Origin of the sequence: Cupriavidus mimosae (assembly GCF_023952485.1) — a bacterium.
GTDB lineage: Bacteria > Pseudomonadota > Gammaproteobacteria > Burkholderiales > Burkholderiaceae > Cupriavidus > Cupriavidus taiwanensis_C.
In genome coordinates this window covers 397,822-455,492 of sequence record NZ_JALHRY010000003.1, presented here as the reverse complement: position 1 = coordinate 455,492, position 57,671 = coordinate 397,822, and the positions used below count along the sequence as shown (strand labels likewise).

General features: G+C 67.3%; 49 protein-coding genes (2 of these 49 only partly in view). 13 read left to right on the top strand and 36 right to left on the bottom strand.

Annotated elements, in window-relative coordinates; all coding sequences use genetic code 11:
• The 3 genes in view from MKD50_RS08455 to MKD50_RS08445 are tightly spaced (at most 23 nt apart) and all read left to right on the top strand, a layout consistent with a single transcriptional unit that may run on beyond the window.
• On the top strand, nt 1-203 hold the final stretch of the coding sequence (locus MKD50_RS08455; protein ID WP_252666857.1) for a tripartite tricarboxylate transporter substrate binding protein. It extends 793 nt beyond the left edge of the window; the window shows 203 of its 996 coding nt (coding positions 794-996); its start codon lies off the left edge, out of view; its stop codon occupies nt 201-203.
• A gap of 23 nt (nt 204-226) precedes the next feature.
• Nucleotides 227-1,111, top strand: coding sequence for an SDR family oxidoreductase (locus MKD50_RS08450; RefSeq protein WP_252666856.1), 885 nt, complete (start codon nt 227-229; stop codon nt 1,109-1,111).
• Nucleotides 1,112-1,120: 9 nt separating this feature from the next.
• On the top strand, nt 1,121-2,272 hold the full coding sequence (locus MKD50_RS08445) for an acyl-CoA dehydrogenase family protein (RefSeq protein ID WP_252666855.1): 1,152 nt from the start codon (nt 1,121-1,123) through the stop codon (nt 2,270-2,272).
• Between the two features lie 64 nt (nt 2,273-2,336).
• Here the strand turns inward: MKD50_RS08445 and MKD50_RS08440 are convergent, their stop codons facing one another.
• From MKD50_RS08440 to MKD50_RS08415, 6 genes are all read right to left on the bottom strand, one after another.
• The gene (locus MKD50_RS08440) at nt 2,337-3,335 is read right to left on the bottom strand and encodes a Bug family tripartite tricarboxylate transporter substrate binding protein (RefSeq protein WP_252666854.1); all 999 of its coding nucleotides are present in this window, start codon (nt 3,333-3,335) and stop codon (nt 2,337-2,339) included.
• Between the two features lie 30 nt (nt 3,336-3,365).
• Nucleotides 3,366-5,171, bottom strand: a complete 1,806-nt coding sequence (locus tag MKD50_RS08435) for an acyclic terpene utilization AtuA family protein (protein ID WP_252666853.1) — start codon at nt 5,169-5,171, stop codon at nt 3,366-3,368.
• Nucleotides 5,168-7,171, bottom strand: coding sequence for an acetyl/propionyl/methylcrotonyl-CoA carboxylase subunit alpha (locus MKD50_RS08430; RefSeq protein WP_252666852.1), 2,004 nt, complete (start codon nt 7,169-7,171; stop codon nt 5,168-5,170). The genes MKD50_RS08435 and MKD50_RS08430 overlap by 4 nt, the downstream gene beginning before the upstream one ends.
• 132 nt (nt 7,172-7,303) lie before the next feature.
• Nucleotides 7,304-8,149, bottom strand: a complete 846-nt coding sequence (locus tag MKD50_RS08425; RefSeq protein WP_252666851.1) for an enoyl-CoA hydratase/isomerase family protein — start codon at nt 8,147-8,149, stop codon at nt 7,304-7,306.
• A gap of 15 nt (nt 8,150-8,164) precedes the next feature.
• Entirely contained in the window at nt 8,165-9,334 is a 1,170-nt protein-coding gene (locus MKD50_RS08420; protein ID WP_252666850.1) for an acyl-CoA dehydrogenase family protein, read from the bottom strand.
• A 52-nt stretch (nt 9,335-9,386) separates the two neighbouring features.
• On the bottom strand, nt 9,387-11,006 hold the full coding sequence (locus MKD50_RS08415) for an acyl-CoA carboxylase subunit beta (protein WP_252666849.1): 1,620 nt from the start codon (nt 11,004-11,006) through the stop codon (nt 9,387-9,389).
• A 131-nt stretch (nt 11,007-11,137) separates the two neighbouring features.
• On the opposite strand from MKD50_RS08415, the gene MKD50_RS08410 reads away from it, so the two are divergent.
• A complete protein-coding gene (locus tag MKD50_RS08410; protein WP_252666848.1) occupies nt 11,138-11,884 on the top strand; it encodes an IclR family transcriptional regulator in 747 nt (248 codons plus the stop codon).
• Between the two features lie 46 nt (nt 11,885-11,930).
• On the opposite strand, the gene MKD50_RS08405 is transcribed toward MKD50_RS08410, so the two are convergent.
• From MKD50_RS08405 to MKD50_RS08385, 5 genes are all read right to left on the bottom strand, one after another.
• Complete coding sequence (locus MKD50_RS08405; RefSeq protein WP_115703250.1) at nt 11,931-12,983, bottom strand: alpha/beta fold hydrolase; 1,053 nt, start codon at nt 12,981-12,983, stop codon at nt 11,931-11,933.
• A 195-nt stretch (nt 12,984-13,178) separates the two neighbouring features.
• On the bottom strand, nt 13,179-14,096 hold the full coding sequence (locus MKD50_RS08400; RefSeq protein ID WP_240987550.1) for a transcriptional regulator: 918 nt from the start codon (nt 14,094-14,096) through the stop codon (nt 13,179-13,181).
• A gap of 666 nt (nt 14,097-14,762) precedes the next feature.
• Nucleotides 14,763-15,884, bottom strand: coding sequence for a hypothetical protein (locus tag MKD50_RS08395; protein WP_115703254.1), 1,122 nt, complete (start codon nt 15,882-15,884; stop codon nt 14,763-14,765).
• Between the two features lie 186 nt (nt 15,885-16,070).
• Nucleotides 16,071-17,780, bottom strand: coding sequence for a hypothetical protein (locus MKD50_RS08390; protein ID WP_252666847.1), 1,710 nt, complete (start codon nt 17,778-17,780; stop codon nt 16,071-16,073).
• Between the two features lie 74 nt (nt 17,781-17,854).
• Complete coding sequence (locus tag MKD50_RS08385; RefSeq protein ID WP_252666846.1) at nt 17,855-18,676, bottom strand: transcriptional regulator; 822 nt, start codon at nt 18,674-18,676, stop codon at nt 17,855-17,857.
• Between the two features lie 660 nt (nt 18,677-19,336).
• On the opposite strand from MKD50_RS08385, the gene MKD50_RS08380 reads away from it, so the two are divergent.
• Nucleotides 19,337-20,716, top strand: coding sequence for an undecaprenyl-phosphate glucose phosphotransferase (locus MKD50_RS08380; RefSeq protein ID WP_115703574.1), 1,380 nt, complete (start codon nt 19,337-19,339; stop codon nt 20,714-20,716).
• 48 nt (nt 20,717-20,764) lie between these two features.
• A complete protein-coding gene (locus MKD50_RS08375; protein ID WP_252666845.1) occupies nt 20,765-21,877 on the top strand; it encodes a glycosyltransferase in 1,113 nt (370 codons plus the stop codon).
• Between the two features lie 20 nt (nt 21,878-21,897).
• Here MKD50_RS08375 and MKD50_RS08370 read toward each other — a convergent pair whose 3' ends face one another.
• Genes MKD50_RS08370 through MKD50_RS08340 form a run of 7 tightly spaced genes read right to left on the bottom strand, consistent with a single transcriptional unit; the run spans nt 21,898 to nt 30,495 of the window.
• On the bottom strand, nt 21,898-23,205 hold the full coding sequence (locus MKD50_RS08370) for a glycoside hydrolase family protein (protein ID WP_252666844.1): 1,308 nt from the start codon (nt 23,203-23,205) through the stop codon (nt 21,898-21,900).
• The gene (locus MKD50_RS08365) at nt 23,192-24,394 is read right to left on the bottom strand and encodes a lipopolysaccharide biosynthesis protein (protein ID WP_115703263.1); all 1,203 of its coding nucleotides are present in this window, start codon (nt 24,392-24,394) and stop codon (nt 23,192-23,194) included. The genes MKD50_RS08370 and MKD50_RS08365 overlap by 14 nt, the downstream gene beginning before the upstream one ends.
• The gene (locus MKD50_RS08360; protein WP_115703265.1) at nt 24,391-25,620 is read right to left on the bottom strand and encodes a polysaccharide pyruvyl transferase family protein; all 1,230 of its coding nucleotides are present in this window, start codon (nt 25,618-25,620) and stop codon (nt 24,391-24,393) included. The genes MKD50_RS08365 and MKD50_RS08360 overlap by 4 nt, the downstream gene beginning before the upstream one ends.
• Nucleotides 25,583-26,662 (bottom strand): hypothetical protein, encoded by a 1,080-nt coding sequence (locus MKD50_RS08355; RefSeq protein WP_252666843.1) that lies wholly within the window; start codon nt 26,660-26,662, stop codon nt 25,583-25,585. Before MKD50_RS08355 ends, MKD50_RS08360 begins: the two co-directional genes overlap by 38 nt.
• Before the next feature lie 3 nt (nt 26,663-26,665).
• Nucleotides 26,666-28,900: a polysaccharide biosynthesis tyrosine autokinase gene (locus MKD50_RS08350; RefSeq protein ID WP_115703269.1), complete on the bottom strand. Its 2,235-nt coding sequence runs from the start codon at nt 28,898-28,900 to the stop codon at nt 26,666-26,668.
• A 21-nt stretch (nt 28,901-28,921) separates the two neighbouring features.
• Nucleotides 28,922-29,359, bottom strand: a complete 438-nt coding sequence (locus MKD50_RS08345; protein WP_252666842.1) for a low molecular weight protein-tyrosine-phosphatase — start codon at nt 29,357-29,359, stop codon at nt 28,922-28,924.
• Complete coding sequence (locus MKD50_RS08340) at nt 29,356-30,495, bottom strand: polysaccharide biosynthesis/export family protein (protein ID WP_252666841.1); 1,140 nt, start codon at nt 30,493-30,495, stop codon at nt 29,356-29,358. The genes MKD50_RS08345 and MKD50_RS08340 overlap by 4 nt, the downstream gene beginning before the upstream one ends.
• Before the next feature lie 494 nt (nt 30,496-30,989).
• Between MKD50_RS08340 and galU the strand changes: the two genes are divergently transcribed.
• Together galU and MKD50_RS08330 are read left to right on the top strand one after the other, a co-directional pair.
• Nucleotides 30,990-31,886: a UTP--glucose-1-phosphate uridylyltransferase GalU gene (gene galU / locus MKD50_RS08335; protein WP_115703274.1), complete on the top strand. Its 897-nt coding sequence runs from the start codon at nt 30,990-30,992 to the stop codon at nt 31,884-31,886.
• Between the two features lie 57 nt (nt 31,887-31,943).
• Entirely contained in the window at nt 31,944-32,759 is an 816-nt protein-coding gene (locus tag MKD50_RS08330) for an undecaprenyl-diphosphate phosphatase (protein ID WP_115703276.1), read from the top strand.
• 97 nt (nt 32,760-32,856) lie between these two features.
• Here MKD50_RS08330 and MKD50_RS08325 read toward each other — a convergent pair whose 3' ends face one another.
• The 18 genes from MKD50_RS08325 to MKD50_RS08240 all read right to left on the bottom strand — a co-directional run bounded on the left by MKD50_RS08325 (nt 32,857) and on the right by MKD50_RS08240 (nt 51,418).
• Entirely contained in the window at nt 32,857-33,798 is a 942-nt protein-coding gene (locus MKD50_RS08325; RefSeq protein ID WP_252666887.1) for a cyclase family protein, read from the bottom strand.
• 20 nt (nt 33,799-33,818) lie between these two features.
• On the bottom strand, nt 33,819-34,934 hold the full coding sequence (locus tag MKD50_RS08320) for an alkene reductase (RefSeq protein ID WP_252666840.1): 1,116 nt from the start codon (nt 34,932-34,934) through the stop codon (nt 33,819-33,821).
• A gap of 96 nt (nt 34,935-35,030) precedes the next feature.
• Nucleotides 35,031-35,837, bottom strand: a complete 807-nt coding sequence (gene dkgB, locus MKD50_RS08315) for a 2,5-didehydrogluconate reductase DkgB (protein WP_252666839.1) — start codon at nt 35,835-35,837, stop codon at nt 35,031-35,033.
• A 152-nt stretch (nt 35,838-35,989) separates the two neighbouring features.
• Nucleotides 35,990-36,313, bottom strand: coding sequence for a MoaF-related domain-containing protein (locus tag MKD50_RS08310; protein ID WP_240072167.1), 324 nt, complete (start codon nt 36,311-36,313; stop codon nt 35,990-35,992).
• A 328-nt stretch (nt 36,314-36,641) separates the two neighbouring features.
• Nucleotides 36,642-37,331: a TetR/AcrR family transcriptional regulator gene (locus tag MKD50_RS08305; RefSeq protein ID WP_240072168.1), complete on the bottom strand. Its 690-nt coding sequence runs from the start codon at nt 37,329-37,331 to the stop codon at nt 36,642-36,644.
• 71 nt (nt 37,332-37,402) lie between these two features.
• A complete protein-coding gene (locus MKD50_RS08300; protein ID WP_252666838.1) occupies nt 37,403-38,215 on the bottom strand; it encodes an enoyl-CoA hydratase in 813 nt (270 codons plus the stop codon).
• 11 nt (nt 38,216-38,226) lie between these two features.
• A complete protein-coding gene (locus tag MKD50_RS08295; protein WP_252666837.1) occupies nt 38,227-39,678 on the bottom strand; it encodes an aldehyde dehydrogenase family protein in 1,452 nt (483 codons plus the stop codon).
• A gap of 57 nt (nt 39,679-39,735) precedes the next feature.
• On the bottom strand, nt 39,736-40,752 hold the full coding sequence (locus tag MKD50_RS08290; protein WP_252666836.1) for an ABC transporter ATP-binding protein: 1,017 nt from the start codon (nt 40,750-40,752) through the stop codon (nt 39,736-39,738).
• A complete protein-coding gene (locus MKD50_RS08285) occupies nt 40,736-41,752 on the bottom strand; it encodes an ABC transporter ATP-binding protein (RefSeq protein ID WP_252666835.1) in 1,017 nt (338 codons plus the stop codon). Before MKD50_RS08285 ends, MKD50_RS08290 begins: the two co-directional genes overlap by 17 nt.
• Nucleotides 41,749-43,311, bottom strand: a complete 1,563-nt coding sequence (locus tag MKD50_RS08280; protein WP_252666834.1) for an ABC transporter substrate-binding protein — start codon at nt 43,309-43,311, stop codon at nt 41,749-41,751. The genes MKD50_RS08285 and MKD50_RS08280 overlap by 4 nt, the downstream gene beginning before the upstream one ends.
• Before the next feature lie 52 nt (nt 43,312-43,363).
• Entirely contained in the window at nt 43,364-44,254 is an 891-nt protein-coding gene (locus tag MKD50_RS08275) for an ABC transporter permease (protein WP_252666833.1), read from the bottom strand.
• Nucleotides 44,251-45,168, bottom strand: coding sequence for an ABC transporter permease (locus MKD50_RS08270; protein ID WP_240072175.1), 918 nt, complete (start codon nt 45,166-45,168; stop codon nt 44,251-44,253). Before MKD50_RS08270 ends, MKD50_RS08275 begins: the two co-directional genes overlap by 4 nt.
• Nucleotides 45,169-45,172: 4 nt before the next feature.
• On the bottom strand, nt 45,173-46,000 hold the full coding sequence (locus MKD50_RS08265) for an enoyl-CoA hydratase/isomerase family protein (protein ID WP_252666832.1): 828 nt from the start codon (nt 45,998-46,000) through the stop codon (nt 45,173-45,175).
• Nucleotides 45,997-48,147 (bottom strand): acetate--CoA ligase family protein, encoded by a 2,151-nt coding sequence (locus tag MKD50_RS08260; RefSeq protein ID WP_252666831.1) that lies wholly within the window; start codon nt 48,145-48,147, stop codon nt 45,997-45,999. Before MKD50_RS08260 ends, MKD50_RS08265 begins: the two co-directional genes overlap by 4 nt.
• Nucleotides 48,148-48,154: 7 nt before the next feature.
• Complete coding sequence (locus tag MKD50_RS08255) at nt 48,155-48,961, bottom strand: enoyl-CoA hydratase/isomerase family protein (protein WP_115703305.1); 807 nt, start codon at nt 48,959-48,961, stop codon at nt 48,155-48,157.
• A 463-nt stretch (nt 48,962-49,424) separates the two neighbouring features.
• Nucleotides 49,425-49,718, bottom strand: a complete 294-nt coding sequence (locus MKD50_RS08250) for a glycine betaine ABC transporter substrate-binding protein (protein WP_252666830.1) — start codon at nt 49,716-49,718, stop codon at nt 49,425-49,427.
• Nucleotides 49,712-50,299, bottom strand: a complete 588-nt coding sequence (locus tag MKD50_RS08245; RefSeq protein ID WP_252666829.1) for a glycine betaine ABC transporter substrate-binding protein — start codon at nt 50,297-50,299, stop codon at nt 49,712-49,714. Before MKD50_RS08245 ends, MKD50_RS08250 begins: the two co-directional genes overlap by 7 nt.
• 216 nt (nt 50,300-50,515) lie before the next feature.
• Nucleotides 50,516-51,418: a LysR family transcriptional regulator gene (locus MKD50_RS08240; RefSeq protein WP_252666828.1), complete on the bottom strand. Its 903-nt coding sequence runs from the start codon at nt 51,416-51,418 to the stop codon at nt 50,516-50,518.
• Nucleotides 51,419-51,685: 267 nt separating this feature from the next.
• Between MKD50_RS08240 and MKD50_RS08235 the strand changes: the two genes are divergently transcribed.
• The 5 genes in view from MKD50_RS08235 to MKD50_RS08215 are tightly spaced (at most 4 nt apart) and all read left to right on the top strand, a layout consistent with a single transcriptional unit that may run on beyond the window.
• Nucleotides 51,686-54,718, top strand: coding sequence for a xanthine dehydrogenase family protein molybdopterin-binding subunit (locus MKD50_RS08235; protein ID WP_252666827.1), 3,033 nt, complete (start codon nt 51,686-51,688; stop codon nt 54,716-54,718).
• Nucleotides 54,715-55,530 carry an FAD binding domain-containing protein gene (locus MKD50_RS08230; protein ID WP_240072180.1) on the top strand — a complete coding sequence of 272 codons (816 nt, stop codon included), beginning with the start codon at nt 54,715-54,717 and terminating at the stop codon, nt 55,528-55,530. The genes MKD50_RS08235 and MKD50_RS08230 overlap by 4 nt, the downstream gene beginning before the upstream one ends.
• Nucleotides 55,527-56,099, top strand: coding sequence for a (2Fe-2S)-binding protein (locus MKD50_RS08225; RefSeq protein WP_115703314.1), 573 nt, complete (start codon nt 55,527-55,529; stop codon nt 56,097-56,099). Before MKD50_RS08230 ends, MKD50_RS08225 begins: the two co-directional genes overlap by 4 nt.
• Nucleotides 56,092-57,645 carry an AMP-binding protein gene (locus tag MKD50_RS08220; RefSeq protein ID WP_252666826.1) on the top strand — a complete coding sequence of 518 codons (1,554 nt, stop codon included), beginning with the start codon at nt 56,092-56,094 and terminating at the stop codon, nt 57,643-57,645. The genes MKD50_RS08225 and MKD50_RS08220 overlap by 8 nt, the downstream gene beginning before the upstream one ends.
• 4 nt (nt 57,646-57,649) lie before the next feature.
• On the top strand, nt 57,650-57,671 hold the beginning of the coding sequence (locus tag MKD50_RS08215) for an enoyl-CoA hydratase/isomerase family protein (RefSeq protein ID WP_252666825.1). Its footprint extends 794 nt past the window's final position; the window shows 22 of its 816 coding nt (coding positions 1-22); the start codon lies at nt 57,650-57,652; its stop codon lies off the right edge, out of view.

The window sequence follows — 57,671 nt, the reverse complement described above, 5'->3', positions numbered from 1 at the left end:
GCGACATGGACGCGCAGGCGGTGCAGGTGCTGCACGACGCCTTCCGCAAGGCGCTCAACGAGCCGGCGATGCAGAAGCTGCTGGAGCGGCTCGACCAGGAGAACGCGTATCTGAACAGCGCCGACTACACCGCCTTCGCGCGCCAGCGCTACGAAAGCCAGGGCAAGCTGGTCAAGCGCCTGGGCCTGACCGCCAACCCTTGATGAATGCAGATCCCGGAGCCCGCATGCAATATCGATCCGTCTTCCACGCCGGCCTGTTCGCCGGCCGTACCGTGCTGGTCACCGGCGCCGGCAGCGGCATCGGCCGCTGCACCGCGCACGAGCTGGCCAGCCTGGGCGCGCGCGTGGCGCTGGCCGGCCGCAAGCTGGAAAAGCTGGAACAGGTCCGCGAGGAAATCATCGACGCCGAGCCGGAAGCCGCCACCCGCATCACGCTGCACAGCTGCGATATCCGCGACGAGGCGCAGGTGCGCGAGACCGTGGCCGCGGTGCTGGCGGCGCATGGCAGCATCGACGGCCTCTTCAACAACGCCGGCGGCCAGTTCCCGTCGCCGCTGCGCGACATCAGCCTGAAGGGTTGGGAAGCCGTGGTGCGCAACAACCTGACCGGCGGCTTCCTGGTGGCGCGCGAATGCTTCACGCAATGGATGGAAGCCAGCGGCGGCGCCATCGTCAATATCATTGCCGACATGTGGAACGGCATGCCGGGCATGGGTCATTCCGGCGCGGCGCGAGCCGGCATGCTGTCGTTTACCGAGACCGCCGCGTGCGAGTGGGCCGCCGCGGGCGTCCGCGTCAACGCCGTGGCGCCGGGATGGATCGCGTCCAGCGGCTTCGACACCTATCCGCCCGAATTCCAGGCCAAGATCCGCCAGCTGGCGCGCAAGGTGCCGCTGCAGCGGCTGGGCACCGAGGCCGAGGTCTCCGCGGCGGTGGTGTTCCTGCTGTCGCCGGCGGCGGCCTTCATCACCGGCTCGACCCTGCGCGTCGACGGCGGCGTTCCCAACGCCAAGCACACCTGGCCGCAGCCGCAGCACCAGCGTTCGCAGCCATACAACGGCTTCCCGCTCTACACGCTGCCCCAATGCCTGGCGCCGTCCAACGAGTAAGCGAACACCATGACCCTGCAACCGCCTAACCCGCGCTACTACAGCGCGGACCATGAAACGTTCCGCGCCAGCGTGCGGCGCTTCTTTGAAAAGGAAGTCGCCCCCAATGCCGAGGCCTGGGACGAAGCCGGCAGCTTCCCGCGCGAGCTGTACCGCAAGGCGGCGGAAGCCGGCCTGCTGGCGCCCGGTTTTCCCGAGGAGTACGGCGGCGCGCCGTGCGATGCCTTCTACCGCATGATCCTGTTCGAGGAGCGCGCCTGGGGCGGCTCGGGAGGGATCGCCTCGGGGCTGTTCTCGCACACCATCGGCGCGCCGCCGATCGCCGCGGTGGGCAGCGAGGCGCTTAAGGCGCGCGTGCTGCCGCAGATCCTGTCGGGCCAGAAAATCTCCGCGCTGGCGATCACCGAGCCCGACGCCGGCTCCGACGTGGCCCGGCTGTCGACCAGCGCGCGCCGCGAGGGCGACCACTACATCGTCAACGGCACCAAGCTCTATATCACCTCCGGCATGCGCGCCGATTTCTTCACCGTGGCCGTGCGCACCGGCGGCCCGGGTGCGGGCGGCGTGTCGCTGCTGCTGATCGACGGCGACACGCCGGGTCTGAGCCGCACGCCGCTGAAAAAAATGGGCTGGTGGGCGTCCGACACCGCGCAGCTGTTCTTCGAGGACTGCCGTGTGCCGGTGGAAAACCGCATCGGCGAGGAAGGCAAGGGCTTTGCCGCCATCACCCGCAACTTCAACCACGAGCGCCTGGCGCTGGCGGCGGCAGCCTGCGGCTATGCCCAGGTCTGCTTCCACGACGCACTGGTGTGGGCGCGCGACCGCCATACCTTCGGCAAGCGGCTGGCCGACCACCAGGTGGTGCGCCACCAGCTGGTCGACATGGCCACGCGCATCGAATCCACGCGCGCTCTGCTCGACGACCTCGCCGCGCGCCTGGACGACGGCGCCGCGCCGGTGGCGCAGATCGCAATGGCGAAGAACATGGCCACGCGGACCTTCCAGTTCTGCGCGGACCGCGCGGTGCAATTGCTCGGAGGGATGGGCTATATGCGCGGCAGCCGCGTGGAGCGGCTGTATCGCGAGGTCAAGGTGATGATGATCGGCGGCGGGGCGGAGGAAATCATGAAGGACCTGGCGGCAAAGCAGCTGGGGATCTAAGTCAAAGGTTGCGAATGTTGTCTCCCCTCTCCCGCAAGCGGGAGAGGGGAGACAACAGCCCCGCCTATTCCAGCTTCACCCCGCTCTTCCTCACCACCTCGCCCCAGCGCACCGCTTCTGCCTTGATAAAGGCTTGGAACTGCTCGGGCTTGCCGCCGACCGGGTCGATACCATAGTCGATCAGCCGCGCACGCACGTCCGGCTGCCGCAGCACCGCATCCATGTCAGCCGACAGCTTCGCCAGCACCGCCGGCGGGGTCTTCGCCGGCGCCAGCAACCCGATCCAGCTGCCCGCCGTTACTGCCGGGAAACCGGCCTCGGCCATGGTCGGCACCTCCGGCGCGGCCGGCCAGCGCGTCGGGCTGGTAATCGCCAGCGCGCGCACCTTGCCCGCCTTCACCTGCGGCATCATGGTCTGCACCGAATCGAAGATCACTGCGACCTGCCCGGAGAACAGGTCGGGTAACGCGGGCGAGATACCCTTGTACGGCACATGCGTCATCTTCATGCCGACCGCCTGCGCGAACAGTTCTCCCGCCAGGTGCGCGCCGGAGCCGGTGCCGCTCGATGCAAAGGTCATCTTGTCCGGATTGGCCTTGCCCCAGCCCACCAGCTCCTTGACGGTAGTCGGTGGCAGCTGCGCGCTGCCGACCAGCAGCAGCGGGATCCGGCCGATCATGCTGACGCCGGTCAGGTCCTTGACCGGGTCATAACTCATCTTGCCGTACAGGCTCGGGTTGATCGCGTGGGCGGCGACCACGACCAGCAGCGAATACCCGTCCGGCGCCGATCTGGCGACGTTTTCCGAGCCGATCATGCCGTTGGCGCCGGCACGGTTCTCCACCACCACCGGCTGGCCGATGCGCTCGGACAGCTTCTGCATGACCAGCCGCGTTACGGCGTCGGACACGCCGCCTGGCGTATACGGCACCACCACGCGCAGCGGCCGGTTCGGATAGGCGTCGCCCTGCGCCAGGGCCGGGATGGCGCCGGCGAGGCTGCCGGCGAGCAGGCCCAGCGTCAGCAGGCGGCGGACGCGAGCGTTGCGCTTGGATGGGGTCATGTGTCTCCTCCTTGTCAGGGTTGGCCGGGTCTATGCCCAGCTGCGCGGTACGGAAAGCGGGAAATCGAGCAGCATCTGCGCATAGCTCTTGCCCAGCGGGTCGGAGCGCAGGCTGGCCACGCCGCCGCCGCCCAGCGCGCCATGCATCAGGAAGTTCAGCGCATGCAGGCCGGGCACGTCGAAGCGCTCGACCTCACCCTCTACCAGGTGGGCGAAGTACGCACGCACGGCCTGCGGCGTCAGCTGTTCGCGCAGCAGGGCCAGGTATTCGGGCTTGCGCGCGATCACGCCGATGTTCTCGTCGTCGCCCTTGTCGCCGCTGCGGGCGTAGGCCAGCGCGACCAGCGGGCGTTGCACGCGGGCCTCGTCGGGCACCGGCGGCAGCGCCGGGCCATCGACGGCGGCGGGCACCTCAGGTGCGCCGCTGGCTGCCGCGTTCGGCAGCCTGATCACGCCACCCTCGAACTCCACCCGCATCGGCACCTCCGCCTTGGGCACCAGGAAGGAAAACACCTTCACCACCGGCTGGATATCGACACGCCCCGCAAAGGACGACCGCGTGCCGGCCGCCATCGACGTTCCCGCCGACGAGCATTCGCGCTGCAGGAAGCTCAGGCCCCGCGCCTGCGGATGGCGCGCGCCGATGCGCAGCACCACCTCGCGCGTCGGCAACTCGCGCGCATGGGCGCCGTATTGCGATTCGCAACCCAGCAGCTCGACCACGGTCTCGGTGTAGTCGGGCATGCCGCGTTCGGCCAGCATGGCGCGGGTGCGCGCCAGCAGCGCCGCGGCGGTGCGGCGCGCCTTGGCCGGGGCGTCGATGCCGCGGATCGCCATCATCAGGCTGATCTGGAAGCCGTCCTGCCAGGTGGCGTTGCCCTTGTAGTGGGTGCCCGGCGCCCTGCCGCGCGCGCCAGCCACGCGCACGCGGCCCGGCTCGACCAGCTCGGTACGCACCATGCGGAAGTCGCAGGTCACGTCCGGCATCAGGTAGCTGGCGGGGTCGCCCACCTCGTACAGCACCTGCTCTGCGACCGCGGCGGGGTCGACCAGCCCGCCGGTGCCCTCCGGCTTGCTCAGCTCGAAGCTGCCGTCGTGCGCGCAGTCGATCACCGGGTAGCCCATCCGCTCCCAGCCGGGCACGCGCTCCCAGTCGGTGAACAACCCGCCGGTGGCCTGCGCGCCGCATTCGATCACGTGGCCTGCCAGCGTGCCGGCGGCAAGGCGGTCCCAGTCGGTCCAGTCCCAGCCGAATTCGTGGGCCAGCACCCCGATCACCACGGCGCTGTCGACGCAGCGGCCGGTGACGACGATATCGGCGCCCAGCGCCAGCGCGCGGGCAATGCATTGGGCGCCGGTGTAGGCGTTGGCCGACCACGGCTCGGTGGTCGGCACGGGCGCCCCGGCAAGGTCGGTCAGCCCGTCGGCGCACCATTGCGCGAAACGGGGCTGCACGTCGTCGCCGGTGACCACGGCGATGCGCGGTTTCAGGCCCTGCTGCGCCGCCACCCTGAGCAGCGCGTCCCGGCAGGCTCCCGGGTTCAGGCCGCCGGCATTGGCGACCACGCGGACGCCGCGCCGCAGGATTTCGGCAAGGTTGGGCGCCATCGCCGCCTGCACGAAATCGGTGGCATAGCCCAGTGCGGGATCCCTGGCGCGGGCGCGCGCCAGGATCGACATGGTGGTCTCGGCCAGGTAGTCGTAGACCAGGTACTGCAGGCCTGGGACCGCCAGCAGCTGCGGCGTGGCGATCGCGGAATCGCCCCAGAAGCCGGAGGCGCCGCCGATGCGCACGGTCTTGCCGGTGTGTGTCGCGGTATTTGCCAGTGCGCTCATGCCGGCTCCTTCGCCGTCACGTCGGCTTCGACGCGCGCCAGCAGCGAGCCGGCGCTGGCCTGTCCGCCGGCGCGCGCGGCCAGTTCAGCGACCACGCCGGCAAACGGCGCGGCGATGGTGTGCTCCATCTTCATGGCCTCCAGCACCACCAGCGGCTGGCCGGCTTCCACACGCTCGCCCTCGGCCACGTGGACCGCGACGATGCGCGCCGTCAGCGGCGCCTGCAGGACCCCGTCGGCCTCGCCGGCATCGCGGCGGCGGCGCGGGTCGTGCAGCGGGAACTGCCAGGCGCGGCCGGACTGGAACAGGTGCAGCACCTGCTTGTCGGCGGCAAACACCAGCGGGTAGGCCACGCCGTCGCACTCGACCAGCGCCGTGCCGCTGTCGCCGTCGGCGCGCAGCACGCGCAGCACGCAGGCGACCGCTTCCTGGTCATCATCGCGCTGGCGCAGCATCACTTGCCAGCCTTCGACGGCGACGCGCAAGGTCGCTTCCAACGCCGTGCCGGCCGCGTACAGCACCACGCTGGCGGCGGCACGCGCGAGCGTGGCGGGCTTGCCGTTGTCGCTCAGCAGCCCCGACGCGGCCAGTGCGGCGCTCGCCACCACGTGCAACGGTGGCCGCGGCGCCTGTAGCGCGCCCTGCATATGCGCTTCGACGAAGCCGGTGTGCACGTTATTGCCGGCAAAGGCCGGATGCGCGAGGCAGTTGGCCAGGAAACCCTGGTTGCTCGGCACGCCCAGCAACGCGCAGTCTTCCACCGCGCGCAGCAGCTTGCGGCGCGCTTCCTCCCGGTCGGCGCCATGGGCGACCAGCTTGGCCACCATCGAGTCGTAATGCGTGGGGATGGCACCGCCCTCTTCCAGCGCATGGTCGACGCGCACGTCGCGGCCGGCGGCGGGCGGGCGCCAGCGCAGCAGCGGCCCGCCCTGCGGCAGGAAGCCGGCGGTAACGTCTTCGGCGGTCAGGCGGACCTCGATGGCGTGGCCGTCGAGCTTCACCTGGTCCTGCGTCACCGGCAGCGGCTCGCCCGCCGCCACGCGCAACTGCCATTCGACCAGGTCGAAACCGGTGATGGCCTCGGTCACCGCATGCTCGACCTGCAGGCGCGTGTTCATCTCCATGAAGTAGAAGTTGCCGTCGGCATCGAGCAGGAACTCCATGGTGCCGGCGCCGACGTAGCTGATTGACCTTGCCGCGCGCACCGCGGCCTCGCCCATGCGGGCGCGCAGTGCCGGGCTGACCGCCGGCGATGGCGCCTCTTCGATGACCTTCTGGTGGCGGCGCTGCACCGAGCAGTCGCGCTCGCCCAGATGGATGACATGGCCCTGTGTATCGGCAAAGACCTGGATCTCGACGTGGCGTGGCGCGATCACGGCGCGCTCCAGGATCAGCTCGTCGGAACCGAACGCGGCCGCGGCCTCGGAGCGCGCGCTTGCCAGCGCGATGGGCAGCGCCGCCGCCTCGCGCACCAGCCGCATGCCGCGCCCGCCGCCGCCGGCCGCGGCCTTGACCATCAGCGGGAAACCGATCGCTCCGGCTTCGGCCAGCAGCGTGGCGTCGTCCTGCGCCGTGCCCTGGTAGCCTGGCACGCAGGGCATGTCGGCGGCCAGCATCAGGCGCTTGGCCTCGGCCTTGTTGCCCATGGCGCGGATTGCCTCGGCAGGTGGGCCGACAAAAATCAAGCCCGCCGCCGCGACGGCGTCGGCAAAGCCCGCGTTCTCGGCCAGGAAGCCGTAGCCGGGATGGATGGCGTCGGCGCCGCTGGCACGGGCGGCCTCGATGATGGCGGGGATGTTCAGGTACGACTCGCGCGGCGCCGCAGCGCCGATGCATACCGCGCGGTCCGCGAACGCCACGTGCGGACTGTGGCGGTCGGCCTCGGAGTAGACGGCCACGGTGGCCAGCCCGAGGCGGCGCGCGGTGCGCATGATGCGCACCGCGATCTCGCCGCGATTGGCGACGAGCAGCGTATGGAAGGGTCGGCTGGTTGCAGACATGGGGGAATCCTGTGAATGGGTCCTACCCGTCGCCCCGGCGCAGGCGGGGATCCAGTGGCTTGGAAAGACGCTGGATCCCCGCCTGCGCGGGAATGACGGTGGCAGGTTTGGTGTTATCTCGGTGTTCTGGCGCTACTGGCTCGACTGCGCGGCGCGCACGGCATCGGCATCGAAGCGCACGGTCCAGCTTGCGTCGCGCTTTTCGCGGAAGGCCGCAACGCCTTCCGCGCCCTCGCTGCGCATGCATTGCGCGAACAGGCGCGAGGCTTCGTCCAGCAACGGCCCCGCCGGCTCCTGGCCGCAGCGGCTGACCAGCGTCTTGAACACACGATTGGCATTGGGGCCGCAGCGGCCGATGCGCGTCAGCCATTCGGCGACCAGCGCGTCCAGCGCGGCGCTGTCGGCGGCCAGCTGGTCGACCAGCCCGATCGCCACCGCCGCCTCTCCGCTGATGCGCTCGCCGGTCAGGCCCAGGCGGCGCGTGGCGCCCGCGCCGATGCGCTGCACCACGAACGGCGCGATCTGCGCGGCAATGATGCCGAGCGTGGTTTCCGACAGCGCGAAGCGCGCGTCGCGCGTGGCCAGCACGATGTCGGCGGCGCACGCCAGGCCCATGCCGCCACCCATCGCAGCGCCATCCACGGCGGCGATGACGGGCACCGGCAGCGCGCCCAGCCGCTGCATGAAATAGCCGAACTGCCGGTTGCGCATGGCGACCGGGTCTTCCCGGCTGGCATCGGCATCCAGCCGCGCCTGGAAGTTGCCGACATTGCCGCCGGCACTGAAGATGCCGCCGCCGCCGCGCAGCACCAGGGCGCGTACCTCGGCGTCGGTCTCGGCCTGTTCCACCGCCGCCGCCAGCGCTGACACGACTTCAGGCGCCAGCGCATTGCGCGTGGCCGGGATATTGAGGGTGGCGAACAGCACGCCGCCGGCGCGGCGCACGATCACGGGTTCGGTTTGCGTTGGCTCGGTCATGGCGGTACCTGCCTGTCAGCCGCGCGACTCGCGCGACATCAGGCCCATCTGCTTGGCGATGACCTGCAGCATCACTTCGTCCGCGCCGCCGCCGATCGAGCCCAGCCGGAAGTCGCGGTACGCCCGCGACGCGTGGTTGTCCCACGTGTAGCCCATGCCGCCCTGGAACTGCATGCACCAGTCGGCCACCTCGCGCGACAGGCGCCCGGCCTTGAGCTTGGCCATCGACGCCAGCTCGACCACGTCGCCGCCGGCGATATAGGTCTGCGTGGCCAGGTAGACCAGCGCGCGCAGCGCCTCCATCTCGGTCTTCAGCTCGGCCAGCTTGAACTGGATGAACTGGTTGTCCAGCAGCGGCTTGCCAAAGGCGACGCGCTGGCGCAGGTACTCGGCGGTTTCCTCGATCAGCGCGGTGCAGGCAAGCCGGCGCGCCGCGCCGTTCAGCCGCTCTTCCTGGAACTGCTTCATCTGGTAGATAAAGCCCATGCCCTCCTCGCCGATGCGGTTGCGTACCGGCACGCGCACTTCGTCGAAGAAGATCTGCGCGGTGTCCGAGCACCACATGCCGAACTTCCTGATCTTCTGCACTTCCACGCCGCGCACGCGCTTGCCGTCTTCCCTGATCGGCACCACGATCAGCGATTTGTTCTTGTGCACGGGCCCGTCGGAGGTGTTGCACAGCAGGCAGATCCAGTCCGACTGGGTGCCGTTGGTGATCCACATCTTGGAACCGGAGATGACATAGTCGTCGCCGTCGCGCACGGCGCGCGTCTTCAGCGAAGCCACGTCGGAACCGGCGCCGGCTTCGGACACGCCGATCGAGCACACCATGTCGCCGGCGATGGCGGGCGCCAGGTAGTCGCGCTTCAGTTCATCGGAGCCGAACGCGGTCAGCGCCGGCGTGGCCATGTCGGTCTGCACGCCGACGCCCATGCCGACGCCTTGCGCGCGCGCATAGCCGAGCGCCTCGGCGGCCGCAACGGCGTAAGAGAAATCGAGCCCCATGCCGCCGTACTCCACCGGCTTGGTGATGCCGAGGAAGCCGAGATTGCCCATCTTCTTGAACAGCTCGTGCGCCGGAAACACCTCGGCAGCTTCCCATTCGTCGACAAAGGGATCGATCTCGGCCGAGACGAAGCGGCGGATGCTGTCCATGATATTGCGGTGGTCTTCGGTGTAAAGCATGCTGGTCTCCTGGATCTCGTTGCGTTCTGGTTTGTCTGGGTGGCGGCGGCGCTCAGAAGCGCCCGACGCCGAACTGGATCGCATGCGGCTGGCGCAGCGCCGCCTCGCGCGCGGTGGCCAGCACGAAGGCCAGCACCGCACGCGTGTCGCGCGGATCGATCACGCCGTCGTCCAGCAGCAGCCCGCTGGTGACGAAGGCGCTCGCCTGCCGCTCGAAATTGGCGACGATCTCGGCGGTCTGGCCGGCCAGCTGCGCCTCGTCGACCGCCCTGCCCTTGCGCGCCGCCTGCTGGCGCGCCACGGTCTCCAGCGTCATGGCGGCCTGCTCGCCGCCCATCACCGCGGTGCGCGCGTTCGGCCACGAGAAGCAGAAGCGCGGCTTGAAGCCCCGCCCGCACATGCCGAAGTTGCCCGCGCCGAACGAGGCGCCACAGTACAGCGTAATCTGCGGCACCCTGGAGTTGGACAGCGCCTGGATCATCTTGGAGCCGTGCTTGATCATGCCGGCCTCCTCCGACGCGCGCCCGACGATAAAGCCGGTGGTGTTCTGCAGAAACACGATCGGCGTGCCGGACTGATTGCACAGCTGGATGAACTGCGCCGCCTTGGTGGCGCCGGCCGGGTCGATCGGGCCGTTGTTGGTGATAAAGCCCACGGTATTACCCTCGATGCGGGCATGGCCGCACACCGTGCCGGGGCCATAATCGGGCTTGAATGGCAGCCACGCCGAATCGTCGACGATGCGCGCGATCACCTCGCGCATATCGACCGGGCGCTTCATGTCGAGCGTCATGACGCCGTCCAGTTCCGACGGCTCCAGCCGTGGCGGGCGCGCGGGCTGTGCTGGCTGGGGCTCCACACGGGGCCAGTCCAGGCTGGCAACGATGTCGCGCGCGGTGGCGAGGGCGTGCTCGTCGTCTTCAGCAAGGTATTCGGCCAGGCCGGTGGCGGTGGCATGCAGGTCGGCGCCGCCCAGTTCCTCGTCGGTGGCGATCTCGCCGGTGGCGGCCTTCAGCAGCGGCGGGCCGGCCAGGAAGGCGCGGGCGCGGTTGCGCACCATCACCACGTAGTCGGACAGGCCGGGCATGTAGGCACCGCCTGCCGTGGACGAGCCGTGCACGACCGTGATCACCGGCAGCCCGGCCGCCGACAGCCGCGCCAGGTTGTAGAAGATCGCGCCGCCGCGCACGAACTTGTCGACGCGGTACTTGCGCAGGTTGGCACCGGCCGACTGCACCAGGTGGATGAAAGGCAGCCGGTTTTCCAGCGCGATTTCCTGGCAGCGCACCAGCTTCATGTTGCCGGCCTCGGTCATGGCGCCGGCATCGATGCCGGAATCGGTGGCAAGCACCATGCAGCGCACCCCGCACACGAAGCCGATGCCGGCCACCAGCGAGCCGCCGGGCACCGAGGTCTCGGGGTCCGGATCATCCATGCAGAAGCCCGCCAGCGTGGAAAGCGGCAGGAACGGTGCGCCCGGGTCGAGCAGGCGGCCGACGCGCTCGCGCGGCAGCAGCGCGCCTCTTTTTGCAAAGGCGGGCCGCGAGCGCTCGGACGCGGCCACGGCGCGCTGCTCCAGGCCGTGCAGGCGGTCGATCAGTGCCTGCATGCCGGCGCGCTGGCCGGCGAAGGCGTCGGAGGACGGGTCAATGCGGGATTCGATGGGGATCATGGCGCGTGCCTGTGGTTCCGTGATGGATGGATTGCAAACCACGGCGCCCCGCACGACAACCGCAATCGCTCAGATTGTGCATAATGTGCACAATCTGCCGAACCAGCGCGGCGCCGCCGGCGCATCCAGCCATGCCATCCAAATCCCCTGCCCCCGGCGGCGTCCAGAGCCTGGCGCGCGCCTTCACCCTGCTGCAGTTGCTGGCCGAACACCATGACACCGGGCTGGCGCTGCCCGACCTTGCCGCCATGGCCGGCATCGACCGCACCACCGCCCACCGCATGGCGCGCTTCCTGGAAGCCGGCGCGTATATCGAGCGCGAATCGGCCGGCAAGCGCTATCACCTCGGTACCGCGGCGATGGCGCTCGGGCTGCGCGCGATGAACCGGCCGCCGCCCAACAGCGCCCTCGTCAGCAAGATGAAGGCACTGGCGCGGCTGACCGGCGACGCGGTCTTCCTGATCGTGCGCATCGGCGACCATGGGCATTGCCTGCATACCGAGGAAGGCAGCCACCGCATCAAGACCTTCCACATGCTGACCGGCACCTCGCGCCTGCTGGGCCAGGGCACCGGCAGCATGGCGCTGCTGGCCAAGATGGACAACGATGCGGTCCGTGCGCACTACGAACGGCACCGCGCCGAATACGAGGCGGGCGGCCTGAGCCTGCTCAAACTGATGCGCGGCGTCGAGCGCAGCCGCAAGCAGGGCTACGCGCTGGCCGGCGCGGAAGGCGTGGCGGGCGTGGGCTACGCCCTGCCGCTGGCGATGGGCGCGGATGCGGCCATCAGCATCGTCTCGACGGCGTCGCGGATGTCCGCCGCGCGCCGGCATGAAATGGGCGGGATCATGGTGGCGATGTTCGCCCGGCAAGGATGAAGCGGCGCGTACGCGCGCGCCCTCCGCTGCGCAAGGCCTGCGGGCATCAGCGGCTGTCGACGTCCAGTACCGCCTGCGCAAACGCTACCGGCGCTTCCTGCGGCGGATTGTGGCCAATCCCGCCGCTCAGCTGGCGGTGCTCGTAGCGCCCGGTGAACTTGCTCGCATACGAACTGGGCTTCGGATGCGGCGCGCCGTTGGCATCGCCCTCGATGGTGATGGTGGGCACGCCGATGGCAGGTGCCGTGGCCAGCCGCTGCTCGATCGCGTCGAACCGGGCCTCGCCGGCGGCCAGGCCCTGGCGCCAGCGGTAATTGTGGATGGTGATGGCGACGTGGTCGGGGTTGTCGAGCGCCGCAGCGCTGCGCGCGAAGGTGGCGTCATCGAAGTCCCACTTCGGCGAGGCCAGTTTCCAGATCAGTTTGGCAAACTGGTGGGTGTATTGCTGGTAGCCAGCCTGTCCGCGATCGGTGGCGAAATAGAACTGGTACCACCACTGCAACTCGGCTTCCGGGGCCAGCGGCTGCCGGCCGGCGGCCTGGCTGCCGATCAGGTAGCCGCTGACCGACACCAATGCCCGCACCCGCTCGGGCCACAGCGCCGCCATGATGTCGGCGGTACGCGCGCCCCAGTCGAAGCCCGCCACCACGGCGTTCCGGATCTTGAGCGCATCCATCAGCGCGAGCATGTCGGCGGCGATCGCCGAAGGCTGGCCGTTGCGCAGGGTGTCGGCCGACAGGAAGGTGGTCGAGCCATAGCCGCGCAGGTAAGGCACGATCACCCGATAGCCGCGCGCCGCCAGCAGCGGTGCCACGTCCGCGAAACTGTGGATGTCATAGGGCCAGCCGTGCAGCAGCAGGGCCACCGGCCCGTCGGCCGGGCCGGCCTCGGCGTAGCCGACGTTGAGCACGCCGGCGTCGACCTGCCGGATCGAAGCAAAGCGCGTATGCGTGCCCGGCGCGATGGCGGGCAAGGCGCCGGCGCCCGACACGCCGGCCTGTGCGCGCGCCGCGCGCGGCAGGCCTAGCGAACCGGCCGCCAGCGTCACCGCGGCAGCACCCAGAAAGCCCCGACGGGGCAGGTTGATGGCGTTCGACATGTTGTTCTCCTGTATGCGTGGTGTGAGTCCGGACGCAAGTCTAGGAGGCCGACGCAAGCGGCATGTGTCTGAAACCGGGGCCTTGTGTATCGCCGTGTATCCGGACCGGCAACCTCCTATACGGCGATACAAAAAGGCGATGCCCAACGGGCACTATCCAACGGCGATACAAAGGGCCGGCCGCTCCGGGCAGCGCTACGCGTAGCTCTCGAACGTCCCCGTCACGACGGGTTCGCTCCAGCCAAGGCCCGGGCGGATGCGATGCCCCAGATCGTGCCCGGCGACCTCGACAGGCGGCACCGCATACCGCTGCGGCTGGCGCTCCGGCCGGACCGGTGCCTGCTGCGCCTCCAGTTCGAGACAGTGCTTGAAGTCGCTCGCTGCCAGGCGCGCGCCGATGAACTTGCCGAACGCATCGAGCTGGACTTGCGAGGTCATGCCGGCGCTGCCGCCGATGGCCGGACAGATAATCCACGTCGTTTCGCCGCGGGTGAACAGGTGCAGCCGCCTGGCCTGGTCCGCCGGCCGCAGCGCGTGCTCTTCGCCCGCGATGCCCTCCAGCGAGAACGCTTCGACGTATTCGTCGGTATGGCGGTGGCTCAGGCAGATGACTACCTTCGGCCGCCAGCGCTCGCAGGTCCTGCCGATGAAGCGGAAGCGTTCGCCCTGCCGGCACAAGGTGACATAGCGCTTCTGCGGAATCAGTTCCGGCTGGCCGCGGAATGCCTTGGACCACGTGGTTCTGCCGTCGACATGGGCGGGCAGCGGAAACAGGCTCAGCCTGAATTCTGCGCCCGCCGGCGAGTACAGATGGCTCCAGTAGTAATGTTCCCAGTCGTTGTCGCCGAGCCGCACCCCAAGCGCCTCGGCCCGCGCGGCCGCCATGATGCGCGCCACGCACTGGTGGCCGAACCACCTGGCCATGTCTTGTCGATGTTGTTGGCGATACACGGCGTCCCAGGCCGGTGGTGCCAGCTGCGGATTAAGCGGCGCGACGATAGGCTCCGACCACGCCGGGCTTCGGTCGCATATCCAGACCGCAGCCCTTGGATTGCCCCCCTCCATTCCGACGTAGGAGGCAAAATACCGGTCCAGTTCCTGGCGCGTGAACATCCGTGAATGCTGCATTTTATCCCTTGCTGCTTAGTGGGACCCCCAATATTTAATGCCGCAACATGCCGCCGCCGCAACGGGCGTACGTACTGCTGTGGTCATAAGCAAATCTTCTTTTCGGCAGGAAAATAGACGGACGCGCAATGCCCCTCCCCCGAGCGGCATGCTTCCATCGGTTTTTTTATAATGTCTTGAACTGCCTGCTGGCGTGATGGGAACAGGCATGTCCCGGCACGCGGCCGCCCTGGCAGGCGCTCCGGTCGCGGGAATTTCGGGCGCCACTGCTGGCGCCGACAAGACGCATTGCGTCCGGGCTCAATTAAACAGGCCGAAGCATATTCATTATTTTACTTCCCCCAGAAAATACAAAAAATTACAAATGTTTCAAACCTGGCAATGGCGTCGCGCGCCACGCAAACCAGGACGCTGCTCAGCGAACGCACCATGCCGGTGCCAGTTCGACTGATATAGGCTCTATGGCCCTTTCTCGATTGAGATGATTTTATCCAATGACCCTGGATATAGGAATTTCAATCTTCTAAGGTCTGAAATAAGCGATCTGCTGCGGCGCAATATATTCAGGGTGCGATTTTCCATCCCCTCGACGGAGGGGATAAAAAACAGCTGACGGATTAACGGAACCGGGCGGTGCCGCCCGGGTGCGGGTCAGAATCCGGAAAAGCGGATGCCGATCGAGCCGTAGCCGTAGTAGCGGTCCAGCTTGCCGGCAGTGGTCGCGTTGTAGAGGAACGGGATGGTGCCGACGAAGTTGTACAGCGAGGCCTGGCCGCGCAGGAACACCTCCACGTTCTTGGCCACCCCGTATGACAGTTCAAGCCCCAGCGTATGGTTGGACTTGATCGGCGCGTTGCCGTAGGTCTCGGCGCGGCTGTCGACATTGCTGCGCAGCAGGTACTGGAACTGGTAGCCCAGGCGCGCGGCGAAGCGGTCGTATTTCCAGCGCCAGGATGCGCCCAGGTTCAGGTAGCCGGCGGTGTAGTTGAAATCGTCGTTGAAATCCAGCCCGAACTGGCTGGCGTTGACGGAAAACGAGGCCGACTGCAGGGTGACGTTGCCCACGTTGCAGGGCGCCGCCAGCTGGCCGTTGGCGAGATTGTCCGAGCCGATGGCAACATTGAAATTGCAGTTGCCGCGCTGCAGCCTGGTATTGAGGCTGCCGACCGTGACGCGGCTGATGCCGAGCCCGACAAAGCCGGTGAGCTGGTTGCGCTCGCTCAGCTCGCCGGAGAAGATCACGTCGGCCTGGGCCTGGACGTCATTGGCGTTGTTCACGGTGAGGCTGTTGAACGTCGTGTTGCGCACCATCACCGGCGACGAGCGGTTCAGGCTGCCGGCGTGGTCGCCCCATAGCGAGAAACGCAGCATGATGCGATCGCGCGCGCCGGCCTCGGCGAGCGGGTCGTAGTGCATCGCCACCATCCAGGTATCGATGTGGTTGCGGTCCTGCCCGTAGTCGATGCCGCGGCGCCAGTAGGTGGCCGATCCCGACCAGTGGGGCGAGAACTTGTAGCCCAGCATCAGCTTGCCGCCGCGGTAGTCGCCCGCGTTGTCCGACACCGGGCCCTGGCGCCCGCGCAGGTTGAACACATCGACGCTGCGGTTGACCATGTCGTAGCTGGCCTCCACCCGCACCGAGCTGAACTCGCCGGTGGCGGGCTCGGCTTGCATGAACACATCGTCCGGGGCGGCGCTGGCCGTACCGACGGCACACAGCCCCAGCATCAGGGCGCAGGCCTGGTCCAGCCGGCGCTTTCGAAGCAGCTGCATAGGAAACTCCGAGGCCACTGGGCGAGCCTCATGCGCGGGGCGTTCCACGGACGCGCCCGACGCAGACACAACATGACCCGGTCATCATCGGCGCGCGGCAGGCTACACCCGCCACGGGCCCGGATGACCGGGGGCCTGGCCTTCCCCGTGCGGGCGGAAGGCCTTTGCTGCGGCGCTATGCGCCGGTCACGGGTTGAGCGTGACCGTGGTCTTGAGGCCGTCGCCGACCACCATCTCGGCATCGGTCTTGACCAGCGCCGTCTTGGCGAAGGCGACGTCGTTGTTGACCTGCATGCCCACGCGCACGTCCCGGCCGGGGCGGCCGGTGGTGGTGGCGAAGGTCACCGGGAAGGTGCTGGTCGCCTTGGGGGTGAGCGCATCGACCTGCGCCTGGCTGAGCGCGCCGGAGGAGCGCAGCTTGCCCAGGAAGGCGGTGAACGGCAGGTTGAGCGAGCCGCCGTTGGCGCTCGAGAACAGGCTGTCGGCGGCGGCGTTGGTCAGGCTTGCCGCGACCGACAGGTTGCCGCTGACACGGAACGAATACGCGGTGTTGGCCGGCACCACCGCATCGACCAGTTGCGAGCCGTTGAAGGTCAGCGTGACGTTCTCGATGATGACATCGACCTGGTTGCCGTTATAGGTGTAGCTCAGACCCGCGCGCACCTGCGTCGGCCCGCCGTTGAAGGCATCGCCGTTCTGCGCCACGCCGACCTGGATCGCATCGAGCGAGCCGCCGGTGGCCGTGATGGTGTCGGTGATCGGCTGGGTCACACCGTTGATGGTCAGGTTCGACAGCACCAGCGAGTTTTTCAGCCGGACCGCGTCGGCGACGCTGTTGATGGCGCCGGCGTCGACCACGCCGCCGAGGTTCGCGGCGACCTGCTGGATCTGTGCGGCACTGCCGCTCGAGACGGCGTCGCCGAGTTGCGCCAGCCCCGCCGCGTTCGCCGCATTGGCCAGTGCGCCCGCCGTGACCGCCTGCACCAGCGCCGTGGTCGTGGCGGTCTGGGCACTCTGCGTGACGATGTTGATCGAACCGCCCTCGATCAGGGCCGACAACGTTTCGGTGGGGCTGCTGCTGACGTCGATCGCTTCCAGCGCGGTGCTGACGCTATCCACTTCGCTGGCGATCACCGGCGCGGCCAGTGCGGCCACATTGGTGGCCACGGCGCCGATGTTCGCCTGCAGGCTGGCGGGCAGGCCCGCTTGCGCGTTCTGCACGGCGCTGGACACCACGCCCGCCACCAGCGCACCGCTGGTCAGATCCGCCGTGCCCGGCGTGCTTGTCACCGCGGTGGCGACTGCCTTCGACGCGGCCGCGGCCGAATCCGCCGGCGTCAGCGTGCCGCCCGCGCCGAGGCCGGTCAGCGTCTTGGAGACGTGGTCGACCAGTTGCTGCACCACCACTGCAGCGCGTAGCGCGGCTGCATCCTGCATCGGGTCAAGCGTGGCCAGGTCCTTGCCTGCCAGGCCGAGCCCGGTCGCCAGCGGCGCGACCTGGCCTGCGCCCAGCTGCACCGCCAGCGTGGTCAGCGGCGACACCACCTGGGTCACGCCCTCCCGGTAATCGATCGCCGGGGCCTGCAGCACGCCGGCGAACGGCAGGTTGGTGCCGACGTCGGTGCCGCCGGTCAGCTTCAGCGCGCTCTTGGTGCAGCCTGCCGGGAAGGTGAAGTCGCCGGTGGCATTGGTGACCGCGGTCTTGTTCTCGCAATCGAGGAAGGTCACGGTCGAGCCCGACAGGTAGAAGTCCACTGCCTTGCCGCTTACCGTGGCAGAGGGCTGGGACGGCTGGGAAGGCGCTGGCGAATCGTCGCCGCCGCCGCAAGCCACGAGCGTTGCCGCCGCGCCTGCCATGATGCCAAGCATGAAGATGTTCCGGGTTTTAGTTTGCACGCTGCTCTCCTGAGATCAATACATCGCTACGACGAAACATGGTGAGGGCGTCCATGACGCTCGCTGGCGAGGGTTCATGGCTGGCTCACCGGCTCCTGCGCCATGCCGATGACGTGTCCGGAGAAATCGTCCGGGCGCAGCCAGCGCGACAGGTACTGCCCCATCGCGTCGAGCAGCACGTCGGACATCATTCCCCCGGCTCCGGCCAGCGGCGGACAGATCAGCCACGTGGTGCCGTCGCGTTCCAGCACGCGCAGCGTCTTGGGCTGGTCGGCGGGCTGCAGCACGTGGTCGGTGGCATGCGCCTGCGCCAGGCCGAAGGCCTGCGCGAAGTCGTCGGCATGGCGCTCGCCCAGGCATATCACCACCTTCGGCTTCCACAACCGGCGAATTCCGTCGATAAAGGCAAAGCGGCGGCCCTCGCGGCACAGGTCGAGATAGCGCTGCCGCGGAAACAGCTCCGGCTGGCCGCGAAACGCCTTCGACCACGGGATCTCTTCGGTCACCCGCGCCGGCAGCGGAAACAGGCTGAGCTTGAACTCGGCGCCCTGCGGGCCGTACAGGTGATGGTCGAAGTAATGCTTCCAGTCCTGCTCGCCCATGGTGGTCCTGAACACCTTGGCGCGCGCCGCGGCCATGATGCGCGCGATCTTCTGGTGCGACTGCCAGCGCTCCATGTGGTGCCGGTACTTGTAGCGGTAGGCGGTATCCCAGGCCGTGGGCCGCGCATGCGGAACCAGCGGGCCCGCCAGAGGCGCCACGCCAGGATGCGGAGAGCTGTCGCAGAACCAGACCGCAGCGCCTGGATTGCCGCCTTCCATCCCTACGTACGACGCGAAATATGAATCCAGCTGTTCGCGCGTGAAGACCGTCAGTGGCTCTGTGTTCTTTCTCATTCCTCTGCCGCGGTGGAGTGAAGGATGCCCGGACGCTGCACCGCATCCGCCGTGCCGGTGCCTCGCACCAGGGCGGCGGTTCCGGACCTGCTCGTCATCGCTTTTTATTCTCACCCCCGCAGCGAGGGGTGCGCTGCCCTGTCGTTTCCCTCCTTGCGCGGGGTAACGCGCAAGCGCGAATGGCGGCATTTTCGCGCGCGAAAAAACGCGCGCAAGTCGATCACATCCGCCACGAATTGCGCTGCAGGCACCGGCGCGAGGCCGCTTCACACGCGTCCGGAGTTTCCCTTCCGATGAAGGGTACCGACGCTTTTGGCCGCATCGCACTATTCGCTCCTGAAAACACGGAGCACGCCGGGGCCTTCAGCGCACCGGCAGAACGAGAGCGTTGCAGTTGCATGGACGGCCCTCACCGATGCGGCCCGTGGCAGGTCATGCGCTGACCGCCGCCACACCATGGAACCGCTGCCGCAAGGCAGCCCCGCACGACTCTGCTTGATCACGCCATGAGCATGCACAGACAGATGCATGCCATGCGACGAGCCTGGCCGCCACTTCGCGCGGACCGGGAGTTCGGAGGAGACAACAAGGGCGTGGGCACTCGCATGAGCGCCCATTACTCAACGCTTCTGGGAGAAGCAATTGGGTATCTATCGCGATATGTTTGCCAGGCACCACGATCAGCTCGCGCTGATGGCTCGCCTGCTCGACGCCGGCGCCATCTGGGTGGCGGCAATCCTGGCCAGTGAAGTGCGGTTCGACACCGCGCAGGCGCCAATCCACCAGTTCATCCAGTACTTTGCCTGTGCCATTGCCTTCATCGTGCTGCCAGGCTTCGACGTGTACACGTCGTGGCGCGGACGCAGCCTGTTCTCGCTCGCCGCGCGGCTGCTGTCGGCGTGGAGCCTGGTCTGGCTGGTGAGCCTGCTGCTGACCTACCTGCTGCACCAGACCGACTCGCTGTCGCGCCTGTGGATGGTGTACTGGTACCTGTTCGCGCTGGCAGGGCTGGTGGCGCTGCGCGTGGTCAGCCGGGCCGTGCTCAACCTGCTGCGCGTGGCCGGTGCCAACAACAAGCGCGTCGTCATCGTCGGCTTCGGCCGCACCGGCCAGGAGATGTACCGCCGCGCCACCGCCAGCCACACCACCGGCTACAAGATCAGCGGCATCTATGCCGCCCAAGGCGAGCCCACGCCGGAAGGACGCCGCCGCATCTACGACAGCGCCGACATCGCCGCGTTCGCGCGCGAGCACGGCATTGCCGAGATCTGGCTGACGCTGCCGATGAGCGAGCACCGGCTGATGCAGGAGATCGCCTTCTCGCTGCGCAATGACTTCATCGACATCAAGTGGATGCCGAGCGTGCTCGACTTCGACCTGCTCAACCACAACGTCGGCAACTTCCTCGGCATGCCCGCGGTGGAGATGAACAAGCCCCCTTCGCTGGGAGTGCGCGGCACCATCAAGGCCATCTTCGACCGCACCTTCGCCGCGCTCGTGCTGGTGGCGCTGTCACCGCTGTTCCTGCTGATCGCGGTGCTGATCAAGCGCGACTCGCCCGGGCCGGTGTTCTTCAAGCAGGAACGACTCGGCCTGGACGGACGCGTCATCCATGTCTACAAGTTCCGCAGCATGAAGGTGCATGCCGAGCACGGCGTCGTCACGCAGGCCACCAAGGGCGACACCCGCATCACGCCGATCGGCGCCTTCCTGCGCCGCACCAGCCTCGACGAGCTGCCGCAGTTCATCAACGTGCTGAAGGGCGAGATGAGCGTGGTGGGCCCGCGTCCGCACGCGATGGCACACAACAACATGTACAAGGAGCAGCTCGACTTCTACATGCTGCGCCACCGCGTCAAACCGGGCATCACCGGGTGGGCGCAGATCAACGGCTATCGCGGCGAGACCGACACCCTGGACAAGATGGCCAAGCGGGTCGAGCACGACATCTTCTACATCCGCAACTGGTCGTTCTGGCTCGACCTGCGCATCATTTTCTGGACCGCCTTCCGCGGCTGGATGGGCAGCAACGCCTACTGAGCCACGTCAGCTATCCCGCATCCATTACGCCATCGCATCCGCAAGCCAATGATCAAAGTCCTGCACGTGACCGAGTGCCTGGGAGGTGTCGAGACCTACCTGCACCTGCTGGCCTCCCATATCAACGACGAGCACATCAGCTTCCACTTCGCGCTGCCGAAGCAATGCTCGGTGTCGGCGGTTGCCGATGCGCGCAATTTCGGCGTCAGCTACCTGCCGATTCCGCGCAAGCTCGATCCGCTCAACGACCTGAAGGCGGCACTGAACCTGCGCGCGCTGGTGAAGCGCGTGGCGCCGCAGATCGTCCACCTGCACAGTTCCAAGGCGGGACTGGTGGGACGGCTGGCCTGCATCGGCCTGAACGTGCGCGTGGTCTACACCCCGCATGCCTACTATTACCTGGGCCTGCGCGGCATCAAGCGGCGCGTGTTCCTGATGGCGGAGCGCTTCCTGCACCGGCTGACCGATGCGGTGCTGGCGACCTCGCCGTCGGAGCGCGACCGCGCCATCCACGAGGTGGGCCTGCCGCGCGAGCGCGCACATTCCATCCTGAATGCCGTCGAGCCGCGCTCCGTGCCGGTGGAACGGCAGCTTGGCGCCGGCGTCAAGCGCGTGATCATGGTGGCGCGGATCAGCCCGCAGAAGAACATCCCCATGTTCCTGGACGTGGCCAGGCTGTTCCAGGGCCGTGCCGACCTCGAGTTCATGCTGGTCGGCTACGGCCACTACGAGAACGACCGCGCCACGCTCGATGCCATGCTGCAGGAACGCGGTCTGGTCGAGGGCAAGGACATCACCGCGATCGCGTGGATGAGCCGCGCCGAGCTGCTGGAACTGCTGGCACATGCCGCGGTGGTGGTGCTGACCTCGCACTACGAGAGCTTCGGCTACGTGCTGGCGGAAGCCAATGCGCTGGCAATCCCGGTGGTTGGCACCGACGTCGACGGCATCAAGGACATCATCGTCGATGGCAGCAACGGCTTTATCGTGCCGGTGGACGACGCCCCGTCCATGGCCAGTTCGATCGAAGCCATCGTCGGCGACGCCACGCTGTGGCAGACCATGTCCGAGCAAGCGGTGACGCGCGCCAAGTCCGAGTTCAACATCGTGACCCAGGCGAGAAAGTTCGAGTCGTTCTACTCGCGCGCGTTGCTCGCCTAGCACCGCGCCGACGGGGTTGGTCAGGGCGGCGCATTGCCGCCCGGCCAGCTGGCCAGCAGCATCTCCGCGTCGGCAAGCACGGTGCCGTCCTGCAGCGCCGCGCACGGGCGCGCGCCTGCGGCAGTGCCCAGCGCCCTCACCTTGCAGCCGTCCGACCCCGCCTGCGCCAGCGCCTCGAGCAACAGCGCCCGGCCTTGCGGCCCCCAATAGATGCGATGCACCGCGCCGTCCTTGCGCAGCGACAGCACGAAGCTGTCCTGGCGCTGGCGCCATTGCGCATCCTTCGCCCCGGACAACAGGGCCAGCAGGTCGCGCAGCATGGCGATGACCGGCTTCTCCGAGCCATCGTTCCTGAGCAGACCGAAGTTCGCCTCGCGGTCCCATCTTGCCTGGCCGCGGTCGCGCCACGCGTAGATGCCGAGCATGGGCGCTTGCGCCATGACGCCGGCGAGCACCTGCCTGGCAATCAGCGTCGCCTGCGTGGCTTCGCTGCGCACCGGCAGGTACGAGGCATAGCCCCATTCGCTGACGATCAGCTGCGCGCCCGGACGCGGCGAATTGCGGATGCGGCCGCCCAGCTGGCGATAGTCGCGCAGCAGGGTTTCGGGCGTGGCGCGGTACGGATGGACGCTGAGCCCCTTGATGCAGCCCAGGCGCGGATCGGTCAGCAGGCGCGACAAGGACTGTTCCGCCACGGGATTTGCCGCCCCGGGCATGCGCGCCAGGCCGAACAGGTAAACGGCGGGGGGCGGCGCCGTGCCGGCCTGCGCCAGCGCCTCGCAGATCTTTCCGGCGGTCGAGATCAGCCGGGAAACGGGTACCGACGGATGCAGGAAGGTCTTGTTGTCGGGCTCGTTCCAGATCTCGTACGACAGGTCCGGCCCCGCGTTGCGCTGCATGAACTGGCTGGCGAACGCGGCGAACCTGGCCTCGCTGGCATCGCTGCCACCCTCCTCGCCCTGGTCGCCCCAGATATACCGCCCGCCATACAGCGTAACCAGCATCTGCAGGCCGGCCTGGCGTGCCTGCGCAATGACCTGCGCGTAGCGCTGCGGCGCCAGGTGTCCGCGCACCACCTCGGGCCGCACGCCAAAACGCACATGGGAAAAGCCCAGGCGCCTGATCTCGGCGAAGTCGCGGGCCGACACCGTGGCCGGATCGATCTGCACGGCAAAGGCCGGCATCGACGCAATCCGGCCCGAGGCCTGGCCGTTCTCGGCATGGGCCCGCCGGGCGGTCCACCAGCCCGAGACCGCGATCAGCGCAGCCAGCGCCAGCGCGCGCGTCTGCGCCCCGCGGCGCGACGATGCGGCACTACGCGGCGACATGCCTGCGCAGTACGCCCATGGCGAGCGCACCGGTCTGGAACAGCGCGATGACGAGGAACGACACCAGCATGACCTGCGCCGCCACAAGGTAGTCGAGCTGCGGATAACGCCACGCCCCAAGCGTGACGCCCGCCAGCAGGCCGATGCCCGCGGCAAGGAAGATCGCGCGCGCCATGCCGAACGACTTCAGCAAGGTGCGCAGGCACATCACCACCGCAAACACGATCGGAAACAGCGAAAAGAAGCGCACGTCAAGATCTCCATAGGCCGCGCCGAACAGCATGACCACCAGCTGGTCGCCAAACAGCAGCAGCAACACGCTCAGCGCGCCGGACAGCACCACGCCGCCCAGCACGAAGCCGGCCGCGTTCCTGGCCAGCGTCCGCGTGTCGTCCTGCCGGAATGACGCCGCGAATCTCGGCATCAGGTGGTAGCCCAGCGCCATCAGGACATACTGGGCCGGCAGCAGCACTGTCAGCAGGATGCGGAACTTGGCCGAGTCGGCAAAGTGTCCCAGCGAGCCTAGCAGCACCACCAGGCCCGGCCCGACCAGCCAGCTCATCAGTTGCGCACTGGCCGAGCTGGCCCCGAACCCCAGCCACTGGCGCGGCGACTCCGGGCGGCCCGGGACCACCTCGATGCGGCCGCGACGGCGCAGCGTGGCGGCAGCCACCAGCGTCGGCAACAGGATCGCGGCTGCGAGCATCAGCATCGCCGCCGGCGCCGGCTGCGTGCCGGAGGCCAGGCCGATCATGGCGACGCCGCCGCCGATCAGCGTGTGGCAGACCAGCAGCCCGGCATAGCCGCGTGCTTTCGCGCCCACGGTCCTGAGCACCCAGTACGCGGTGTAGCTGGCGAACAGCACCGCCGCCGCCGCACAGGCCGACGTACTCAGGCCATGCCCGTAGAGATAGAGAATGGACCCGGCCGCGACCGGAAACACCGTCAGCACCGCGACCTCGGCCGAGAAGCGCACGCGCAGCTTGATCCCCTCGATCAGCGCCGGCTCGTGCAGGAACGAAACATAGAAGATGTTGATGAACACCACCAGCGACAGCACCACCGCCACCAGCCCATAGCCCGCGACGTCCATCGAGCGGGCCAGCGCCACGTTGATGCCGAACTGCACCGCCGTATACGCGGCCTGCTCGAACACCGCGCCCAGCGCCGGCAGCATGCGGCGCATCATGGCGCCCCCTCGAGCGAAGGCGCCGCCCGGAGCGGCGCCGGCGCGGCCGGCACGGCCAGCTTCTGGTCGAACAGCAGCGCCAGCCCCTGCCTGATGTCGCGGCCCAGCCGGGCCGAGCGCTTGAACTGCGCCGCCCCCAGCGAGCGCGCGCAGGCCAGCCGTTCCATCACGTCGTCGGCGCCGGCGCTCTGCCGCATCGCGAAATCGCCGCGTCCGCTCAGCTTGAAGAACGACGCGACCTTGGTGTCCCAGACGATGCCGACGGAAGGCACGCCGAAGCTGAAGGCGATGATGTTGGCGTGCATGCGGTGCCCGACCATGCTGTGGCAGCCCGCGATGATCGATGCCAGCTCCGCTGGCGACTTCGGCAGCATGTAATCCACGCCGTTCGCGACCTCCGCCCCCAGCCGGCTCCTGACCGTGGCCGCGGCGAGATTGTCTTCCTCCGCGCCATTGGTGAACAGCACCACGCGCTGCCCGCCCTGGCGCAGCTTTTGTACCAGTTCCACAAACATGCCCAGCCCCGCGCCCTGCTCCGATACCGCGACCAGGTCGGCGTTGTAGTGCAGCGATTCGACGTCCGAGACACAGATCCCCACGTCCCAGCGCTTCTCCAGCCCGTGCTCCGCATACAGCGACGAACTCAGGATGGCGGGATCGGGAATGATGGCGACGTCGCAAGGCTCGCCCGCGCCAAGGCCGACGATATTGCGGCGCGAGCTTTCATCCCGCACCGAGACGAATTGCGGCGCCGCCAGCGCGAAGAAGCGCGACACCAGGTAGCGCCCCAGGCGCGACCAGCCGGCGGCCACGCCCACCGACACCAGCGCCACCTTGGCGTTGTTGCCGAGGCAGCGGGCCAGCAGGTAGAGCTTGAGCGGGAAGTTCAGGTCCACGTCGCACAGCAGCTGGCCGCCGCCGACCACTACCATATCGGCATCGGCCAGTTGCTGCTGCCAGCGGGTGCGCCACTGCCGCCGGTACTTCAGCCAGATGGCAGCGGTCAGCACCGGCACCCGGGCCCAGCCCGGCAGCCGCGAGAAGATCCGCATCAGGCGGCCCTTCTTCAGCGAATTTTCCCCCAGCCGGGTACGCCCGGCGATATCCAGGTAGCTGACCCGGCAATCCGGCACGGCCTGGCGGATCAGGTGGCCCAGCGTTTCGGCGATCACCGCATCGCCGAGGTTGTCACTGTATGGCACCGCGCATATGACGACGTGCTTCATCTTGTTTGGCCGGCAAGGCAGTTAGCAAAGGGATGAGGAACAGGCTGACCGAGGTGAGATGGCGAACATAGCTGCCCAGGTCAGGCTCGAAGATAAACTGCACCAGGATATGCGCCACCACCAGCGTGGCAAACCAGCGGCGCTTGCGCCCGACTTCGGTCACCGCCGGCGTGCCGGACAAGCCGCGCAGCGCCACGCGCAGGATCGCCGCATGCATCAGCATCATGGCCAGGTCGACCGGCGCGCGGAAGCTGATCACCGGCAACACGAACATGACCGCCGCGTACAGGTAGTTGACGATGAAATTGACACCGGATGTGGGCGGATACAGGTTCCAGATCATGGTGCGGTTGTCGCTGCCGATGCTCAGCGCATAGTTGTTCGAGATGTCCCGCGGCGACTGCAGGATATACAGGATCTCGGACGGTGCCACCAGGATCGCGCCCACCACGCAGGCCAGCACGATGGCCTTCCATGCCGGGCTCAGCCGCGCCGTTGCGCGGATGCCGAGCGCCAGCACCAGGATCATCGCGTAGTAATTGCGGATAAAGAGCGCGTAGCAACCGTACAGCACCATGGTCATGACCACCAGCGCGCGGAACGACACACCGCGCGACATTCCGCCCATGACCAGCACGATCGACATCGCGATCACCACGGTTTCCTTGCCCGGCGACAGCAGGTTCAGCAGCATGCAGGGCAGCACGAACAGCCAGCGCGTGGCGAGGTCACGCAGGCTCGCCACCCGGCTCGACGCCAGCGCAAGATAGGCCACGCCGACCGTGGCGGTGACGACATTCACATACTCCGCGCCGAACACCGAGAACACCTTGGCGGTGGCGGCGAACGAATCGTCAAGGTCGGTCGAGCCGCTGACCAGGAATTCCAGCATCTTGTTGGAATCGGTGACCCATTTTTCCGGCAGCGCGTCGCGGCCGAAGAAATAGATCACCAGGTAGAGCAGGCTCAGCACCAGGCTCGCCACCGTGGCCAGCCCGCGCTCGGCCAGCACCCAGTCGCGGTCCAGTCGCGCGGCTTGCATGGCTTACGCCTTCTCGCTTTGCGAGTAACCGTAGTAGGCATAGCGATAGCGCCCGTACTTGGAGCCATAGCCGTAGCGGAAGGCGTTGGGGTCGAGGCCGTTGAAGATCACACCCTTCACGCTTACGTTGACCTGCGCCAGCTGCTTGGCGCATTCCGAGATCTCGCCGATCGAGCTCTTGCCGAAGCGCGTCACCAGGAACACCGTGCCGCAACGCTCGGCCAGGATCGCGGCATCGGCGACGGCCAGCACCGGCGGCGTGTCGACCATCAGCATGTCGTAGCGCGCGCTGAGCTCCTCGAGCAGCCTGCCCATGCGTTCCTTCAGCATCAGCTCGGCGGGGTTCGGCGGGATCGTCCCCGTGCCGATGAAGTCCAGTCCCTGCACCACGTCGCGGTGGATCACGTCTTCCAGCGCCAGCTTGCCGGCCAGCACGTCGGACAAACCCGGCTCGCGATCCTTGCCGAAATACTGGTTCAGGTAGCCCTTGCGCATGTCGGCGTCGACCAGCAGCACGCGCTTGCCGCCCGACGCCATCAACGCGGCCAGGTTGACCGAGACGAAGGACTTGCCCACGCCGGCGGTGGCACCGGTCAGGAGCACGCGGTTGTTGGGCGCATCCAGCATGGCGAACTGCAGCGACGTGCGCAGGCTGCGCAGGCTTTCCACCGAGGGCTCGTTGGGGAAGCGGTCGGCCAGCAGGTAGTGGCCGCGCTTGCGCGCCTGGATGTCCTTGCTGATGGTGAGCTGGTGTTCGGACTGGGGCACGGTCGCATAGACGTTGAGCCCGGTGTGTTCCTCGATGTCCTTGGGGTCGGTGATGCCGCCGTACAGGGCATTGCGGACAAAGGCCACTACGGCCCCGGCCAGCACGCCAAGCACCGCCGCCAGCACGATCACCAGCGCCTTCTTCGGCTTGACCGGCTCCTCGGGCACCGGCGAGGTGTCGACCAGGCGCACGCTGCCGACCTTGCCCGCCTTCACCAGCTTGAGCTGCTGCATATTGTTCAGCATGCCGACATAGAGGTCATTGTTGACCTGCACGTCGCGCATCAGGCGCACGGTATCCTGCTCCAGGTTCGGCAGGGTCTTGACCCGGCCGGCGACCGCCCCCGCCTTGGCGGCAAGCGCGGCAATCTGCTTGTCGACCGCCTGCATCGACGGATGGCCCGGCGCAAAGCGCGTCACCAGCTCGGCGCGCTTCTGCTTGAGTTCAAGCAGCGAGGTTTCGGCGGTCACGCTCTCCTGCAGGAAGGCCTTGCCCTCCTCGCTGAGGTTGAAGGTGCCGCGATCGTTACGCATGGCGTTGTACTTCACTTCCGCGCGCTCGAGCTCGCCCTTCAGCTGCGGCAGCAGGTTGTTGAGGAACAGCAGCGATTTTTCCGCTTCCGCGGCCTTGCGGTTGATGTTCTGCGCTACATACTCGTCGCCGATTTCGTTCAGGATCGCCGCCGTCAGCCTGGCGTCATTGCCTTCCAGCGAAGCCCCGATCACGCCGCTCTGCTTGCCCTTCTCCGCGATGTTCAACTGCTGCTGCAGTTGCTCCAGCGTCTTCAGCCGCGACTGGCGCACCAGGTTGAAGGCAATGCCGGGCTTGGCCTTCAGCGCCGTCACCAGCAGCCGGATCTCGCCGACCGCATGGCTGACCTCGACCGCTTCGCCGACGCGGCCGACGATGGGCTGGTCCAGGCTGCTCTGCTCGAGCCGGTAGCGGCCATCGCCCAGGCTCACCAGCACGAAGTTCTCGCCCTGCAGCGCCTCGGGCACGTCGAAGGTCGGCACCTCGATCGATTCGCCGCCCCAGGCATAGCCGCCCATGCCGAACAGGCCGGGTTCGGACAGGCCCTTCGACTGGCTGGCGATCCAGGGCCCCACCAGCGGAAAATACCTGGGCTTGGCATCGATATAGAGCCGCAGGTTGTCGACCGCCTTGCCGACCACCATGCGCGAGCGCAGGATCTCGATTTCCGCGGTCGCCTGCGTCTTGACGTCGAACAGCGACGAGACATCACCCAGCAGGCCGTTGGGACTGTTCTGGCTGTCCTCGACCTGCACCAGGATGTTGGCCTCGTACACCGGGCGCGCCAGGAACGCGTAGGCAACGCCTAGCATCAGGACGGCAAAGGCAATCGCCGCGATCAGCCAGCGGTTTGCCACCAGCACGTCCAGGTAGCGGACAACGGCAATCTCGTCCGACTGGGCCGGCGCCGCGACGGGAACATAAGTGGACTGGTTCATGGCAGGCAGGACAGTATCGGTTTAACCCAGGGCCCGGATGCGCGGCACCCAGGACTCCACGCCGCGCTGGATCAGCTGCAGCGCGCTCTCGAATGCCGCACGGGGCTGGCGGTAGGGATCGGGCACATCGAACTTCTCCAGCTCGCCCAGGCGGAACACGCGCCCGGTGGTGGCCGGGTGCAGGCGCTGGATCTCCTGCCGCTGCGCGCCGTCCATCACCAGGATCAGGTCCGCGCGCCGGATCAGCGTGTGATTGAGTTGCTGCGCCCGGTGCCCGGAAATATCCACGCCCTGGCGGCTCATCAGGTCCACTGCATGCGGATCCGCCGCGTGCCCGGACAGCGCGCCCAGGCCGGCGGAGACCACCTCGCCGTCGGGCAGCGCCTGCGTGAGCAGGCCCTGCGCCATCGGGCTGCGGCAGATGTTGCCGATGCAGACCACGAGTACGGTCTTGATCATTTGACTGCGTTCGCGGTGGAGGTGAAGAAGTTGCCGCTCGGCACCAGTTGGTTGATCACGCGGCTCCAGCGCACCACGCCGGCGGCATCGACATAGACCACGTCGCGCGGCTTGAGCTCGAACGCCTCGGCCAGGGCGAACGCGACCGGGGACTTGCCGTCGAGGTGGAACACCTCGGCCTCGCCGTCGGCGGCCTTGCGGATGACGTAGAGCTCCTTGGCGTTGGCCGAATTGGGATTCAGGCCGCCGGCTTCACCGATCGCTTCGCTGAGCGTGAGCCGGCCGTTGCGCGGCATCACCGGCGTCGGCTTGACGACTTCGCCGGTCACGAAGACCTTGCTGTCCTCGCGCTGCTCCACGCGCACGATGTCGCCGTTGCGCAGCAGGATGCGCGCCGGATCGATGCCCTGCTGCAGCAGCGCCGGCAGGCTGACGTAGTAGATCTTGCCCTCGCGCGAGATGCGGATGCGGCTGTTGTCGCCGGTCAGCACGTTGATGCCGCCGGCGCGGTTGAGCGCCTCGACCAGCGTCATCGGCACGTCGTCGATATTCTGCGGGCCCGGCGTCTTCACTTCGCCGTCGAGGTAGACACGCTTGCTGCGAAACGCCAGCACGCGCACCGTGACCTGCGGCATCGTCACCACCGGCTTGAGCTGGGTGCTCAGCTGCCCGCGGATCTGGTCCGGAGTCTGGCCGAGCACCTTGATCACGCCGGCATAGGGAAACTGGATGGTGCCCGCCGGACTGACCACATAGCCGGGAATGTTGGCCGCGCCGCTGTAGCTGGGGATCTCGTAGGCGGCGCCGATCGAGTAGGTCTGCGTGGGGAACACCAGCTCCGGATGGTCCCACACCACGATCGAGAGAATGTCGCCGACGCCTACGGTATAAGGTCCGGGCTCGCCGAACAAGGCCTCGACGCCTGCGTTCGCGGGCGGCATCGCGGCCTTCAGCGTGCGCACCAGCGCCGGCGTGATCTGCGTGACCTTGGGCACCGACTGCGGGTCCTCCGGATCCAGCGGGCGCTGCGGATCGAAACGCATGCCCGGCGCCAGCGCGCACGATGCCAGCAACGGAACGATCCCCAGGCACATGACGGCCCTGCCAAACCTCAAGCTGCTTGAAAGCTTTAGCACTCTCGATGATTCCCTTGTTTGCAAGAAGACCCGCATAGCCCGCCGCCACCCTGTCGTAACGCACAGCGGTGACCCCGCCGGTTCGGCATGGCACCCGGGGTGCCTGTCCGCTTGTCTGCAAGGCTGCGGAACTGAACCTGGCGGTGTTGACTGGTTGTGCCCGGCGCGCTGGGCGCGCTCTTTTCTGCACTGCGTCATCCGTAAATGACCGGCGAAGTTTATGGCTCGCGGGACTACATCTTCAAGGCGCGGCCGGCGTTTTTACCAAGTTTCCGATCCCCCCATCGGAGTGGAAACGAATTCCGTCCCAACGCCTGAGGGGTACCGCGGGTGGTGCGACGCAGCACAATCGCGGGTGGCACCCCGTGCCGACTTAAGGGTGTAGGCGATTGATTCCCTGTTGCGCCTACACCCTCTTTCTTTGCCGGCGGATGAAGGCAGGCCTCGCCGCCATCGCACCGAGCATTGCCGAACCTTTGAAGGGAACCACTGAAATGACAAGTCGCGTTAGCAAGGCCGTCTTCCCGGTCGCAGGCCTGGGCACCCGCTTCCTGCCGGCCACCAAGGCCAGCCCCAAGGAAATGCTGCCGGTGGTGGACAAGCCGCTGATCCAGTACGCCGTGGAAGAAGCCATGGCCGCCGGCATCACCGAGATGATCTTCGTCACCGGCCGTTCCAAGCGCGCCATCGAAGACCACTTCGACAAGGCCTTCGAACTGGAGGTGGAACTCGAGGCCAAGAACAAGCAGGCGCTGCTGGACGTGGTGCGCTCGATCAAGCCTGCCAACGTCGAATGCTTCTACGTGCGCCAGTCCGAAGCACTGGGCCTGGGCCACGCGGTGCTGTGCGCGGCCAAGCTGGTGGGCGACGCCCCGTTCGCGGTGATGCTGGCCGACGACCTGATCGACGGCCACCCGCCGGTGATGAAGCAGATGGTGGATGCGTACGACCACTACAACTGCTCGGTGCTGGGCGTCGAAGAGATCCTGCCGGAGCAGAGCCGTTCCTACGGCGTGGTCGAGGGCCGCGAGTGGGCCGAAGGCGTAATCAAGGTCTCGGGCATCGTCGAGAAGCCCGCACCGGAAGAGGCGCCGTCCAACCTGGGCGTGGTCGGGCGCTACATCCTGACGCCGCGCATCTTCGACCACCTGCGCGCGCTGAAGCCAGGCGCCGGCGGCGAGTTCCAGCTGACCGACGCGATCCAGTCGCTGCTGAGCCAGGAACAAGTGCTGGCCTATCGCTATCACGGCACGCGCTATGACTGCGGCAGCAAGCTGGGCTACCTCAAGGCGACCGTCGAATTTGCGCTGAAGCACCATGAAACCGGCGCACAGTTCCGCCGCTATCTGGAGCAGCGCGAGCCCCAGCTGCTCCACAGCCTGGCGGCCTGACGGTCCCCTGCCCCACGCCCCTTCCGAACCGCACAGCAACCACGAGGCCGCCGCCAAATGATCGACTGGATCCACCTGGGCAAGGCATTCCTTCTCGGCCTGCTCGAGGGCCTGACGGAATTCCTGCCCATTTCGAGCACCGGGCACCTGATCCTGGCCGGCGACTGGATCGACTTCACCTCGCACGAGGCGCGCGTGTTCGACGTGGTGATCCAGCTCGGCGCCATCCTGGCCGTGTGCTGGCTGTACCGCGCCAAGATCACCGACCTGTGCGAAGGCGTGGTGCGGCGCGATCCCGACGCGCTGCGCTTCGCCACCGCGGTGCTGGTCGCCTTCCTGCCGGCCGCGGTCATCGGCGCGCTGCTCATCGGCCCGATCAAGCAGCACCTGTTCGATCCGGCCGTGGTCGCGGCCGCACTGATCGCCGGCGGGCTGGTCATCCTGTGGGTAGAGCGCCGCAGCACCGTGCCGCGCATCCACGCCATCGAAGACTTCGGCTGGAAGCAGGCTATCGGCATCGGCTTTGCGCAGTGCGTGGCGATGATCCCGGGCACGTCGCGCTCGGGCGCCACCATCATCGGCGGGATGCTGTCAGGCGTGTCGCGGCAGGCGGCGACCGAGTTTTCCTTCTTCCTGGCCATCCCCACCATGCTCGGCGCCGCCACCTACGACGCCATGCGGCACTACCACCTGCTCAGCCTGCAGGACATCTGGTCCATTGCCGCCGGCTTCACCGCCGCGTTCATCTCCGCGCTCTTTGTCGTCAATGCGCTGGTGCGGCTGGTGGCGCGGCATTCGTTGCGGGTGTTTGCGTGGTATCGGATCGGGTTGGGGGTGGTGATCGGCGTGGTGAGTCTGGGGTGGTCGGTTTGAGCTTGGCAGATGCAAAGGGCAAGCCTGACTTCTGCCGAAGCCAGTGCGGCGCGTCCTCAGGACCCGCCGCAGCGGCTTTTGGAAGCCGTACTCGTGTTCATCGGATGGCTACCGGATTGACGTTGACTTGCGTGGAGCCCACGTACAGCGGCTGACCCAGCACAAAGAGGAACTCCCACGCCTTGTCACGTACGAGTGCGCGGCTGTCGATCAACTCCAGGTTGTAGATGCCGCGCTTGGCGAGCATGTACTGGTTAACCGGGAACTCCTCATTGCCGCGCGGGTTCGGATAGACTTCGGACGCCCAGGTGTCGCCGCCGAACGCTACGATGCCCTGGTCGGCCAGCCACTGCGCGGCTTCCATGCCGATCCCGGGTTCCACTTCCAGGAACTGCTTGTTGTCCTTGCCGATCAGCTCCAGCCACCCCGTGTTGAACAGCACCACATCCCCTTTGCACAGGGTCAGGCCTTCTTTCCTGAGAACGGCCTGGATGTCCGCGACGGTGAACTCGGTACCGCCCGGGACGATCGCCTTGCCATAGTGCGCGGTCATGTCGAGCACGACGCCGCGGGTGACGATCGGCGGCACCTTCTCGACGCCGAGCTTCTTCACGCCATCGACGCTGACAAAGTCGGCCGCCTTGTTGCCGTTGTAATAGACGTTGTCGATGCCGATGTGGCCGATGCCGTTGAGCTGGGTGCCGACACCCGTCCACGCGTTCACGAGTTCGTCGTTGAAGGTGAACTTGTTGGGCCCCAGCGACTTGCCGGCCTGCTGGCCCACCTGCACGTTGTAGAGGCGGAAGCTGCGGTGGCGGAATGCGGGCAGGTCCTTGTCCACCGGTACGGCCAGCGGGTAGGTTTTGCCGGTCTTCACCAGCGTGACGGCCTGCCTGACCACGTCCGGGGTCAGCAGGTTCGCCGCGCCGATTTCATCCTTCTGGCCGTAGCCGGACGGATACCAGTCCGCCGCGGCGGCAGCGTGCATGGCAAGCGGCAGCATGGCGGCCAACGCGAGTTTCGCGAGCGTCGTCTTCATCATCGATCTCCGGGTTCCGTTCAGGCTGCGGCTTCGGCCAGCGTAGGGTAGTCGGTCAGGCCTTGTGCACCGCCGCCGAAGAGCGTGCCGCGGTCATGCTGCGCGAGCGGCGCGCCGACGCGCAGGCGCTCGGGCAGATCCGGGTTCGCGACGAACGGACGGCCGAAGGCAATCAGGTCGGCCCAGCCCGCGGCGATCGCTTCGCGCGCGCGTTCCGCGGTGTACTTGCCCGCATAGATCAGCACGCCGGGGAACGCGTCACGCAGCTTGCGCTTGAATGCCGCCGGCATCAGCGGCGCATCGTCCCAGTCCGCCTCCGCGATGTGGAGGTAGCCGACGCCGAGATCACCGAGCAGCCTGGCCGCGGCAAGGTATGTCGTCTCCGGATCGTCGTCGACGCAACCGTTCAGCGTGGTCAGCGGCGCCAGCCGGATACCGACGCGCGACGCGTCGCCCGTGCCTTCGGCCAGCGCCTGCGCGACTTCGCCCAGGAAACGCAGGCGGTTCTCCAGCGACCCGCCGTAGGCGTCGGTGCGCGTGTTCGCGTTGGAGTCGATGAACTGGTTGACCAGGTAGCCGTTGGCACCGTGCAGCTCGACGCCGTCAAAACCCGCCTCGATCGCGTTGCGCGCGGCGGCGCGGTACTGGTCCACGACTTCGCGGATCTCGTCGACGGTCAGCGCGCGCGGCGCGGAGGCCTGGACGAAGCCGGGCGTGCTGCCGTCCTTACCGGCAATGAACACGTTCACGCCCTGCGCCTGGATCGGCGACGACGACACCGGTTGTTGCCCGCCGAGCAGGCTCTCGTGGCTCAGCCGGCCCACATGCCAGAGCTGCGCGAAGATGCGGCCGCCGGCGGCGTGCACGGCCTCGGTCACCTTGCGCCATCCGGCCACCTGCGCGGGCGTGTGGATGCCGGGCGTCCATGCATAGCCCTTGCCGAGCGGCGCGATGTAGGTGCCTTCGCTGACGATCAGGCCTGCGCCCGCGCGCTGCGCGTAGTACGCGGCCATCAGTTCATTGGGCTCGTCGCCGGGCTGGCTGGCGCGCGAGCGCGTCATCGGCGGCATCACGATGCGGTTTGGCAGCATCAGCCCGCCGAGTTGAAGCGATTGAAACAGCGGATCCTGGGTCATGGTGCGTGTGCTATCGGAGCCGCGGCCTGCGGGCCGCGGAGGGATCGATGAAAGACGGGTCGAAGAAAGACGGAACGAAAAAGGGTCGCTGCGGGTTCAGTCCCATTGCGGCGCGAGGCCGTCGGGGCTGACTTCGCGGCCGTTGCGCTCGAGCGCGGCAATCTGCGCCATGTCTTCGTCGCTCAGGCGCAGCGTCTGCGCAAGCAGGTTGCTGGCGAGGTTCTCGCGCTTGGTGGAAGACGGGATCACCGAGTAGCCGAGCTGCAGCGCCCAGGCCAGCACCACCTGGGCCGGCGTTGCCTGGTGCCGCTGCGCGATCGCGCCGATCACCGGGTCGCCCAGCACCTTGCCGTATGCCAGCGTCATGTACGACGTGACGTGGATCCCCTCTTGCTGCAGGAAATCCACCAGCTTGCGGCCCTGCAGATAGGGGCTCAGCTCGATCTGGTTGGTCGCGATCGCGTCCTTGCCGACCGCGGCAACCGCCTGCCTGGTCAGTTCGATGTTGAAGTTCGAGATGCCGATCTGCCGCGTCAGGCCCTTTTCCTTCGCCTCGGCGAGTGCCGTCATGTAGGCCTCGAGCGGCACGCCATTGCCGGGCGCCGGCCAGTGGATCAGGGTCAGGTCGACGTAGTCCGTGCGCAGCTTCGCCAGGCTTTCCTCGAGGCTGGGCACGAGCTTGTCGCTGGCGTAGTTGTCGACCCAGATCTTGGTCGTCAGGAACAGGTCGTCGCGGCGCACGCCGGACGCGGCGATCGCCTCGCCCACCTCCGCTTCGTTGCCGTAGATCTGGGCGGTGTCGATCGCGCGGTAGCCGAGCTCGAGGCCGTTGCGGACCGAGTCGATGACAACCTGGCCTTGCAGGCGGAATGTGCCGAGGCCGAAGGCGGGGATATTGCGCATGGTGTGCTCCTTGATGGGATCCGGTTTGATCTGGAGGCGATTCTGCCGGGAGAAACTGATGAAATAAACGCCGTTACCGGACAAAAATATTTGATCTCAAATCAAGTATTGATGTCGCCCGCAACGGCTTCGAATCAGTTCGATGGCGGCGTTCAGAGGGCGCGCAGGCTGCCTTCGAGCCGGTAGAAGTCCAGCGACGGCGCGGTGAAGAACGAACGCGAAGTGCCGGCGGCAAAGTCGTCGAGGTGGACGACCGTGGCACGGTCGGCTTCCTGCCATGAGATCGCATAGATCTCGCCGGTTACGTGCTGCCACGTGTAGGCGACTTCGCCGGTGGCACCGGCAAAGTCGCCTTCGGTGATCTCATAGCGCATGTGGATGCCGTCTTCGGCATAGGCGTTGATCGCGGTCAGCCCGGCGTAGCGGACTGCGAACGTCTTGCCGGCAAACGGCGGGCGAGGGGTCGGTGCGTTCATGGATGGTTTCCTGCGAAGGCGTGAAACAAGAAGCAATGGACCGCAGTGTGCCCGCTTAACTCTTGCTCAAAAAGTGGTCTATAAACCAAACTGTCTTGATTTAAGATCAACAATGAGCATCACGCTCGACGCAATCCAGGCGATCGCGACGGTGGTCGGCACCGGAGCATCACCGCCGCCGTGCAGCAGCTGGACCTGACCGGTCGAAAATGCCGAAGAAAAGATGCTGGCGCGGCGCGAAAAGCCGTCTGGACGCCCGCGGAACGAGGCAGGCTGGCCGAGTTGGCCGGCATGCGCTGCTCGTTACCCGAGCCGCAGCCGGTTCAGCTTACGCCTCCTTCTCATAGCGCTGCATCACCTCGTACCAGATCTCGCTCACTTTCATCGCGACATGGTCGGCCGTCGGAAACGCTTCGGCAAGAAGCACGTCATTGGCCACGAATCGCTCGCGCAGGACCTCGATCGTCATCGTGATCAGCATGCGGATCGTGCCGGCATATTCGATGCGCTCCGCGCCAATGAATTCGCGACCACGCCGACGCCCCGATACATGGACGATCTTCATCGCCCACTGCGCGTTGCGCTGTTCGCGGACCTTGCACAGTGCGCTGTTTCGGTGAATCGCTGCGAACAGGTTGGCGTTCGCCGCGTAGGCGCGCGCGTACCACATGTTGGCTTCGACAATGGCATCGAAGGTCGACAGTTCGCGCGAGCTGCTGACGCGGCTGCCCTCGATGTACTCGAAGAACAGGTCGAGCACTTCGAAGATGCAGTCGTCGATGTCCTTGAAGTGGTTGTAGAATGTGCTGCGTGCCAGCCCGGATTGCGAGAGCACGACTTCCACCGTGGGATTCTCCGCGGGATTATCCTGGAGGCAACGCGCCGCGATCGTCATGAACACATAGCGGGTACGCTCGCGCTTCGACAACGACCGATCCAGGGACTTGCGCCCCAGCATCTCTTCGAATCTCAGTGACGATGGTACGCCGCCCGCCCCGGCAAGCGAGTCTGCCGTCATCGGCTTCCCCTGTCTCACATGTCAAGTCAGCGATTCTAGCAAAGGCGGTATCTGGCACCGCCTGCCCTGTCCTATTGCCCGGTAAATGCCGGTGCCCGGCGCTCGACGAAATGCGCGACGCCCTCGCGGAAGTCCTCGCTTCCGAGGCTGCGCACCATCTCTTCGTTGGCCAGGCACACCGCTTCGGCAAGGCTCTGGAAAGGCGCCTCCCAGAGCTGCCGCTTCATGACGCGTAGCGAGCGCGGCGACACGTCGCGACCGAGCCGCATCGCGAAGGCATGCGCGCTGGCGCGAAAATCCGCGGCATCCGACAGCTGGTGCACCAGCCCGATGTGCAACGCCTCTTCCGCCTCCACCCTGCGCGACGTCATCAGGAGATCGGTCGCATGCGCGGCGCCGACGATCCTAGGCAGGATCCACGCCACGCCGTGCTCGGCGACCAGCCCGCGCTTCGCGAATGCCGTCGTGAACACTGCCGAACGCGATGCCAGCCGGAAGTCGCTGTAGAGCGCGAGCACAAGCCCCAGGCCGGCGGCCGCACCATTGACGGCGCTGATAATGGGCTTGCTGCAAGCGGGAAAGTAGGAATAGCGCGTCTGGTAATCCCCCCGCCGGTTCATGTCGAACGTCCGCATGTGGCGCCGCGAGCGGATGTCTTCGGGCGGCAAGCCTTCCAGCTGGGAAATATCCATGCCGGCGCAGAATGCACGGCCCGCACCCGTGACGACAATGGTCCGCACGTCCGGGTCGGCATCGGCGTCGACGATCGCCTGGTACAACTCCGCCTCCAGCTTGAATGTCAGCGCATTGAGATGTTCCGGGCGGTTGAGTTCGATCGTGGCAACGGCGTCCTGTACGACGTAGTTCAATTCGGTGTAGTGCATGTCATGTTTCCTCAGCTTGCACCGACCATGTTGCCGATGTAGTCAGCCGGTAATTGATATGAAACGGTATCGACGAATTCATGCAGCCCGTGTGGCCCGTTTTCCCGCCCGATGCCCGAGTCTCCGAAGCCGCCGAACGGCGCGTCGGGATTGAACGGGGCACCGTTCAGATCGATTTGTCCCGCGCGCAACCGGCGTGCTACCGCCCATGCAGCGTCCGGCGTTGGCCCCCATACACTGGCGGCGAGCCCGTAGCGCGTGCCGTTGGCGATTTCCACGGCCTCGTCAACGTTGTCGTAGGCCAGCAGCACCAGCACCGGGCCAAACACTTCCTGCTGTGCGATCGGCATCGACGGATCCACATTGCCCAGCACTGTCGGCGCGAAGAAGAAGCCGCGCGACGGCACCGGCGGCGCGTCGGGTCCACCCGCGATGACGGCCGCGCCATCGGCGATCGCCGCGTCGACGAGGGAGCGCACGCGTGCCAGCTGGGGCCTCGAAGCCAGCGGCCCGAGCCGCGTCGCAGGGTCAGCGGGATCGCCCATGACGTACGCCTTGACCTGTTCGCGCAGCATGGCAACGACTTCCGCGTAGCGTGCGCGTGGCACCAGCAGGCGGCTCAGCGCCGAGCAGGTCTGGCCGGAATTGAGCAGGCAATTGGCGAGGGTGGCCTTGACCGCCGTTGCCAGGTCCGCATCCGGCAGAATCAGTGCGGCAGACTTTCCGCCCAGTTCCAACGCGACTCGCTTGAGCTGTGCTCCCGCGGCGGCGGCAATCCTGCGTCCCACCGCGGTCGACCCGGTGAACGAGACCATGTCGACATCCGGATGAGCGACGAGCGCCGCGCCAACATCTTCACCGCGACCGTTGACAAGATTGAACACGCCCGGCGGCAGCCCGGCCGACGCTACGGCATCGGCCAGAATGAGGCTGCTCGACGGGGCCACTTCCGAGGGCTTCACGACTACGGTGCAGCCCGCGGCGAGCGCGGAAGCTACCTTGGCCGTGAGCTGATGCAACGGATAGTTCCACGGTGTGATGCACGCCACCACGCCTACGGGCAGCCGTTCGATGATCGAATGACCGATGCGTTCTGGCCGTGCCAGCGTCTTCGCCAGTTCCGACTGGCGCCGCCACGCCCGGATCGGTGCGTCGACCTGGATGCGCCGGGTCAGCTTGCCCGGCATGCCGACTTCGCGCGTGATGGCTTGCGCGAGTTCGTCGGCGCGTTCGGCCAGCGCTTCGGCGATGCGCGCAAGCGCGTTCGCTCGTACTTCGACCGGCGTCTGCGCCCAGGAGCGTCCCGCGCTGCGCGCGCTCGCTACCGCAACATCGACGTCAGCACGCGAGCTGGCGCGCAACTTCGCATACACCGCTTCCGTATAGCTGTCGACGAGATCGATTTGCTCCGATCCCCCCGATTCAAACCACGCTCCAGCGGCGTAGGTATGGCAATGCTTCATTTCATGATCCCTGATGGCGCCCGCTAGGGGCCGTGCGAAATGGTTCAGGAAAAACAATCAGGCGAAATGGCACGCAACCCGCTGCGGCGCACCGGATCGCTGGATCAACGCGGGCACCGAGCGCGCACACTCGTCGCTCGCCATCCAGCAGCGCGTGCGGAAGCGGCAACCGGACGGCGGATCGGTCGGGCTCGGCAGATCGCCGGTCAGCACGCGCGGCTTGCGGGCGCGCTCGGCGTGAGGATCGGGAACGTTCGCGCTGTCGACCAATGCCTGCGTATAGGGGTGACGCGGCGACTGAAGGACGTCGGCGGCGGCGCCTGACTCGACGATGCGGCCCATGTACATCACCACGATGTCGTGCGAAACGTTTGCGACCACCGCCAGGTCATGCGACACGAACACATACGACACCTTGAGCTCGTCCTGCAGTTCACGCAGCAGGTTGACGACCTGCGCCTGGACGGACACGTCAAGCGCCGACACCGGCTCGTCGCAGACCACCACGCGCGCGGGCCGCACCAGGGCGCGCGCGATGCCCACCCGCTGCAGCTGCCCGCCAGACAGCGAGTACGGGTAGCGCGACGCATGGCCGGCGTTCAGCCCGACGCGTTCGAGCATCGCGGCCGCGCGTGCGGTGCGCTCGCTTTTCGGCAGGTGCGCCTCGTGGATATCGAGCGGCTCGCGCACGATTTCGCCAATGGTCAGCCGCGGGTTGAGCGCCGTATAGGGCGACTGGAACACCATCTGCACACCGCGCATGACCTCACGCCAGCGCTCGCCGCGCAGGGTGGTGATGTCGATGCCGTCCACGTACAGGCTGCCGTCGGACGGCGGCAGGATGCCGACCAGCATGCGCGACAGCGTCGACTTGCCGCAGCCCGATTCGCCGACGATGCCAAGCGTTCGCCCAGGCGCGAGCGACAGCGTGACGTCGTCGACCGCATCGAGCGTGAGCGGCTTTGCCGGCCACGGCTGCGGGATGCGGAAGCGCCGTCCGAGCCCGCTTGTGCACAGCACCGGTGTGTCGTCGTTGGAAGGCTTCACCTTCTGGAAATCATGCACGTTCAGCATACGGAACCTCGCCCGGTGGGATTCGGCACTGCGACGTTCGCCCGCCGGCAAACCGGATCGGCTGTGGCAGCTCGCTGGCGCAGGCGGCCACGGCCATCGGGCAGCGGGGATGGAAGGGGCAGCCCGGCGGCATTGCCTGCGGCGCCGGCGGCGCACCGGCAATCGCGCGCAGCGCCAGGCCAGGCTGATCGAGCCGCGGGATCGCCTTGAGCAGCGCACGCGTATAGGGATGGGCGGGCGCGTCGAACACTTCGACGACGGGACCGGTCTCGACCGCGCGTCCCGCGTACATCACCAGCATCCGGTCGGCCATGCGCGCGACCACGCCCATGTCGTGCGTCACGATCAGGACTGCCATGCCGAGTTCCCGCCTCAGCCGCATCAGCAGTTGCAGGATCTGCGCCTTGATGGTCGCGTCCAGCGCGGTGGTCGGCTCGTCGGCGATCAGGATGTCGGGCTCCAGCGCCAGCGCCATCGCAATCAGCGCGCGCTGGCGCATGCCGCCGGAGAACTCGTGCGGATAGTGATGGACGCGCTCGGCGGGCGACGGGATGCCGGTCAGCTTCAGCAACTCGACCGCACGCTGCATCGCCGCGCCGTGCCCAAGGCCGCGATGCACCATCAGCGTCTCGGCGATCTGGAAGCCGACGGTCGTGCACGGATTGAGCGCCGCAAGGGCATCCTGGCTGATCAGTGCCATCCGTTCGCCGCACAGCCGCCGGCGCGCGGCCGGCGCGAGATTGTGGATGGGCTGGCCGCCAAGCGAGATGCGCCCGCTGGTCTGCGTGGTGCCCGGCAAGAGGCCCATTACCGCCTGCGCCATGGTCGACTTGCCGGAGCCCGATTCACCGATGACGGCGAACACCTCGCCGCGCGCCACCGCGAAGGAGAGGTCGCGCACCACCCGCACCTCGTCCGTGCGGGTGCGGAACGATACGTTCAGGTCGGCAACATCGAGCACCGGCGCATCGGCTGGCTCACGTAGCGTGGACACGGTCATTTCGCCGCAACCTTGACCGTGGCCAGGTCGAAATTGTCACCGAAGCGGGCATCCCACTGCAGCCGCTTCGAGAAGCCGTAGATCGATGCGGCCTGCCACACCGCGGCGACGTAGTAGCGGTCGTTCACGAGCTTCTGCGCGGCCTTCCAGTCCTCGGTGCGCTTCGCGTCGTCCATCTGGCTCCCCGCCTGCGCGGCCAGCCGGTCAAACTCGGGATCATTGGTCACGCTGAGCGGCGAGACCGAATTGAGGAACGAGTTGATCTTGCTCGCATCGCCTTCGCCGAAGTCCCAGCCGATGATATAGAAGGGCCCCCCGCTGCGCGTCTGCATCAGGCTGATCAGACGCCCCCACTCCATGACCTGAGGCTGGATCTTGAACCCGGTCGAGTTGAGCTGCGCGTTGATCGCCTGATAGATGTCGCGGTCATTCACGTAGCGCCCGTCTGACGTATAGGTCTTCAGCTCAATGGGCTTGCCCCCGAGCACCGCCTTCGCCGCCTTGCGGTCAGTCTGGTACGGCTTGATCGACTTGTCGTACTGCACGACGGTCGGCGCCATCGGCACGGCCAGGACCCGGCCGTATTTGCCCAACAGGTGCGTGACGATGTTGTTGATGTCCAGCGATTCGGCGAAGGCCTTGCGCACCTTGATGTCGTTGAACGGCGGCTTGCGCGAGTCGAGCAGCAGGGTGTGCACCAGGCCGTCCATGCTGGTGATGACCTTGGTGTTCTGCGCTTTCTCGATGCGGTCGACATCGGCAATCGGCACGCGCTGGATCACGTCCACCTCGCCCTGGAGCAGCGCATTCACCCGTGTTCCGTTCTCCGGAATGAAGGTGAAGCGCCCGCTGGTCGCCTCTGGCTTCTGACCCCAGTAGCTCGGGTTGCGCTCGAGCGTCAGCGAGGTGCCCTTGCGCCATTCGGCCAGCTTGTACGGGCCGGAGCCCATTGGCTTGTCATTGACTTCCTGCTGGCTATGCGATTCGAAATAATGCTTGGGTACGATGAACACGCGGCCACTGCCGCCGATGGGCTGCATGCGACGCGGCAACAGCGGATCCGGCGTCTTGGTGCGGATCTGCACCGTGGCCGGATCGACGATGATCACCTCGGCAACCGACGCGAGCTGCGGCGCATGCAGCGAGTTGGTCGCCGGATTGACGATGCGGTCGATCGAATACTTGACGTCGTCCGCGGTCAGCGGCTTGCCATCCTGGAACCTGACATCGTTGCGCAGCTTGAATTCCCACAAGGTCGGCTCCTTGAGGGCGTAAGACGTTGCCAGGTTGGGCAGCAGCTTGCCGGTCTTGGGATCCAGCACCAGCAGCGTGTCGTAGATCTGGCTGATGATCGCCAGGTCGGGACCATTGGCGGTGCGCGCCGGATCGAGCTGGTCGATGCCGCCCGACAGCGCGATGCGCACGTCGGTGCCTGCCGCGTACGCAGGTTGCATGGTGGCCAGGCCGGCCGATATGGCCAGCGCCAGCCCAAGCGTACGGCAGGCGCGCAGCGCTGCCCTGCGCATGACTGTCGTTTCGACAAAGTCTCCCGTTTTCATGACCTTCTCCTTGGAGGTGAACGGCTTGGTTGGCGGAGCGGACCCGGCGTCTTCAGCGCCGGTTGACTTTCGGATCGGATATGTCGCGCAGCTGCTCGCCCAGCACGTTGATCGACAGTACGAGCAGGAAAATGCAGGAGCCCGGGAATACGGTGAGCCACCAGGCGGTTTCCATATAGTCGCGGCCTTCGCTCAGCATGCGTCCCCAGGTCGGCGAATCGGTGGGCACGCCAAGGCCGACGAAGCTCAGCCCGCTCTCCATGACGATGGCGGTGCCGAAGGCGAAGGTCGCGAGCACCAGCACGTTGGGCAGCACGTTGGGCAGGATGTGCCGGAACAGCACGCGCCAGATGCTGCCGCGCATGACCAGCACCGCTTCGACGTATTCGAGCTGCCGGATCTGGTTGGTGTCCGAGTAAGTGACGCGGGCGAAGCGCACCCAGGTGCCGAGCGCGATCACCGCGATCACCAGCGGCACGCTCGGGCTCAGGATGCCGACGATCGTGATGGCCAGCAGGAAGAACGGGAACGACAGCTGGATGTTCGACAGGTACAGCAGCAGCACCGCGAAGCGCCCGCCGCGGTAGCCGGCCAGGATGCCCGCGCCAATCCCGGCCACGGCCGCCAGCAAGACCGCGCAAACCGAGACGAACAGCGCGGGCCAGGCGCCCATGACCAGCAGCGACAGCACGTCACGGCCAAGCGCGTCGGTGCCGAACCAGTAGCGCCCTTCGGCCCCGATCGTGCCAGGCGGCAGCAGCCGGCTGCCGAGATCCTGGAAGGTGGGGTCGAACGGCGTCAGCGCATCTCCCGCAATTGCCGCGACCAGCGTCAGGGCAATGAAGGCTGCGCACAGCAGCATGGCGACCGGCTGGTGCGCGAGGCGCCGGCTCAGCCGTCGCCATGCCGGCGCAGGCAAAGCGGATGTGGTGGTGGATATCATGCTTGCCTCAATCTCGGATTGACGATGCGGATGACGATCTCGACCAGCACGGTAAGCACCGCGAAGATCACCGCCACATAGGCCACGACGCCCTGGGTGATAGGGAAGTCCCGGCGCTGTATCGATTCGATCGCGAGCCGGCCGATGCCCGGCCAGGAGAACACCGTCTCGGTCAGCACGGCCCCGCCGAACAGCGAGCCGATCTCGAGCGCGATCAGCGCCAGCACCGGCACGATGCCGTTGCGCATCACCGTGCGGAAGATCACGCGGCGCTCAGGCATTCCCTTCGCCCTGGCCGCATTGACGTAGCTCGATGGCAAGACTTCGAGCATCGACGAACGGGTGAGCCGCGTGACACTGGGAAACACGTACAGCGCGAGCGTGAGCGACGGCAACACCAGGTGCTGCCATCCGCCGATGCCGTAAGTCGGCAGCCAGCCCAGCCCGACCGCGAAGAGCTGGATCATCAGCAGGCCCATCCAGAACGACGGCACCGACGCGCCCAGGACGCTGATCACCTGGACCGAGCGATCGAGCAGGCCGCCGCGCCGCGTGGCGGCCAGCACGCCAAGCGGAATGGCGAAGACCAGTGCGATGGCCAGCGCGCTCGACGCAAGCAGCGCCGTGTTGGGCAGGCGGCGCATGATGATCGCCGTCACGGTGTCGCCATCGAAGTAGGAATTGCCGAACTCGCCCCTGGCCGCGCCTTGCATATAGTTCAAGAACTGGCGCGGCAGCGGCTGGTCCAGCCCGAGCTGCTTCTGCATGGCCAGACGCTGTTCGGCGGTCGCGTCCTGCGGCAGGATCTGCGCGGTCGGATCACCGCTCATGCGCACCATGAAGAATGTCAGCGTGACCGCCGTGATGACGACCGCGAGGCCGAGTCCGATCTGCTTGCCGATCAGGTTCAGCATGGCGTCAGCTCCCGGCGGCGGTCTTGCCGTCGGCGTAATACTGCGTGCGCCACTGGATGCCCGCGCTGGGCCCCTGCTCTTTCACGAGGCGCGCGAACTCGCCGCGCGCCTCGTCGTCCATGAACGCCAGGTACGCCGCCGTCTCCACCCAGCTGTCGATATGCGCGGCCATGCCTTGGGTCTCGTACGCGCGGTTGATGCCGACCTTGTTGATCGCCACCGCGGCAGGCGGCAGCCGCAACAGCTTCTGCGTCAGCGATGCCACCGCGGCGTCCAGCCCATCGTCCGGCACCACCGTGCTGACGATGCCCATGCGCAGCGCTTCTGGCGCGGTGAACTGCCGGCCGGTCAGCAGGATGTCCTTGGCGATCTTGTGGTTGACCAGCCAGGGCACCATCATGAATGCCGGCCCTTCGCCGAACAGGATCTCGGGCTCGCCCAGCGTGCAGCTTTCAGTGGCGATCGTGAAGTCGCACGGCAGCACCAGTTCGAACGCGCCACCCATGCAATAGCCGTGGATCGCCGCGATCACCGGCTTCTTGCAGCGCCACACCGCCCAACGCGCGCGGTTCGCGATTTCATGCAGCGAGTGCAGCCGGTCTTCGTGCGAGCGCTCTCCCATCTGTAGCGACAGGTCGAAGCCCGCCGAGAAGGCGCGGCCATTGCCGCGCAACACCACCGCGCGGCAGGCGGGATCCGCGCTCGCTTCGCTGACGCGGTCACCGACGAACGCGTAGATTTCCGGCGTGAGCGCGTTGAGTTTTTCCGGGCGGTTGAACGTGATGGTCAGCACGTTGTCCCGCATTTCGGTAAGCGGCATCGGGATAGTCACGTCGGCTCCTTTTCGGTGATGGCGATGGCGGCGTCAACGGGAACCAGATCCCGCCCGACTACCATCACGGGGTTGCATTCGACGCTGTCGATGACGGGATCGGATCTCAGGGCGGCGTCAAGCTGATTGAGCAGGTCGGCAAGCGCATCGGCGGGCACGGCTGGCTCGCCACGGAACTCGCCCCAGGCACGCGCACTGGTAAGGCGTGCCAGCGCGCGCGACACGCGCTCTGGCGTGGCTGGCAACAGCACCACGGCAACGTCGTTGAGCGCTTCGGTCAACACGCCGCCAAGGCCGATCAGACCGAGCGACGCCAGTGACACGTCGCGCCGCACGCCGACGATCAGCTCGCGGCGGCGGCCCAGGTCGCGCGTGACGGTAAAGCCGTCGAGCGCGGCGGCACCGAGCGCCTGCGACACGCTGTGGGAAATCGCGCGCGCCGCGTCGCGCACCGCGCCGGCATCGCCCAGGCCGGTGCGTACGCCCCCGATGTCGCTCTTGTGCGCGACGCCCGGCAGGATCGCCTTGACGACGACCGGATAGCCGATCCGTTCCGCCTGCGCCACGGCCGCCTCGGGCGACTCCGCCGTCAGCACCTCGGGCAGCTTCACGTCGTGGCGCGCCAGCAGGCGGTACGCGGCGACCTCGGACGAGTAGTCCTGCGACGGCACCGCGGACGTGGCGGCCGCTGCCGGCAGCGGTGCCACCTGGCGCTGCGGCAGCGCTTCGCCGGCGCGTGCCAGATAGCGCCCACGCTTGCGCAACGCCGCGAGCGCGACGCCGACCGATTCGATCGATTCCAGGCACGGCACTCCGGATTGGCGCATCGCGGTGAACGACGGATGCGCGCGGTCAGCGTAAGGCGTGTAGAAGACCAGCGGCTTGCCGAGCTTGGTCTGCAAGGCGCCGAGCAACGGCGCGGCGCTGGCATAGTCGTGCGGGCTTTCCTTGCCGAGCACGCCGCCCTTCCACAGCCCGTAAAGCCCGTAATTGACGGCGGCATCGAACGACGGGCAGGCGCGCATCACCAGTTCGGTCAGCGACGAGAACAGGCTCGGATCGTTGATGTAGGCGCCGGTCATGTCGACCGGATTCCGCTTTGGCGCCCACGAAGGCAGCAGGCCGGACAGTGTCTCGACCACCGCTGCCGGGAATTCGGGCACGCGCAGGCCCACGGATTCCACCTCGTCGGTGCAGACAGTCGAGTGGCCGCCGCCCGAGCCGACAATGGCGACATCGTCGCCCATCATCGGCGGACAGCGCATCAGCGCTTCGGCGGCTGGCAGCAGGTGCTCCAGCTGGCTCACCTCGACCATGCCCGCCTCGTCGAAGAGCGCCTGGTAAACCCGTTCGGATGACGACAGCGACGCAGTATGCGATTGCGCCGCGCGCCGTCCCGCCGAGGTGCGCCCGCCCTTGAGCACGACCATCGGCTTCTTGCGGGAAACGCGCGCGCAGGCTTCGAAGAACGCATCACCGCTGCCGGGCCGCAGGCCTTCCAGGTAGACCGCAATCACGCGCGTGTCGTCGTCCTGGCCAAGGTAGTCGATGTACTCGTGCATCGGGATGTCGGCCTGGTTGCCGAAGCCAACGAAGCAGGAGAACCCGAGATCGTGCTTGCGTGCCTGGTCCCACAGCGTGACCGCGACATTGCCGCTTTGCGACACCAGCGCGACCGGTCCGACCGGCAGCGGCGTGATCTCGGTCAGGTTCAGCCCGACGTGCAGGTTGGCCAGTCCCATGCAGTTCGGCCCGACGATGCGCATGCCATGCGCGTTGCAGGCACGCACCATATCGTCTTGCAGCCGCTCGCCTTCCTCGCCCATCTCGGCGAAGCCCGCGGTGAACACCACCGCGAATGCAGCGCCGCGCGCGGCAACCGCCTCAAGCACCGCCGGCGTCTGCGCGGGGCCCAGTAGATTGAAGGCGACATCGATATCGCCCGGCAGATCGTCCGGCTCGGTGTGGATCGTCAGGCCCTCAAGCTCGCCGGCCTGCCTGCCGAGCAGCGAGATCCGCCCGGCGAAGCCGGCGTCAAGCAACGAGCGCAGGAACTTGTAGCCGGCCTTGTCGGTGTCCCGGGATACGCCCAGCAACGCGACGTGACGTGGGCGGAAGAGGCGCTGCAGGGGATGCGTGGTAGTCATGTTCGGATCAGGCTCCAGGATGTTCGGCGGACAACGGGTTGGCCAAGGCAGGCTGGTCCGCGAAGCGCGGCGCGCGCTTCTCGAGGAACGCGGCAATCCCTTCGCGGGCGTCGTCGCCCTGATGCAGGATGCGGGCGGTCTCGGCCTCGTAGCGCTCGGCCCGCACGCTGCCCTCGCGCAGGCCGAGGTTGAATCCCGACTTCACCGCCTGCACGACCGCCGGCGAGCGCGATGCGATCACTTCGGCGAGCGCAATGGCTTCGGCGAGCGCCTCGCCATTTGGCACCAGCCGTGACACCAGGTCGCAGCTGGCGGCGTCGTAGGCACTCATCGGGGCAGCGGTCAGCATCATTTCGAGCGCTCGCGTCGGCGCGATCAGTTGCGGCAACCGGTATAGCTGGCCGCCCTCGGGCAGGATGCCGAGGCGCGCGCCCGGAGAGCCGAACACCGCGTTATTGCTGGCGATGCGCAGGTCGCACGACAGCGCGAGCATGAAACCCGCCGCCCAGCAGTGACCATTGATTGCTGCGAGCACCGGCTTCTTCATGGTCAGCGGCCGCATGAACGGCGCCTCGCCGACCGTGCTGCGGGCATGCGCACCGGAAGCAAGTTCCTTCAGGTCGTGCCCGCTCGAGAATGCAAGGTCGCCGGCGCCAGTGACGACCACGACGCGAATGCGCGGATCCGCCTCTGCCTCGTCGAATGCGGCGAGCAGCGCTACCGACATGGCCTCGTCGAACGCGTTGCGGATGCGTTCATTGCAGATAGTCAGGATGCGGGTCGCATTGCGCGTTTCCGCCCGGATTTCACCCATGGCTGTGTGCTCCGTTGAAATTGGACTGTGTGTTCGTTTTTAGACTTCATGTGTTTTTATGGATTCTATGTACACAAATATGGGTCTTCCATCAGCGTTAACCCGGCCAGGCCGCTAATGGTTCAGGAGAGGAAAATCGGGCCATTGCTGTGCCGGGTGGCCAGGTCGGCGCAGCGGTGGCAAGCAAAGGGCTGCGTCGAGCGGGAGGGAGGTCTGCTCGATCCAGTCATGGCTGGAACGCAAAGGGGGCCGATGGAACGGCCCCTGGGTGGGTTGAGTGGTATGGGGGCCGCGACGGCCTGGGGCACGAATTCCCCGGGGGTCTGGCCATTCAGGATGCCACCGAACTATGTCGCTGCGCTTGGCAGCGACATGCATTCAGGATCCTGGCGCATTTAGTAAGGGCGGTGAACAGGGAACGTCGTCCATTTCCTGCGCAACGAAGGAAATTCAAGCCCTAAGTTCACGAGGCAACCCACGCGCGCACGATCTCCGGATTTGCCTTCATCCAGTCGCGCGCGACCGCCGCCGGCGGCTTACGGTCGATGACGATCTGCCGTTCCAGCTCCGTCACGACCGGAATCCCCAGCTGGATCCGCGACACCACGGTACGCGTGCGCGCGGGCCACGATTCCCAGACGGCCTTGCGGACCACCACCACCGCGCGATCGGTGCCGAAGATGCCCGCGGGCTCGTCGAGCACGCGCACCGGATAGAGCGCGTTGAGGTACTGCGGCTGCCACAACGGCATCACCATCCATTTGCCGGACGCGGTCGCGGTCTCCAGCCGCTTCGCCCATTCGTCGGGCTTGCCAGCTTCAGCTGGTAGCCGGCGGCTTCAAGGCCGTAGCGCTGCATGATCTCCGCGGACCCGACCATCAGGCCCGATCCCGGCCCCACGCCGACGATTTCCTTGTCCATGCGGGCGATGACATCGGGCTTCTTCAGGTCGTCAACCGAACGCACCGCCGATGCCGGCACATGGGCCGGTACCGCCCAGTACAGGCGCGCCCCCTCGTAGAGCGTGGCCGCCTCGACCAGTTGGCCGGCAAGCGGCGCCTGCAGCTTGCCATGCGCGTGCGGCAGCCAGGAGGCGACCAGCATGTCGACCTCGCCCTTGCCAAGGCGCTCGTAAATGGCCGGATGGTTGCCTTCCGTCACCTTGACGGCGTGGCCAAGGTCCTCGAGCACGGCCTGTATCACGGCACCCGTGGCCACGTAGAAGGTCAGGTTGATCTGGCCCATCGTGATGGGCGCGGCGGACTGCGCATGGACCGGGCCGAAGCCGCAACAGAGGGCCAGTGTGACACCAAGAGATTTGCAGAGGCGTTTGAGCATTCGATTCTTCCTTTCACAAGCCGTTGGAGGCCGGGCGGGTTGGCCTCTTGCAACACGCGCGGCACTCGCGGCGTATCGCTGGACCTTAGCCTGAACAGTAAGTGAGCGAAGCCGATGCCGGTAATGAAATGACTGGATAGACCGATAACGGCTGCGACAGCCGCACCGTGCGCTGCCTCAGTGCCCAGGCGATCGCCCCCACCGTTAAGCACCCCGTTACGCCACCCCGCAAACCCGCCTGATTTCCTCCGCGACGATCGCGATCAACGCCTCGGCCGCCGTGCTCAGCGGCCGTTGCGGATGGCTCACGCAAACCAGATGCCGCACGATGCGCGGCGCAATGATGGTATGCATCCGCAGCCGCTCCTCTTCCACGGCGCGCAGCACCACGATGCGCGGCAGCACGGTGGCAAAGCGCGTCGCTTCCACGAACTGGACGATGGTGCCGAGGATGTCGATCTCGAACTTCGGCGCAAGGGTGACGTCCTGCGCCTGCGTCGCCGTGTCCAGCACCACGCGCAAGCCATGCCGCTTGGTCGGCAGCACCAGTTCCAGTCCTGGCAGCTTTGCCATCTCTACCGATGCCGGGAGTTCGGGGCCGTGCGCGGCGCTGGTCACCAGCACCATTTCCTCGTCGTGCAGCGGCTGCACCTGCAGCGCCGGGCGGCCGCGCTGGCGATGCACCACGGCCGCGTCAAGCTGGCCGGCGGAAACGAGATCGATCAGCGCGGCACTGAAGCCGTCCGCCACGGATACCTCTACGTTCGGATAGCGCGCATTGAAGCGCGCCAGCGATCCCACCAGCACGCTCTCCGTCTCGGACGCGACCATGCCAAGCGTGATGCGGCCGGCCATCTGCTCCTCGCGCTGCATCATCTGCTGCCGCGCACCGGCGATGTCGCGCACGATGGGGAGAAACAGGCGGTACATCATGCGACCCGCAGCGGTCGGCACCATGCCATGCGGGATGCGATCGAACAGCTTCTGCCCGAATTCTTCTTCCAGCCGCGCGATCTGCATGCTGAGCGCCGGTTGCACGATATTCAGGCGCTTGGCCGCGCGCGTGACAGAGCCGTCCTCGAACAGCGCGATGAAGTACTGGATTTGTTTGAGGTCCATGGGCAGTTGGTATCAATGAAGCCGACTTTGATGCATCAATTTTTATGATGAGACCAAGGCGGCTTGCGGTGCGGAAAACTCCGGCATTTAACCACCTTCCGAACATCTCCACCTGTCTCCGGGAAGACCCTATCCATCATTTCCAATGATTAACTGAATCAGAAATCAATATTAGAACTTATATCGGGATGTCACTAATCTCCGTTTGACGTTGCACGGTCCCGCCCGCCTTCCGGGCCGGTGCCGCCGCAGTGAACGGAGTCGCAAATGAAAAGATTCGATGCTGGCGAAACGACCGGCACGTTGGAGACACGGCAGGCTTGGCCGGCGCCCCATGTCGGCCGCCCGATGCCGCGCGTCGAGGATGCCGCCATCCTGACCGGCCGCGGCCGCTACGCCGACGACCTCGGCGTCAGGCCCGGCACCCTGCACGCCGCCATCCTGCGCTCGCCGCACGCGCATGCCGAACTCGGCGCCATCGACTGCGCCGCCGCGTTGCAGGCTCCGGGCGTGCGTGCCGTGCTGACGGGGGCCGACCTGCCCGCCTGGTCGAAGCCCTTCGTGGTGGGTGTGAAGGCGCCGATGGAGCAGTGGGCACTGGCCATGGAACGCGTGCGCTATGTGGGCGAGCCGGTGGCCGTGGTGGTGGCCGAGAGCCGCGCCCTGGCGGAGGATGCGCTCGACCTCATGCGGGTGGAGTACCGCGTGTTGCCGCCGGTAGTGTCGATCGAGGCCGCGGTCGCCGAAGACGCGAGCGTGCTGCATCCCGGCCTTGGCAGCAACGTGGCCAGCGACCGCCATTTCCGCTACGGCGACCCCGAGGCCGCCTTTGCCGCCGCGCCGCACCGCGTGGCGCTGACCGCCCATTACCCGCGCAACACCTGCGCGCCGATCGAGTGCGGCGTGGTGATTGCCGAGCACTTGCCGGGCAACGAGGGCTACCAGGTCACCTCCAATTTCATGGGGCCGTTCTCGCTGCACGCCGTGATGGCGATGGCGCTGCAAGTCCCGGCCAACCGATTGCGCCACGTCGCGCCGCGCGACTCGGGCGGCAGCTTCGGCGTCAAGCAGGCGGTGTTCCCCTACGTGGTGCTGATGTGCCTTGCCTCGCGCAAGGCGGGCGCGCCGGTGAAGTGGGTGGAAGACCGGCTCGAGCACCTGAGCGCCGCCACGTCTGCTACCGCGCGGCTTTCCACCCTGGAAGCCGCGGTCGAGGCGGACGGCCGCATCGTCGCGCTCTCGTACGACCAGCTCGAGGACTGCGGCGGCTACCTGCGTGCGCCGGAGCCCGCCACCTTCTACCGCATGCATGGCCTGCTGACCGGTGCCTACGCGGTCCCGAACCTGCTGGTGCGCAACCGCGTGGTGCTGACCAACAAGACGCCAACGGGGCTCGTACGGGGTTTCGGCGGGCCACAGGTGTACTTCGCGCTGGAGCGGCTGGTGCAGCGGATCGCAGTGGAGCTCGGCCTGGATCCGCTCGACGTCTACCGCCGCAACTTCGTGCCCGCCGATGCCTTTCCCTATCGTGCCGCGGCGGGCGCGCTGCTCGACTCCGGCAACTACCAGCTGGCGCTGTCGCGCGCGCTGGAAGCGGGCGACTACGGTGAGCTCAAGCGCCGCCGCGACGCCGCGCGCGCCGAGGGCAGGCTGTACGGCATCGGCTTCGCTGCCATCGTCGAGCCCTCGGTGTCGAACATGGGCTATATCACCACCGCGACGCCGGCCGAGGCACGCCGCAAGGCGGGCCCGAAGAACGGCGCCATCGCCAGCGCCACGGTCAGCGTGGACCTGCTCGGCGGCGTGGTGGTGACCATCGCGTCCACGCCGGCGGGACAGGGCCACATGACCGTGTCGGCGCAGGTGGTGGCCGACGTGCTCGGCATCGATCCGGCTGACGTCGTGGTCAACGTCGAATTCGACACGCACAAGGATGCGTGGTCCGTGGCCGCGGGCAACTACTCCAGCCGCTTCGCCGGTGCCGTGGCCGGCACCGTGCACCTGGCGGCCACGCGCGTGCGCGACAAGCTGGCGCGCATCGTGGCCTCGCACCTGGGCTGCGACCCGGCCGAACTGGTCTTCGCGGAAGGCCGCATCGTGCGCCGGGGCGCGCCCGATACCGCCCTGCCCTTTGCGCGCGCGGCCAGCAATGCGCCGCACTGGTCGCCGCAGTTGCTACCGGCCGGCGAGGAACCGGGCCTGCGCGAAACCGTGTTCTGGTCGCCCCCCAACCTCGACGCCCCGGACGAGCAGGACCGCGTCAATACTTCCGCCTGCTACGGCTTTGCCTTCGACCTGTGCGGCGTGGAGATCGACCGCGCCACCGGCCGCGTGCGCATCGACCGCTACGTAACCGCGCACGACGCCGGCAAGCTGCTCAACCCGGCGCTGGCCGACGGCCAGATCCGCGGCGCCTTCGCGCAGGGACTGGGCGCGGCGCTGATGGAGGAATTCCGCTACGGCCCGGACGGCAGCTTCCAGTCCGGCACGCTGGCGGACTACCTGATGCCGACTACGTGCGAGGTGCCCGACCCGCTCATCGTCCATCTGGAGACACCGAGCCCGTTCACGCCGCTTGGTGCCAAGGGCCTCGGCGAGGGCAACAACATGAGCACGCCGCCATGCGTTGCCAACGCGGTGGCCGATGCGCTGGGCGTGCGCGACATCCGCCTGCCGCTCACGCCCGCCAGGGTGATGGCGATGATCGGCTTCGACGACCCGCCGCCGTCGCGTCCGGAACTGGCCGAGGCGGCAAGAGAGGCCTCGGCAAACAACAAGAGCGGCGGCAAGGGCGGCAAGGCGCTGAGCGCGCGCGGCACGGTCGACCTGGACGCCACGCCCGAGGCCGTCTTCGCCGTCCTGCTCGACCCGCAGGCGCTGGCCAAGGTCGTGCCGGGCTGCCACGCGCTCGTGCCCATCGGCGACAACCGCTACCGCGCCGACGTAACCGTGGGCGTGGGCATGATCAAGGCCCGCTACGAAGCCGAGATCGCGCTGTCCGACCTGGAGCCGCCGCACCGGCTGCGGCTGTCGGGCGCGGGCCTGTCTTCGCTCGGCAGCGCGCGCGGCGCGGGTCTGGTCGAGTTGGCCCCGCACGGCGCCGGCACGCGTCTCACCTACGACTACGAGGCCGAGGTGTCCGGCAAGGTCGCCGCGGTCGGCGGCCGCATGCTCGAAGGCGCGGCCAAGGTGGTGCTGCGCCAGCTGTTCGAATCGCTCGGCCGGCAGGCCGGTGGCAAGCCCGTGCGCAAGCCGGGCTGGATCGCGCGCCTGCTGGCGCTGCTGGGAGTCCGTCGATGAAACCCGCCGCATTCGACTACCTGCGCGCCGAATCCGCGCAGCATGCGCTGGAAGCGCTGGCCCGTGCCGGCGAGGGTGCCCGCGTGCTGGCCGGCGGCCAGTCGCTGATGGCCGTGCTGAACATGCGGCTTGCGCAGCCGCAATTGCTGGTCGACATCTCGCGCACTCCTGAGCTCGATACCGTGCGCGTGGAAGACGGCCATCTGGTGGTGGGCGCCGCCGCCACGCAGGGCAGCGTGGAATGGCGTCCGTCACTGGCCGACGAGGTGCCGCTGCTCGCGCTCGCCTTCCCGCATATCTCTCATTTCCAGATCCGCAACCGCGGCACCGTGTGCGGCTCCATCGCCCACGCCGACCCGAGCGCCGAGCTGCCGCTGGTGCTCACCGCGCTCGGCGGCGAGGTGGTGCTGCGCTCGCTGCGCCGCCGCCGCGTGCTGCCGGCCGCCGAATTCTTCCGCGGCATGCTGATGACAGCGCGCGAGCCCGACGAACTGGTGGAAGCGGTGCGCTTCCCCCTGAGGCGGCCCGGCGCGCGCTACGGCTTTACGGAATTCTCCGCCCGCCATGGCGACTTCGCGCTGGTGGCCTGCGCCGCCATCGTCACGGACGACGCCATTGCGCTGGCCGTGGGCGGCGTCGCCGACCGGCCGGTGCTGGAGACCTGGCCACGCCTGCAGGGCAAGGCGCTGGCCGAGGCAATCAACGATTTCAGCTGGAAGCTGGGCGCGCAGGACGACGCCCATGTCAGCGCGCAGTACCGCCGCCACCTGGTGCGGCAACTGGGCATGCGCGCAATCGAGGAGGCAAGATGAGCAAGACCCCCCACGGCGCAACTTTGGGTGCGCCTCCGGTGATGCGGCGCGACCAGCGCCACCGCGTCACCCTGACCCTGAACGGCACCGAACGCAGCGCCTCGTGCGCGCCACGCGAGCTGCTGTCCGACTTCCTGCGCCATGAACTCGGCGCCACCGGCACCCACGTCGGCTGCGAGCATGGCGTCTGCGGCGCGTGCACGGTGCGGGTGGACGGCGTGGCCGCGCGTTCTTGCCTGATGCTGGCGGTGCAGGCCGACGGCCGCGCCATCGATACCGTCGAAGGCCTGGCCCCGCGCGAAGGCCTGGGCGACCTGCAGGAAGCCTTCCGCCGCCACCATGCGCTGCAGTGCGGCTTCTGCACCGCGGGCATCCTGATGTCGTGTGCGGACTACCTGGAGCGGGTACCCGAGCCGACCGAGGCGCAGGTGCGCGACATGCTGTCCGGCCACCTGTGCCGCTGCACGGGCTACACGCCGATCGTCGCCGCCGTCCTCGACGTGGCCGCCAGCCGCGCGCGCTCGCGCCGGATTGCGGCACCGGTTGCCAGGGAGCACTGCGATGCTTGATCTCGGCCGCACCTTCCTGCAAAGCGTGGAGCGCAGCCCCCACGCCGCCGCCATCGTCGACGGCGACCTGCTGCTGACCTACGAGCAATGGCTCGCGCGCATCCGCGGCGTGGCCGCCGGCTTGCTCGACCTGGGCCTGTGTCCCGGCGACCGCGTGCTCGCCATCCTGCAGAACCGCTGGGAGATGGCCACCCTGCACTGGGCCTGCCAGTTCGCCGGCCTGGTCATCGTCCCGCTGAACTGGCGCGCCAAGCCGGACGAGCTGGACCACTGCGTGCGCGACGCCGGCGTGAAGGCGCTGGTGTTCGAGCCGGTCAGCGCCGACGCCGTGCTGGACAGCGCCGCGGCGCAGGAAGTCCCTTGCATCGCGCTGGACGGCGCGCCGGGCGGCTCGCTTTCGTTCGACACCCTGCTCCGCGCCACGCCCCGCCGGGACAGCACGCAGGCTGAAGCCGGCGACATCTCGCTGATGCTGTACACCTCCGGCACTACCGGCAAGCCGAAAGGTGTTCCACGCCGCCACCGGCAGGAACGCGCAGCCGCGCTGGCGCATGTTGCGCAGAACCTGTACCGGCGCGGCGAACGGACGCTGGGGGTGATGCCGCTGTACCACACCATGGGCGTGCGGTCCCTGCTGGCCATGGCGCTGGTGGACGGCCTCTTTGTCTGCGTGCGGCGCTGGAGCGCGTCGCAGGCGCTGCAGGCAATCACCGCCCATCGCGTCAGCTGCCTCTATCTCGTGCCCACGCTCTACCATGACCTGCTGGCCGAGCCGGGTTTCGACAGCAACGATGTGCGCACCGTCACCAAGCTCGGCTTCGCCGGGGCTGCGATGAACGATGGCCTGCTGACCCGGCTCGAGCAGGCGTTCCGCCCGGAGTTGTTCGTCAACCACTACGGCTCGTCCGAGGTCTATACCTTCAGCGTCGACCAGCACGCGGCGCGCAAACCCGGCAGTGCGGGCCGTGCCGGCCTGAACACGCGGCTGCGCGTGGCGCGGCTTGACGCGGCCTCGCCCGACGAACTGGCCGCGCCCGGCGAGGAAGGTCAGATCATCGCCGACCTGCGCGGCGACGAGGCCTTCGAGGGCTACTGGAACCGCGACGACGCGAATGCCAGATCCCTGCGCGACGGCTGGTACTTTACCGGCGACATCGGCTACCTCGACGCGGACGGCGACCTGTTCGTCACCGGACGGGTCGACGACATGATCATCAGCGGCGGCGAGAACATCTCGCCCGCAGACATCGAATCGGTGCTGTCCCTGCACCCCGCCGTGGACGAGGTGGCGGTAGCCGGCGTGCCCGACGCCCGCTGGGGCCAGAAGGTGGTGGCCTTCGTCAAGCCGCGCGGCTGCGTCGACGCCGGTGCGCTCGACGACTACTGCCGCGGCTCCGACCTCGTCAACTTCAAACGCCCGCGCGACTACGTCTTTGTCGCCGACATCCCGAAATCGCCGGTCGGCAAGATCCTGCGCCGCAAGCTGTCGGCGGGCGAATACAACGCGCTTTCTTCTCTTCCCATCACCGACCCCATCAAGGAGTAACGACATGACCCAGGCCTTCGCACTGA

Coding starts and splice junctions, on each gene's coding strand:
- MKD50_RS08450 (WP_252666856.1), top strand. CDS start 227: ATGCAATATCGATCCGTCTTCCACGCCGGCCTGTTCGCCGGCCGTACC.
- MKD50_RS08445 (WP_252666855.1), top strand. CDS start 1,121: ATGACCCTGCAACCGCCTAACCCGCGCTACTACAGCGCGGACCATGAA.
- MKD50_RS08440 (WP_252666854.1), bottom strand. CDS start 3,335: ATGACCCCATCCAAGCGCAACGCTCGCGTCCGCCGCCTGCTGACGCTG.
- MKD50_RS08435 (WP_252666853.1), bottom strand. CDS start 5,171: ATGAGCGCACTGGCAAATACCGCGACACACACCGGCAAGACCGTGCGC.
- MKD50_RS08430 (WP_252666852.1), bottom strand. CDS start 7,171: ATGTCTGCAACCAGCCGACCCTTCCATACGCTGCTCGTCGCCAATCGC.
- MKD50_RS08425 (WP_252666851.1), bottom strand. CDS start 8,149: ATGACCGAGCCAACGCAAACCGAACCCGTGATCGTGCGCCGCGCCGGC.
- MKD50_RS08420 (WP_252666850.1), bottom strand. CDS start 9,334: ATGCTTTACACCGAAGACCACCGCAATATCATGGACAGCATCCGCCGC.
- MKD50_RS08415 (WP_252666849.1), bottom strand. CDS start 11,006: ATGATCCCCATCGAATCCCGCATTGACCCGTCCTCCGACGCCTTCGCC.
- MKD50_RS08410 (WP_252666848.1), top strand. CDS start 11,138: ATGCCATCCAAATCCCCTGCCCCCGGCGGCGTCCAGAGCCTGGCGCGC.
- MKD50_RS08405 (WP_115703250.1), bottom strand. CDS start 12,983: ATGTCGAACGCCATCAACCTGCCCCGTCGGGGCTTTCTGGGTGCTGCC.
- MKD50_RS08400 (WP_240987550.1), bottom strand. CDS start 14,096: ATGTTCACGCGCCAGGAACTGGACCGGTATTTTGCCTCCTACGTCGGA.
- MKD50_RS08395 (WP_115703254.1), bottom strand. CDS start 15,884: ATGCAGCTGCTTCGAAAGCGCCGGCTGGACCAGGCCTGCGCCCTGATG.
- MKD50_RS08385 (WP_252666846.1), bottom strand. CDS start 18,676: ATGAGAAAGAACACAGAGCCACTGACGGTCTTCACGCGCGAACAGCTG.
- MKD50_RS08380 (WP_115703574.1), top strand. CDS start 19,337: ATGTTTGCCAGGCACCACGATCAGCTCGCGCTGATGGCTCGCCTGCTC.
- MKD50_RS08375 (WP_252666845.1), top strand. CDS start 20,765: ATGATCAAAGTCCTGCACGTGACCGAGTGCCTGGGAGGTGTCGAGACC.
- MKD50_RS08370 (WP_252666844.1), bottom strand. CDS start 23,205: ATGTCGCCGCGTAGTGCCGCATCGTCGCGCCGCGGGGCGCAGACGCGC.
- MKD50_RS08365 (WP_115703263.1), bottom strand. CDS start 24,394: ATGATGCGCCGCATGCTGCCGGCGCTGGGCGCGGTGTTCGAGCAGGCC.
- MKD50_RS08360 (WP_115703265.1), bottom strand. CDS start 25,620: ATGAAGCACGTCGTCATATGCGCGGTGCCATACAGTGACAACCTCGGC.
- MKD50_RS08355 (WP_252666843.1), bottom strand. CDS start 26,662: ATGCAAGCCGCGCGACTGGACCGCGACTGGGTGCTGGCCGAGCGCGGG.
- MKD50_RS08350 (WP_115703269.1), bottom strand. CDS start 28,900: ATGAACCAGTCCACTTATGTTCCCGTCGCGGCGCCGGCCCAGTCGGAC.
- MKD50_RS08345 (WP_252666842.1), bottom strand. CDS start 29,359: ATGATCAAGACCGTACTCGTGGTCTGCATCGGCAACATCTGCCGCAGC.
- galU (WP_115703274.1), top strand. CDS start 30,990: ATGACAAGTCGCGTTAGCAAGGCCGTCTTCCCGGTCGCAGGCCTGGGC.
- MKD50_RS08330 (WP_115703276.1), top strand. CDS start 31,944: ATGATCGACTGGATCCACCTGGGCAAGGCATTCCTTCTCGGCCTGCTC.
- MKD50_RS08325 (WP_252666887.1), bottom strand. CDS start 33,798: ATGAAGACGACGCTCGCGAAACTCGCGTTGGCCGCCATGCTGCCGCTT.
- MKD50_RS08320 (WP_252666840.1), bottom strand. CDS start 34,934: ATGACCCAGGATCCGCTGTTTCAATCGCTTCAACTCGGCGGGCTGATG.
- dkgB (WP_252666839.1), bottom strand. CDS start 35,837: ATGCGCAATATCCCCGCCTTCGGCCTCGGCACATTCCGCCTGCAAGGC.
- MKD50_RS08310 (WP_240072167.1), bottom strand. CDS start 36,313: ATGAACGCACCGACCCCTCGCCCGCCGTTTGCCGGCAAGACGTTCGCA.
- MKD50_RS08305 (WP_240072168.1), bottom strand. CDS start 37,331: ATGACGGCAGACTCGCTTGCCGGGGCGGGCGGCGTACCATCGTCACTG.
- MKD50_RS08300 (WP_252666838.1), bottom strand. CDS start 38,215: ATGCACTACACCGAATTGAACTACGTCGTACAGGACGCCGTTGCCACG.
- MKD50_RS08295 (WP_252666837.1), bottom strand. CDS start 39,678: ATGAAGCATTGCCATACCTACGCCGCTGGAGCGTGGTTTGAATCGGGG.
- MKD50_RS08290 (WP_252666836.1), bottom strand. CDS start 40,752: ATGCTGAACGTGCATGATTTCCAGAAGGTGAAGCCTTCCAACGACGAC.
- MKD50_RS08285 (WP_252666835.1), bottom strand. CDS start 41,752: ATGACCGTGTCCACGCTACGTGAGCCAGCCGATGCGCCGGTGCTCGAT.
- MKD50_RS08280 (WP_252666834.1), bottom strand. CDS start 43,311: ATGAAAACGGGAGACTTTGTCGAAACGACAGTCATGCGCAGGGCAGCG.
- MKD50_RS08275 (WP_252666833.1), bottom strand. CDS start 44,254: ATGATATCCACCACCACATCCGCTTTGCCTGCGCCGGCATGGCGACGG.
- MKD50_RS08270 (WP_240072175.1), bottom strand. CDS start 45,168: ATGCTGAACCTGATCGGCAAGCAGATCGGACTCGGCCTCGCGGTCGTC.
- MKD50_RS08260 (WP_252666831.1), bottom strand. CDS start 48,147: ATGACTACCACGCATCCCCTGCAGCGCCTCTTCCGCCCACGTCACGTC.
- MKD50_RS08255 (WP_115703305.1), bottom strand. CDS start 48,961: ATGGGTGAAATCCGGGCGGAAACGCGCAATGCGACCCGCATCCTGACT.
- MKD50_RS08250 (WP_252666830.1), bottom strand. CDS start 49,718: ATGGTGATGCCGTTGTGGCAGCCGCAGTACCTCAACGCGCTCTATCCG.
- MKD50_RS08245 (WP_252666829.1), bottom strand. CDS start 50,299: ATGCTCAAACGCCTCTGCAAATCTCTTGGTGTCACACTGGCCCTCTGT.
- MKD50_RS08240 (WP_252666828.1), bottom strand. CDS start 51,418: ATGGACCTCAAACAAATCCAGTACTTCATCGCGCTGTTCGAGGACGGC.
- MKD50_RS08235 (WP_252666827.1), top strand. CDS start 51,686: ATGAAAAGATTCGATGCTGGCGAAACGACCGGCACGTTGGAGACACGG.
- MKD50_RS08230 (WP_240072180.1), top strand. CDS start 54,715: ATGAAACCCGCCGCATTCGACTACCTGCGCGCCGAATCCGCGCAGCAT.
- MKD50_RS08225 (WP_115703314.1), top strand. CDS start 55,527: ATGAGCAAGACCCCCCACGGCGCAACTTTGGGTGCGCCTCCGGTGATG.
- MKD50_RS08220 (WP_252666826.1), top strand. CDS start 56,092: ATGCTTGATCTCGGCCGCACCTTCCTGCAAAGCGTGGAGCGCAGCCCC.